At 70.5% G+C, this 55244-nt stretch carries 56 protein-coding genes and 1 tRNA gene (2 of these 57 running past the window's edge); 31 read left to right on the forward strand and 26 right to left on the reverse strand.

The genetic code is table 11. The features are described 5' to 3' along the window. From feoB to GGQ96_RS12045, 3 genes are all read left to right on the forward strand, one after another. Positions 1–697 carry the final stretch of a ferrous iron transporter B gene (gene feoB, locus GGQ96_RS12035; protein ID WP_184114920.1) on the forward strand. The gene continues 1166 nt to the left of window position 1, outside the view, so the window shows 697 of its 1863 coding nt (coding positions 1167–1863); its start codon lies beyond the left edge, outside the window; it ends in the stop codon at positions 695–697. A 16-nt stretch (positions 698–713) separates the two neighbouring features. Continuing rightward, complete coding sequence (ssb, locus tag GGQ96_RS12040) at positions 714–1280, forward strand: single-stranded DNA-binding protein (protein WP_184114922.1); 567 nt, start codon at positions 714–716, stop codon at positions 1278–1280. 75 nt (positions 1281–1355) lie between these two features. After that, positions 1356–2840 carry a sensor histidine kinase gene (locus GGQ96_RS12045; protein WP_343059030.1) on the forward strand — a complete coding sequence of 495 codons (1485 nt, stop codon included), beginning with the start codon at positions 1356–1358 and terminating at the stop codon, positions 2838–2840. On the opposite strand, the gene GGQ96_RS12050 is transcribed toward GGQ96_RS12045, so the two are convergent. From GGQ96_RS12050 to metX, 3 genes are all read right to left on the reverse strand, one after another. Next, entirely contained in the window at positions 2827–3225 is a 399-nt protein-coding gene (locus GGQ96_RS12050) for a response regulator (protein WP_184114924.1), read from the reverse strand. The genes GGQ96_RS12045 and GGQ96_RS12050 overlap by 14 nt on opposite strands. An 86-nt stretch (positions 3226–3311) precedes the next feature. Further along, positions 3312–3899, reverse strand: coding sequence for a methionine biosynthesis protein MetW (gene metW / locus GGQ96_RS12055; RefSeq protein WP_184114926.1), 588 nt, complete (start codon positions 3897–3899; stop codon positions 3312–3314). Continuing rightward, on the reverse strand, positions 3896–5014 hold the full coding sequence (gene metX, locus GGQ96_RS12060; protein ID WP_184114928.1) for a homoserine O-acetyltransferase MetX: 1119 nt from the start codon (positions 5012–5014) through the stop codon (positions 3896–3898). Before metX ends, metW begins: the two co-directional genes overlap by 4 nt. 76 nt (positions 5015–5090) lie before the next feature. Between metX and hisC the strand changes: the two genes are divergently transcribed. Then, complete coding sequence (gene hisC, locus GGQ96_RS12065; RefSeq protein WP_184114930.1) at positions 5091–6212, forward strand: histidinol-phosphate transaminase; 1122 nt, start codon at positions 5091–5093, stop codon at positions 6210–6212. Beyond that, positions 6212–7135 carry a prephenate/arogenate dehydrogenase family protein gene (locus tag GGQ96_RS12070; protein ID WP_184114932.1) on the forward strand — a complete coding sequence of 308 codons (924 nt, stop codon included), beginning with the start codon at positions 6212–6214 and terminating at the stop codon, positions 7133–7135. The genes hisC and GGQ96_RS12070 overlap by 1 nt, the downstream gene beginning before the upstream one ends. A gap of 145 nt (positions 7136–7280) precedes the next feature. Here the strand turns inward: GGQ96_RS12070 and GGQ96_RS12075 are convergent, their stop codons facing one another. Further along, the gene (locus GGQ96_RS12075) at positions 7281–7730 is read right to left on the reverse strand and encodes a helix-turn-helix domain-containing protein (protein WP_184114934.1); all 450 of its coding nucleotides are present in this window, start codon (positions 7728–7730) and stop codon (positions 7281–7283) included. 272 nt (positions 7731–8002) lie between these two features. Here GGQ96_RS12075 and GGQ96_RS12080 point away from each other — a divergent pair, with 272 nt between their 5' ends. The 5 genes from GGQ96_RS12080 (at position 8003) to GGQ96_RS12100 (ending at position 13591) form a co-directional block, all read left to right on the forward strand. After that, a complete protein-coding gene (locus tag GGQ96_RS12080) occupies positions 8003–9109 on the forward strand; it encodes a type III polyketide synthase (RefSeq protein WP_184114936.1) in 1107 nt (368 codons plus the stop codon). Continuing rightward, on the forward strand, positions 9106–9786 hold the full coding sequence (locus GGQ96_RS12085) for a methyltransferase domain-containing protein (RefSeq protein WP_184114938.1): 681 nt from the start codon (positions 9106–9108) through the stop codon (positions 9784–9786). The genes GGQ96_RS12080 and GGQ96_RS12085 overlap by 4 nt, the downstream gene beginning before the upstream one ends. Beyond that, complete coding sequence (locus GGQ96_RS12090) at positions 9783–10868, forward strand: NAD(P)/FAD-dependent oxidoreductase (RefSeq protein WP_343059031.1); 1086 nt, start codon at positions 9783–9785, stop codon at positions 10866–10868. The genes GGQ96_RS12085 and GGQ96_RS12090 overlap by 4 nt, the downstream gene beginning before the upstream one ends. Before the next feature lie 49 nt (positions 10869–10917). After that, positions 10918–11316: a peptide-methionine (R)-S-oxide reductase MsrB gene (gene msrB, locus GGQ96_RS12095; protein ID WP_184114942.1), complete on the forward strand. Its 399-nt coding sequence runs from the start codon at positions 10918–10920 to the stop codon at positions 11314–11316. Between the two features lie 79 nt (positions 11317–11395). Continuing rightward, entirely contained in the window at positions 11396–13591 is a 2196-nt protein-coding gene (locus tag GGQ96_RS12100) for a transglycosylase domain-containing protein (RefSeq protein ID WP_184114944.1), read from the forward strand. On the opposite strand, the gene GGQ96_RS12105 is transcribed toward GGQ96_RS12100, so the two are convergent. The 3 genes from GGQ96_RS12105 to GGQ96_RS12115 are packed head-to-tail and all read right to left on the reverse strand — an operon-like array spanning position 13564 to position 15280. Further along, entirely contained in the window at positions 13564–14244 is a 681-nt protein-coding gene (locus GGQ96_RS12105) for a M48 family metallopeptidase (protein WP_343059032.1), read from the reverse strand. The genes GGQ96_RS12100 and GGQ96_RS12105 overlap by 28 nt on opposite strands. After that, positions 14241–14675, reverse strand: a complete 435-nt coding sequence (locus GGQ96_RS12110) for a YcgN family cysteine cluster protein (RefSeq protein WP_184114945.1) — start codon at positions 14673–14675, stop codon at positions 14241–14243. The genes GGQ96_RS12105 and GGQ96_RS12110 overlap by 4 nt, the downstream gene beginning before the upstream one ends. Continuing rightward, positions 14672–15280 carry an SCO family protein gene (locus GGQ96_RS12115; protein WP_184114947.1) on the reverse strand — a complete coding sequence of 203 codons (609 nt, stop codon included), beginning with the start codon at positions 15278–15280 and terminating at the stop codon, positions 14672–14674. Before GGQ96_RS12115 ends, GGQ96_RS12110 begins: the two co-directional genes overlap by 4 nt. An 86-nt stretch (positions 15281–15366) precedes the next feature. Between GGQ96_RS12115 and GGQ96_RS12120 the strand changes: the two genes are divergently transcribed. From GGQ96_RS12120 to dprA, 3 genes are all read left to right on the forward strand, one after another. Continuing rightward, positions 15367–15981, forward strand: coding sequence for an ankyrin repeat domain-containing protein (locus GGQ96_RS12120; RefSeq protein ID WP_184114949.1), 615 nt, complete (start codon positions 15367–15369; stop codon positions 15979–15981). Between the two features lie 488 nt (positions 15982–16469). Next, positions 16470–17072, forward strand: coding sequence for a glycerol-3-phosphate 1-O-acyltransferase PlsY (gene plsY / locus GGQ96_RS12125; RefSeq protein ID WP_343059033.1), 603 nt, complete (start codon positions 16470–16472; stop codon positions 17070–17072). Between the two features lie 5 nt (positions 17073–17077). Further along, the gene (gene dprA, locus GGQ96_RS12130) at positions 17078–18172 is read left to right on the forward strand and encodes a DNA-processing protein DprA (protein WP_184114960.1); all 1095 of its coding nucleotides are present in this window, start codon (positions 17078–17080) and stop codon (positions 18170–18172) included. 4 nt (positions 18173–18176) lie between these two features. On the opposite strand, the gene GGQ96_RS12135 is transcribed toward dprA, so the two are convergent. Then, on the reverse strand, positions 18177–18668 hold the full coding sequence (locus GGQ96_RS12135) for a hypothetical protein (protein ID WP_184114961.1): 492 nt from the start codon (positions 18666–18668) through the stop codon (positions 18177–18179). 94 nt (positions 18669–18762) lie between these two features. Here GGQ96_RS12135 and topA point away from each other — a divergent pair, with 94 nt between their 5' ends. Further along, positions 18763–21360 (forward strand): type I DNA topoisomerase, encoded by a 2598-nt coding sequence (gene topA, locus GGQ96_RS12140; RefSeq protein WP_184114963.1) that lies wholly within the window; start codon positions 18763–18765, stop codon positions 21358–21360. 223 nt (positions 21361–21583) lie between these two features. Here topA and GGQ96_RS12145 read toward each other — a convergent pair whose 3' ends face one another. Genes GGQ96_RS12145 through GGQ96_RS12160 form a run of 4 tightly spaced genes read right to left on the reverse strand, consistent with a single transcriptional unit; the run spans position 21584 to position 24859 of the window. Beyond that, the gene (locus GGQ96_RS12145) at positions 21584–22348 is read right to left on the reverse strand and encodes an exonuclease domain-containing protein (protein ID WP_184114965.1); all 765 of its coding nucleotides are present in this window, start codon (positions 22346–22348) and stop codon (positions 21584–21586) included. 4 nt (positions 22349–22352) lie between these two features. Next, complete coding sequence (gene pgmG, locus GGQ96_RS12150) at positions 22353–23756, reverse strand: phosphoglucomutase/phosphomannomutase PgmG (RefSeq protein WP_184114967.1); 1404 nt, start codon at positions 23754–23756, stop codon at positions 22353–22355. A gap of 10 nt (positions 23757–23766) precedes the next feature. Further along, positions 23767–24021 (reverse strand): J domain-containing protein, encoded by a 255-nt coding sequence (locus tag GGQ96_RS12155; RefSeq protein WP_184114969.1) that lies wholly within the window; start codon positions 24019–24021, stop codon positions 23767–23769. 10 nt (positions 24022–24031) lie between these two features. Then, positions 24032–24859, reverse strand: a complete 828-nt coding sequence (locus tag GGQ96_RS12160; RefSeq protein ID WP_184114971.1) for a division plane positioning ATPase MipZ — start codon at positions 24857–24859, stop codon at positions 24032–24034. 109 nt (positions 24860–24968) lie between these two features. On the opposite strand from GGQ96_RS12160, the gene panC reads away from it, so the two are divergent. Both panC and GGQ96_RS12170 read left to right on the forward strand, forming a co-directional pair. Next, on the forward strand, positions 24969–25805 hold the full coding sequence (gene panC, locus GGQ96_RS12165; RefSeq protein ID WP_184114973.1) for a pantoate--beta-alanine ligase: 837 nt from the start codon (positions 24969–24971) through the stop codon (positions 25803–25805). A 93-nt stretch (positions 25806–25898) separates the two neighbouring features. After that, positions 25899–26198, forward strand: a complete 300-nt coding sequence (locus tag GGQ96_RS12170; RefSeq protein WP_184114975.1) for an SEL1-like repeat protein — start codon at positions 25899–25901, stop codon at positions 26196–26198. Between the two features lie 24 nt (positions 26199–26222). Here GGQ96_RS12170 and GGQ96_RS12175 read toward each other — a convergent pair whose 3' ends face one another. From GGQ96_RS12175 to GGQ96_RS12205, 7 genes are all read right to left on the reverse strand, one after another. Continuing rightward, positions 26223–26960 (reverse strand): class I SAM-dependent methyltransferase, encoded by a 738-nt coding sequence (locus GGQ96_RS12175; RefSeq protein WP_184114977.1) that lies wholly within the window; start codon positions 26958–26960, stop codon positions 26223–26225. 23 nt (positions 26961–26983) lie between these two features. After that, on the reverse strand, positions 26984–28003 hold the full coding sequence (locus tag GGQ96_RS12180) for an LLM class flavin-dependent oxidoreductase (protein ID WP_184114979.1): 1020 nt from the start codon (positions 28001–28003) through the stop codon (positions 26984–26986). Positions 28004–28145: 142 nt separating this feature from the next. After that, complete coding sequence (locus GGQ96_RS12185) at positions 28146–28640, reverse strand: DUF2141 domain-containing protein (RefSeq protein WP_184114981.1); 495 nt, start codon at positions 28638–28640, stop codon at positions 28146–28148. Next, positions 28637–29554 carry a hypothetical protein gene (locus GGQ96_RS12190; RefSeq protein WP_184114983.1) on the reverse strand — a complete coding sequence of 306 codons (918 nt, stop codon included), beginning with the start codon at positions 29552–29554 and terminating at the stop codon, positions 28637–28639. The genes GGQ96_RS12185 and GGQ96_RS12190 overlap by 4 nt, the downstream gene beginning before the upstream one ends. Then, entirely contained in the window at positions 29551–30705 is a 1155-nt protein-coding gene (locus GGQ96_RS12195) for a glycosyltransferase (RefSeq protein WP_184114985.1), read from the reverse strand. The genes GGQ96_RS12190 and GGQ96_RS12195 overlap by 4 nt, the downstream gene beginning before the upstream one ends. 111 nt (positions 30706–30816) lie before the next feature. Continuing rightward, the gene (gene gyrB, locus GGQ96_RS12200; RefSeq protein WP_184114987.1) at positions 30817–33312 is read right to left on the reverse strand and encodes a DNA topoisomerase (ATP-hydrolyzing) subunit B; all 2496 of its coding nucleotides are present in this window, start codon (positions 33310–33312) and stop codon (positions 30817–30819) included. Between the two features lie 129 nt (positions 33313–33441). Further along, the gene (locus tag GGQ96_RS12205) at positions 33442–33936 is read right to left on the reverse strand and encodes a thiamine phosphate synthase (RefSeq protein ID WP_184114989.1); all 495 of its coding nucleotides are present in this window, start codon (positions 33934–33936) and stop codon (positions 33442–33444) included. 52 nt (positions 33937–33988) lie between these two features. Between GGQ96_RS12205 and GGQ96_RS12210 the strand changes: the two genes are divergently transcribed. The 3 genes from GGQ96_RS12210 to GGQ96_RS12220 are packed head-to-tail and all read left to right on the forward strand — an operon-like array spanning position 33989 to position 35789. Continuing rightward, entirely contained in the window at positions 33989–34645 is a 657-nt protein-coding gene (locus GGQ96_RS12210) for a YggS family pyridoxal phosphate-dependent enzyme (RefSeq protein WP_184114991.1), read from the forward strand. After that, positions 34642–35331 (forward strand): HAD family hydrolase, encoded by a 690-nt coding sequence (locus GGQ96_RS12215; RefSeq protein WP_184114993.1) that lies wholly within the window; start codon positions 34642–34644, stop codon positions 35329–35331. The genes GGQ96_RS12210 and GGQ96_RS12215 overlap by 4 nt, the downstream gene beginning before the upstream one ends. Beyond that, positions 35328–35789, forward strand: a complete 462-nt coding sequence (locus tag GGQ96_RS12220) for a nucleotidyltransferase domain-containing protein (RefSeq protein ID WP_246360461.1) — start codon at positions 35328–35330, stop codon at positions 35787–35789. The genes GGQ96_RS12215 and GGQ96_RS12220 overlap by 4 nt, the downstream gene beginning before the upstream one ends. Before the next feature lie 21 nt (positions 35790–35810). Here GGQ96_RS12220 and GGQ96_RS12225 read toward each other — a convergent pair whose 3' ends face one another. Continuing rightward, a complete protein-coding gene (locus GGQ96_RS12225) occupies positions 35811–37904 on the reverse strand; it encodes a hybrid sensor histidine kinase/response regulator (protein WP_184115002.1) in 2094 nt (697 codons plus the stop codon). A 244-nt stretch (positions 37905–38148) separates the two neighbouring features. Here GGQ96_RS12225 and GGQ96_RS21455 point away from each other — a divergent pair, with 244 nt between their 5' ends. After that, a complete protein-coding gene (locus tag GGQ96_RS21455) occupies positions 38149–38787 on the forward strand; it encodes a PEPxxWA-CTERM sorting domain-containing protein (RefSeq protein WP_246360462.1) in 639 nt (212 codons plus the stop codon). 71 nt (positions 38788–38858) lie between these two features. On the opposite strand, the gene GGQ96_RS12235 is transcribed toward GGQ96_RS21455, so the two are convergent. Then, positions 38859–39140 carry a DUF5818 domain-containing protein gene (locus GGQ96_RS12235; RefSeq protein ID WP_184115004.1) on the reverse strand — a complete coding sequence of 94 codons (282 nt, stop codon included), beginning with the start codon at positions 39138–39140 and terminating at the stop codon, positions 38859–38861. Positions 39141–39289: 149 nt separating this feature from the next. Continuing rightward, positions 39290–39364, reverse strand: a tRNA-Gly gene (locus GGQ96_RS12240). A gap of 211 nt (positions 39365–39575) precedes the next feature. Here GGQ96_RS12240 and GGQ96_RS12245 point away from each other — a divergent pair. The 4 genes from GGQ96_RS12245 to GGQ96_RS12260 are packed head-to-tail and all read left to right on the forward strand — an operon-like array spanning position 39576 to position 42649. Further along, positions 39576–40937 carry a DNA polymerase Y subunit UmuC family protein gene (locus GGQ96_RS12245; RefSeq protein WP_184115006.1) on the forward strand — a complete coding sequence of 454 codons (1362 nt, stop codon included), beginning with the start codon at positions 39576–39578 and terminating at the stop codon, positions 40935–40937. A 16-nt stretch (positions 40938–40953) separates the two neighbouring features. Then, entirely contained in the window at positions 40954–41847 is an 894-nt protein-coding gene (locus GGQ96_RS12250; RefSeq protein ID WP_184115165.1) for a tetratricopeptide repeat protein, read from the forward strand. Continuing rightward, positions 41844–42455 (forward strand): LON peptidase substrate-binding domain-containing protein, encoded by a 612-nt coding sequence (locus GGQ96_RS12255; RefSeq protein WP_184115014.1) that lies wholly within the window; start codon positions 41844–41846, stop codon positions 42453–42455. Before GGQ96_RS12250 ends, GGQ96_RS12255 begins: the two co-directional genes overlap by 4 nt. A gap of 14 nt (positions 42456–42469) precedes the next feature. Then, positions 42470–42649 carry a Trm112 family protein gene (locus GGQ96_RS12260; RefSeq protein ID WP_184115016.1) on the forward strand — a complete coding sequence of 60 codons (180 nt, stop codon included), beginning with the start codon at positions 42470–42472 and terminating at the stop codon, positions 42647–42649. A gap of 312 nt (positions 42650–42961) precedes the next feature. On the opposite strand, the gene zwf is transcribed toward GGQ96_RS12260, so the two are convergent. Then, positions 42962–44461: a glucose-6-phosphate dehydrogenase gene (gene zwf / locus GGQ96_RS12265; RefSeq protein WP_343059035.1), complete on the reverse strand. Its 1500-nt coding sequence runs from the start codon at positions 44459–44461 to the stop codon at positions 42962–42964. Positions 44462–44518: 57 nt separating this feature from the next. Beyond that, positions 44519–46333: an ABCB family ABC transporter ATP-binding protein/permease gene (locus GGQ96_RS12270; protein WP_184115018.1), complete on the reverse strand. Its 1815-nt coding sequence runs from the start codon at positions 46331–46333 to the stop codon at positions 44519–44521. A 121-nt stretch (positions 46334–46454) separates the two neighbouring features. Here GGQ96_RS12270 and GGQ96_RS12275 point away from each other — a divergent pair, with 121 nt between their 5' ends. The 7 genes from GGQ96_RS12275 (at position 46455) to GGQ96_RS12305 (ending at position 52596) form a co-directional block, all read left to right on the forward strand. Beyond that, complete coding sequence (locus GGQ96_RS12275; protein WP_184115020.1) at positions 46455–46685, forward strand: hypothetical protein; 231 nt, start codon at positions 46455–46457, stop codon at positions 46683–46685. A gap of 393 nt (positions 46686–47078) precedes the next feature. Continuing rightward, positions 47079–48248 (forward strand): lycopene beta-cyclase CrtY, encoded by a 1170-nt coding sequence (crtY, locus tag GGQ96_RS12280; protein WP_184115023.1) that lies wholly within the window; start codon positions 47079–47081, stop codon positions 48246–48248. Further along, positions 48245–49717: a phytoene desaturase gene (locus tag GGQ96_RS12285; protein WP_184115025.1), complete on the forward strand. Its 1473-nt coding sequence runs from the start codon at positions 48245–48247 to the stop codon at positions 49715–49717. The genes crtY and GGQ96_RS12285 overlap by 4 nt, the downstream gene beginning before the upstream one ends. A gap of 42 nt (positions 49718–49759) precedes the next feature. Continuing rightward, positions 49760–50341 (forward strand): LOG family protein, encoded by a 582-nt coding sequence (locus GGQ96_RS12290; protein ID WP_184115027.1) that lies wholly within the window; start codon positions 49760–49762, stop codon positions 50339–50341. 5 nt (positions 50342–50346) lie between these two features. Further along, on the forward strand, positions 50347–51300 hold the full coding sequence (locus GGQ96_RS12295; RefSeq protein WP_184115169.1) for a phytoene/squalene synthase family protein: 954 nt from the start codon (positions 50347–50349) through the stop codon (positions 51298–51300). 17 nt (positions 51301–51317) lie between these two features. Beyond that, entirely contained in the window at positions 51318–51866 is a 549-nt protein-coding gene (locus GGQ96_RS12300; RefSeq protein ID WP_184115029.1) for a GNAT family N-acetyltransferase, read from the forward strand. A 61-nt stretch (positions 51867–51927) separates the two neighbouring features. After that, entirely contained in the window at positions 51928–52596 is a 669-nt protein-coding gene (locus GGQ96_RS12305) for a GAF domain-containing protein (protein ID WP_221239929.1), read from the forward strand. Here GGQ96_RS12305 and GGQ96_RS12310 read toward each other — a convergent pair. Together GGQ96_RS12310 and GGQ96_RS12315 are read right to left on the reverse strand one after the other, a co-directional pair. Next, complete coding sequence (locus GGQ96_RS12310; protein WP_184115031.1) at positions 52591–55089, reverse strand: ABC transporter permease; 2499 nt, start codon at positions 55087–55089, stop codon at positions 52591–52593. The genes GGQ96_RS12305 and GGQ96_RS12310 overlap by 6 nt on opposite strands. Then, positions 55086–55244: the 3' portion of an ABC transporter ATP-binding protein gene (locus GGQ96_RS12315; protein ID WP_184115033.1), read on the reverse strand. Its footprint extends 516 nt past the window's final position; 159 of the gene's 675 nt are visible here — the last part of the coding sequence; the start codon falls outside the window, past its right edge — the gene reads right to left on this strand; the stop codon is at positions 55086–55088. Before GGQ96_RS12315 ends, GGQ96_RS12310 begins: the two co-directional genes overlap by 4 nt.

The following is a 55244-nucleotide window of genomic DNA, read 5'->3' on the forward strand; positions in this document are numbered from 1 at the left end:
CCTGCCCTTCGTCCGGCTGCAGGGGCTGGTGATGTTCGGGCTGCTGATCATCGGCATCGCCGGCGCCTATGTCGCCGCGCTGGTGCTGCGGCGGACGGTGACCAAGGGCGCGTCCTCGGGCTTCATGATGGAGATGCCCAAATATCAATGGCCGCGCATCCAGGACATCGCGATCGGCCTGTGGAGCCGCGCGCTGATCTTCCTGAAGCGGGCGGGCACGATCATCGCCGCGACCACGGTGGTGCTGTGGCTTTTGCTCAGCTTCCCCAAGCCGCCCGAGGGCAGCGGGATCTCGCCGGTCGACTATTCGATCGCCGGCCGGATCGGGCGCGGGATCGAGGTGGTGGTGAAGCCGATCGGCTTCAACCGCGACATCGCGCTGGCCCTGCTGCCCGCCATGGCCGCGCGCGAAGTGGCGGTGTCGGCGATCGGCACCGTCTATGCCATCGACAATACCGACGGCGCGGCGGGGCAGGAGGCGTTGAGCGACCGGCTACGCGGCCGCTGGTCGCTACCCACCGCGCTCGCCTTCCTGATGTGGTTCGTGTTCGCGCCGCAATGCATTTCCACCATCGCCGTCACCCGGCGCGAGACGAATGGATGGAAATGGCCGCTGTTCATGGTTGGCTATTTGTTCGCGGCTGCGTACATCATGGCCGGCATCACTTACTGGCTGGCGGTCGCCGTCGGCCTCTAGACTCTCGGGGCAGTTCATGGCGGGTAGCGTCAACAAGGTCATTCTCGTCGGCAATCTGGGGCGCGACCCCGAAAGCCGCAGCTTCCAGAACGGCGGCAAGGTCGTGAACCTGCGCATCGCCACGTCCGAAAGCTGGAAGGACCGCAACAGCGGCGAGCGCAAGGAAAAGACCGAGTGGCATTCGGTCGCCATCTTCAACGAGGGGTTGGCCAACGTCGCTGAGCGGTTCCTGCGCAAGGGGTCGAAGGTCTATATCGAGGGCCAGCTCCAGACCCGGAAATGGCAGGACCAGAACGGCCAGGATAAATATTCGACCGAGATCGTCCTGCAGGGCTTCAACAGCGTGCTGACCATGCTCGACGGACCCCAGGGCGGGGCCGGCGGCGGCGGCAGCCGCGGCGGCGGCGATGAATGGGGCGGCGGCGGCAACGAATTCGGCGGCGGCGGGTCGGGCGGCGGCTTTGGCGGCGGAAACCGCGGCGGGTCCGGCGGATCGTCGGGTGGTTCGGGCGGCGGCAGCCGGGGCGGTGGCTTCGGCGGTGGTGGCTTCGCCGACGATCTCGACGACGATGTGCCGTTCTGATCGCTCGCGCGTTCCCGCCCCGTGATCCCCGATTCCTCCTCCAGCGACACCCCCCTCTTGTGCGTCGAGCCCCATGTGCGGGTGCTGTCGACCTATGACGCGCAGCATCTGCGCGACACCGGCGCGCTCGACGACCTGACGCGTTTCGCCGCGCATCTCTGCGACGCGCCGATCGCTCTGGTGACGCTGCTGGAGGAGGAATATCAGCATTTCATCGCGCGCTCCGGCATGGCGGGCGACGGCACCCCGCGCGACATCTCCTTCTGCACCCATGCGGTGATGGGGCGCGAGCCGATGATCGTGCCCGACACGCACGAGGATCTGCGCTTCGTCGCCAACCCGCTGGTCACCGGCGAGCCCCATGTGCGTTTCTATGCCGGCGCGCCGCTGCTTGCCAGCGACGGTCGGGCGCTCGGCACGCTCTGCATCCTCGACACCCGCCCGCGCGACGGCCTCACCCCGCTCCAGCACGAGGGGCTGGTGGTGCTGGCCGCCGCCGCCATGGCGCGGCTCGACGACCGCCGCGCCGCGCGCGAACAGGGACTGGTCGCCGCCCGCTCGCGCCGCGCGCTGGAGGAAAGCGACCTGCGCTTCCGCACGCTGGCGGACACGATGCCGCAGATGGTCTGGTCGACCCGGCCCGACGGCTATCATGACTACTACAATGCGCGCTGGTACGAGTTCACCGGCACGCCGGTCGGATCCACCGATGGCGAGGGCTGGAACGACATGTTCCACCGCGACGACCAGGACCGCGCCTGGACGGTCTGGCGGCACTGTCTGGCAACGGGCGATCCGTACCAGATCGAATATCGCCTGCGTCATTTCGACGGCACCTATCGCTGGGTGCTGGGCCGCGCGCTGCCGATCCGCGACGACAAGGGCGCCATCACCCGCTGGTTCGGCACCTGCACCGACATCCACGAGCAGAAGCTGGCGCTGGAGGAACGCGAGATCATCAGCCAGGAGCTGAGCCATCGCATCAAAAACATCTTCGCGGTGATCGCCGGGCTGGTCCAGTTCGCCGCCCGCGCCCGGCCCGAATTTCGCCCCGCCGCCGATGATCTGCGCCAGCGGATCATGGCGCTGGGCCGCGCGCACGACTTCGTCCGTCCGCACAGCGTCGCCTCGCGCCCGTCGGGCCAGCAGGACAGCCTGACCGGATTATTGGGCCAGATTTTCGAACCCTATCATCTGCGCGATCGGTCGCGCGTGACGATCAGCGGCGACGACATGCTGATCGACGACCGTTCGGCGACACCGCTCGCCTTGCTGTTCCACGAGCTGGCGACCAACGCGACCAAATATGGCGCCCTGGCGCGCGAGGACGGGCATGTCCGCCTGACCATCGAGGCCGGAGAGCAGCATGTCGCACTCTGCTGGTGCGAGGAAGGGGGCCCGACCGTGGCCGAGCCGGGCGGGGAGCGCATGGGTTTCGGCAGCCAGCTGGTCGAATTGTCGGCGGTGCGACAGCTGGGCGGCACCGTCGCGCGCGACTGGAAGCCGGAGGGGTTGCGGGTGACGGTGACGATCCCGCGCGCGGCGTTCAGCCGGCGTTGAGCTGACCCAGCGGTACGACGTCCTCGTTCGCCGCGTCCCGACCACCCGAGGCCAGACTGGCCGCCGCCAGGATCGCCGCTTCGCTGAACGGCTTGCGGACATAACCCAGCGCGCCTTCGTCGCCGCCAATCTGGGTCGGATTGGCGGTGACGAACACGACCTTCACGCCATAATCGTGGGCGATGCGCCGGGCGATGTCGGGGCCAGTGGCCCCGTCGCGCAGGTTAATGTCGACAAAGGCGAAGCTGCACTGCGGCGCCGCCTCCAGCGCCTCGCTGCGGTCGGCCGCGATCGCCGCGACGCAATAGCCGGCGTCCATCAGGATCCGCTCCAGGTCGAGGGCCACGAAAATCTCATCTTCGACGATCAGGGCCGTCTTCGGCATGGCGGAATTCCATCAGTGTCGGCCGCAGCAACGGCTCACATAGATCATAGTTCCGATCTTTATGACAGTGACATGTCAAGAACCGGTCACCGTTGCAGCAGGAACACGGCATGTTCCGCCATCAGGTTCGCCGCCGCCGCCGATCGCGGCCGGCCGCTGCCCAGGAACCAGGCCCCCTCCACCGCGACGCCGCGCACCGCCAGGAAGGCGCGGAAATCATCGACGGTCAGGTGATGGATGTTGGGTGTGTCGAACCATTGTTCGGGCAGCAGCCGCGTCACCGGCATCCGGCCCCCCCAGAGCAGCGACAGGCGCACGCGCCAATGGGCGAAATTGGGGAAGCTGACGAACGCGCGCCGGCCGATCCTGAGCAGATGGTCGAGCACGACATGCGGCTGGTGCGTGGTCTGGAGCGTCTGGCTGAGGATCGCATAGTCGAAGCTGGCATCGGGATAGCCGGCCAGGTCGGTATCGGCATCGCCCTGCACCACCGCCAGCCCGCGTCCCACGGCGGCGGCGACATTGGCGGCGGACAGTTCCAGCCCGCGCGCATCGACGCCGCGACGGTCGCGCAGCGCCGCCATCAGCGCGCCGTCGCCGCAGCCGATGTCCAGCACCCGCGCGCCGGGCGCGACATGGTCGGCGATGATCGCCAGGTCGGGTCGCAGGATCATGCCCCGCCCTCCAGGAAACCATGGATCACGCGGTTCATTTCCGGCGCCTCTAGCAGGAAGGCGTCATGGCCATAGGGGCTGGACAGCTCGACGAAGCTGACCGGCCGACCGGCGGCGTTCAGCGCCTGCACGATGTGGCGCGACTCGAGCGTCGGATAGAGCCAGTCGGTGTCGAAGCTGACCAGGCAGAAGCGCGCCTGCCCGGCGCGGAACGCGTTGGCGAGCAGCCCGCCATGCTCCTCGGCCAGATCGAAATAGTCGAGCGCGCGGGTGATGTAGAGATAGGAATTGGCGTCGAACCGGTCGACGAAGCTCAACCCCTGGTGGCGCAGATAGCTCTCGACCTGGAAATCGGCGTCGAAGCCGAAGCCCTTGGCATCGCGCGCCTGGAGCTTGCGGCCGAACTTCTCGGTCAGCCCGGCCTCGGACAGATAGGTGATGTGCGCCGCCATCCGCGCCACCGCCAGCCCGGCGGCGGGCGGGTCCTGGTCAGCATAATAGTCGCCGCCGCGCCATTTGGGGTCGGCCATGATCGACTGTCGCCCGACCTCGTGGAACGCGATGTTCTGCGCCGAATGCCTGGCGGTGGAGGCGATGACGACGCAGGCGCGCACCCGGTGCGGGAAGGTCGCCGCCCAGGACAGCGCCTGCATCCCCCCCATGGATCCGCCGACCACCGCCTTCAGCGTGACGACGCCGAGATGGTCGAGCAGCAGCCCCTGCGCGCGCACCATGTCGCGGATGGTGATGACCGGGAAGCCCATGGCATAGGGGCGGCCGGTCGCGGGATTGGTCAAGGCCGGGCCCGACGATCCCATGCAGCTGCCCAGCACGTTGGAGCAGATCACGAAGTCGCGCGCCGGGTCGATCGGCTTGCCGGGCCCGACCAGCCGCGTCCACCAGCCGGGCTTGCCGGTGCGCGGATGCGGGCTGGCGACATGCTGATCGCCGGTCAGCGCGTGGCAGATCAGCACCGCGTTGCCGCCATCCGGGGCCAGCGTGCCATAGGTCTCGTAGGCGATCTCGACCGGCGACAGCAGCGCGCCGCCATCGAGCCGCAAGGGGCCGGGCAGCGCCACCTGCCGCGCCAGGCCGAAACGCCGGTCGTGGTTCATGGCCACGCCCGCTACGGCGGGGACGGCGGCAAAGCAAGTTGTCAACGCCCCGCGCCAAAGCCTATGGCCACCGGCCATGAGCAACGACCCCGCCGCCCAGGCCGTCCCGACCCCCAAGCCCTGGATCATGGGCATCGCCCCCTATGTCCCCGGCCGCGCGACCAGCGAGGACGGACGCCGGGTCGCCAAGCTGTCCTCGAACGAGAATCCGTTCGGCACGCCCGAGGCGGCGCGCGAGGCCTATCGCTCGGCGGCGGATGCGCTGGAGCGCTATCCGGATGCGGCCGCGGTCGAACTGCGCGCGGCGCTGGCGGCGCATTATGGGATCGAGGCGGACCGGATCGTCTATGGCACCGGCTCGGACGAGGTGCTGCATCTCGCCGCCGGCACCTATGCCGGGCCGGGCGACGAGATCATCCATGTCCGCTACGGCTTCGCGGTCTATGAGATCGCGACGCGGCGGGTCGGCGCGGAACCGGTGGTGGTCGCCGACCGCGACTATGCGACCGATGTCGACGCGATCCTGGCGGCGGTGACCGAGCGGACGCGGGTCGTCTTCGTCGCCAATCCCAACAACCCCACCGGCACCTATACCGCTCGTGACGAGATCGCCCGGCTCCATGCCGGCCTGCCGCGCGACGTGCTGCTGGTGATTGACCAGGCCTACACCGAATATCTCGACGAAGAGGATGACGATGGCGCGCTGGCGTTGGCCCGCACCCAGCCCAACGTGCTGGTGACGCGCACCTTCTCCAAGATCTTCGGCCTGGCCTCGGAGCGGATCGGCTGGGGCTATGCCGCGCCCGAGGTGATCCAGGCGATGCACCGCATCCGGGCGCCGTTCGCCTTCGGCATCGGCGCGCAGCGCGCGGCGATCGCGGCGCTGGGCGCGGACGACTTCATCACCCATAGCCGCGAGCATAACCGCACATGGCGCGGCTGGTTCGGCGAGCAGATCGCCGCGCTCGGCAATGCCGGCCTGCGCGCGGTGCCGAGCAAGGCCAATTTCGTGCTGGTGCTGTTCGAGGGCGCGCTCACCGCCGAGACCGCCTACAAGGCGCTGATGGCGGCCGGCTATGCCACCCGCTGGCTGCCGGGGCAGAAGCTGGCGCATGGCCTGCGCATCACCATCGGCACCGAGGACGAAATGCGCGCGGTGGTCGACGTGCTGCGCGCCGAAGTCGCCCGGGCCGGCTGATGCTGCCCTTCGCGCGCGTCACCATCATCGGCCTGGGGCTGATCGGCTCCTCGATCGCGCGCGCGGTGCGGGTGACGATGCCGACGGTGCGGATCACCGGATATGACCGTGATCCGGGCGTGCGCGACACGGCGGTGCGGATCGGCCTGTGCGATGATGTCGCCGACAGCGCCGGCGCGGCGGTGATCGACGCCGATCTGGTGATGCTGTGCGTGCCGGTCGGGGCGATGGCGGCGGCGGCGGCGGACATCGCCGACGACCTGCCCGCCGACGCCATCGTCAGCGATGTCGGCGGGTCGAAGGAGAGCGTCATCGCGGCGCTCCGCGCGGTGCTGCCGCATGCGGTGCTGGTGCCCGGCCATCCGGTGGCGGGCACCGAGAATAGCGGGCCGGAAAGCGGCTTCGCGACGCTGTTCCGCGGCCGCTGGTGCATCCTGACCCCGGAAGAGGGCTGCGCCGAGGCGCCGGTGGCGCGCCTGCGCGCCTTCTGGGAGGCGCTGGGCGCGGATGTCGAACTGATGACCCCGCGCCATCACGACCTGGTGCTGGCGGTGACCAGCCATGTGCCGCATCTGATCGCCTATTCGATCGTCGGCACCGCCTCCGACCTGGAGGAAGTGACCCAGAGCGAAGTGATCAAATTTTCCGCCGGGGGCTTTCGCGACTTCACCCGCATCGCCGCGTCCGATCCGACCATGTGGCGCGACGTGTTCCTCAACAACCGCGAGGCGGTGCTCGAGATCCTGCAACGCCTGACCGAGGACGTGACGATGCTGCAGCGCGCGATCCGCTGGGGCGATGGCGACACGCTGTTCGACCTGTTCACCCGTACCCGCGCCATCCGCCGCTCGATCATCGCGCAGGGGCAGGACGACGCCCGCCCCGATTTCGGCCGTGACCATGGCGAGACGGCGGCGGTTTAGAACCGAGTATATCGCACGCCTTCCCGAAAAAGGGGGGCGTCGCGCCCCCTTCCAGATACCCCGGCAAGGGCCGGGATGACGCGCGTTTGGCGCACGGCGGACATGATCGCAACCATCCCCGCGCAAAAGAGGAAGGAGCCTGCCCCTAGCCGATCGCCGCCAGATAGGCCTCGATCGCGCGCCGGCCGTCGTCGCTGAGCGACACCTCGATCCGGCGACGATCGACGGGATCGACGACGCGCGTGACCAGCCCCAGCTTGGCGAGATGCTCGATCCAGCGCTGCGAGGTGGTGACCGGGGCATCGGCACGGGACACCAGGGTCTTCACGTTCATGACCTGCCGGTCCTGCCACGCGACATAGAGCGCCAGCAGCATGTCCCAGGCGGGTTCGTGGAACAGTTCCTCGGGCAGAAAACGACGCCGCAACCGGCGCTGTTCGATCAGGGCGCGCGCGCGGTGCAGCGGCGTGGTCGTGGTGGTGGGTGGCGCTTCCTGCCCGATCCGCTCGTCGATGCCGCTGGCGGCGGCGGCCAGCCTGGCGCTGAGATCCTTGATGAGCGCGACGACGGATTCGTCATTCGTGGCTCCTGTCATTACTCTCCTCGCGTCCCTGCAACCGCTGTCCGGACATTTACTGGCCCGGTTCGATGGTCTCAACGCGCCCGCCTTCACGGGAAGGCTGGCTCCCGATCATGACAAGCTATAGAAGCCATCACATCGATCAAGGTCTCGAAACGTAAAATACTTTATGTTTCATAGTCTTGCTGCCAGTCACGTCCCGAGGTGGGTCATGCGTCCGTTCCCCTGCGCCGAGCGTTCCTTATGACGGCCCCGACGCCTTGATCCTTGCCAGTGAAAGACGGTGATTGACCAGCGCCCTTCCCCTTCCCCCCTCCGCGTCACGAGGAACGACCGCCCATCTGCACGCGATCGGCACCGCCCATCCACCGCATGACGTCCATGCCGCCTTCCTGGCCTGGGCTGGTGGCCGGGTGAACGCGCGCGCGCGGCCGGTGTTCGAGCGGATGGCGGCGCGCGCCGGCATCGCGCGACGCTGGTCGGTGCTGGCGCCACTGGCGGGCGCGGCGGCGACGGCGGCGCCGGGTGCCTTCTATGCCGGTGACGCACCCCCCGGCACCGCCCGGCGCATGGCCCTTTATGCCGAAGCCGCGCCCGAATTGGCGCTGCGCGCGGTCGCTGACCTCCGCGACAAGGTCGAGCTTCACGGCATCACCCATCTGGTCGTCGCCAGCTGCACCGGATTCGTCGCGCCGGGGCTGGACCAGATCGTCGCGCGTCGGCTCGGCCTGGCGCCCACGGTCGAGCGGCTGCTGATCGGTTTCATGGGCTGTTACGCGGCGGTGGTCGCGCTGCGCAGCGCCCGGCATATCGTCCGCTCGGATCCGCAGGCGCGGGTGCTGGTGATCTGTTGCGAACTGTCATCGCTCCACCTGCAGGACACCGACGACCTCGAATCGCTGCTGGCGATGCTCCAGTTCGGCGACGGCGCGGCGGCGGCATTGGTCAGCGCCGAGCCGGGCGGCTTCGCGCTTGGTCAGCCCTTCGCGGCGACCCTGCCGGACAGCGACTCGCTGATCCGCTGGACGATCACCGACCAGGGGTTCGCCATGCATCTGTCGGGCGAGGTGCCGCGTCGCATCGCCCAGGCGCTGGGCGATGCGGATTTCCGCGCGGTGGTGACCCAGGGCCAGGCGCCGTCGGCGATCGACGGCTGGGCGGTCCATGCCGGCGGCCGATCGATCCTGGATGCGGTGGAGACCAGCCTGTCGCTGCCCCCCGACGCGCTGGCCAGCGCGCGCGGCGTGCTGCACGACCATGGCAACATGTCCTCGGCGACGCTGATGTTCACGCTCGCCCGGATGCTCGAGGGCTCGCCGATCCGGCAGGGCGTCGCGCTCGCCTTCGGTCCCGGTCTCGCGGCGGAGGGGCTGGGTTTCCGGTCCGCGTCATGAGCCTGCGGCATCGCGCCAATGGCCCGGAGCTGATGGACGCCGACGATCTCGACGCCGACATCTATGCCGCGGTCGTTGCCGATCTGGCGCGGGTCAACCGCGTGACGCTGGCGGCGCGGCCGACCCTGGCCTTTCTCGACCGGATCGCGCGGCCGGGAAAGCGGTTGCGGCTGCTCGATATCGGCTTCGGCGATGGCGACATGCTGCGGCGGATCGAGCATTGGGCGGCTCGGCGCGACGTGCCAGTCGAGCTGGTCGGCATCGACCTCAACCCACGCAGCGAGCGGGCGGCGCGCGCGCATACGCCCGCCCAATCGGCGATCCGCTACGTCACCGGCGACTATGCCGATATGGGTGGCGGCTGGGATGCGACGATCAGCAGTCTGGTCGCGCATCACATGGCCGAGGCCGAGCTGGTCGCCTTCCTGCGCTGGATGCAGGATCATGCCGGTGCCTGGCTGGTCAACGACCTGCACCGGCACGGCGTCGCCCATGCCGGCTGGCCGCTGCTGGCGCGACTGGCGCGCTGGCATCCGATCGTGCGCGCCGACGGACATCTGTCGATCGCCCGCAGCTTCCGCCCCGCGGAATGGCCGGTGCTGCTGGCGGCGGCGGGGATCGGCGACGCACGGGTCTACCGCGCCTTCCCGTTCCGCCTGTGCGTCGAGCGGCTGTGAACGCGCCGTTGATCGTCGGTGGCGGGCCGGCGGGCGCGGCGGCGGCGATCGCGCTGGCGGAGGCGGGGATGCGCCCCGTCGTGCTGGAGCGCAGCCGCGACACGGGCGACGCGCTGTGCGGCGGCTTCCTGAGCTGGCGGTCGATCGAGACGCTGGAGCGGCTGGGGGTGACGGCGGACCGGCTGAACCCGGCCCGCGTCCGACGCCTGCGCCTGTTCGCGGGCACGCGGATGCGCGAGGCCCCCTTGCCCCGCCCCGCGCTGGCGGTGTCGCGCCGCCGGCTCGATTCGCTGCTGCTTGCCCGCGCGGCCACCCGTGCCGGGGTGGAGCGCGGCGTCGCGGTGCGGGCCTGGACGGTGGACGGGGTGCGACTGGCGGATGGCGCGATCCTGTCGCCGTCCACCCTGTTCCTGGCGACCGGCAAGCACGAGTTGCGTGGCCTCGCCCGGCCCGAATCGGCACGGGGGCGCGATCCGGCGGTGGGACTGCGGGTCCGCCTCGCCGCCGGGCCGATGCTCGATCGGCTGGTCGGCGACTCGATCGAGCTGCACCTGTTCGACGGCGGCTATGCCGGGCTGGTCCGGCAGGAGGATGGCAGCGCCAATCTGTGCCTGGCGGTGCGGCGATCGCGACTGACCGACGCCGGCGGTCCGCTGGCGCTGCTCCAGCGATGGAGCCGCGACTCGGGGCCGCTCGCGGAGCGGCTGGCGGCGATGGCGGCAACGCCCGCGATCGATGCGGTCGCCAACGTCCCCTATGGCTGGCGCGCGACGCGGACCGGGCCGGGGCTGTTCCGGCTGGGCGATCAGGCGGGGGTGATCCCGTCGCTGGCGGGCGAGGGCATGGGGATCGCCCTGGCCAGCGGCCTGTCGGCGGCAGTGGCGCATTGCCGCGGCCAGTCGTCGCAAGATTGGCAAGCCGGGTTCGCCCGCCGGTCGCGCCGGCCGATCGGGCTGGCTGGCGCGATCTGGCACTTGGCGGAGCGGCCCGCGCTCGCCGCTTTGCTGGTCCGCGCCGGGCCGGTGTCGCTGATCGAGGCAGTGGCGCGCGCGACGCGGATCGCGCCGCCCCGCCAGGCCTGACGTCTGCCCCCGGCTTGACGCCCGCCCCCGGCCACCCGACATAATCGCCATGGATCACCTGACCTTGACCGAAGCCGAGTGGCGCCAGCGGCTGACCCCGGAACAATATCATGTGCTGCGCGAGGCGGGCACCGAGCGCGCCTTTGCCGGAGCGCTCAACGGCAACAAGGCGGACGGCGTCTATCAGTGCGCCGGTTGCGGTAACCCCTTGTTCGACAGCGCCGACAAATATGACAGCGGTTCGGGCTGGCCCAGCTTCACCCAGCCGATCGTGGCGGAAAGCGTGACCGACCATGCCGATCGCAGCCACGGCATGGTCCGCGTCGAGACCCGCTGCGCCCGGTGCGACGGCCATCTTGGCCATGTCTTTCCGGACGGCCCGCCGCCGACCGGCCTGCGCTATTGCATGAATTCGATCGCGCTCGACTTCCACCCGCGCGAGGATTGAGGATCGCGGCGGGGGAGCGGGGAGCGGACCCCTCTCCCCTTGTCGCCATCATCGTTAACGCGTATCCGCAAGCGCGCCCATGGCTACACAGCGTACCGCCCCCCGCTCGCCCCGCCGACAGCCCCCCCGCTCCCCCTGGCGTCGTCGCTTCCTCTTCGCACTCAAGCTGCTGATCGCCCTTACGGTGCTGGCGCTCGGCGCGCTGGCCATCGCGGTCTATGTCGCCCGGTCGCAGCTGCCGAGCTTCGACGAGCTGAAATCCTCGCCCAACGGGCAGATGATCCGGGTCCATGCCTCGGACGGGTCGATCCTGGTGTCGCTGGGGCCGAGCTATGGCGAATGGCTGCCCTATGCGCAGATCCCGCAGGTGATGCGCGATGCGACCATCGCGGTCGAGGACCGTCGTTTCCGCGAGCATCCCGGCGTCGACCCGATCGGCATCGCCCGCTCGATCGAGGTGCGCCTGGAAAAGGGCCGCTGGCGGCAGGGCGGATCGACCATCACCCAGCAGATCACCCGCACCATCTTCCTGAACAACCAGAAGAAGTTCGGGCGTAAATTCCGCGAGGCGATCCTGGCGCTGGCGATGGAGTCGAAATTCTCCAAGGACCAGATCCTCGAGCTCTATCTCAACAAGGTCTATTATGGCGGCGGCGCGTACGGCATCGACGCGGCCAGCCGCAAGTTCTTCGGCCATGGCGCGCAGCATCTGAGCCTGGCCGAGGCGGCGGTGATCGCCGGCCTGGTCAAGGCGCCGTCCAACTATTCCCCCACCGCCGATGCCGCCGCCGCGGTCGGCCGCGCGGGCGTGGTCATCGAGCAGATGGTGCGCAACGGCTATATCAGCCAGGGCCAGGCCGATGCCGCCGATCCGGACGGGTTGAAGCTGGCCCCCGCCCCCGCGCAGAACAGCGCGCGCTATTTCACCGATTGGGCGCTGCCGCAGCTCGACACGCTGATCGACGAGACGCAGGCGCCGCTGGAGGTGTGGACGACGCTCGATCCGGCGATGCAGCGCGAGGCGGATGCGGCGGTCCGCGCCAACGTGCCCAAGGGGGCGCAGGGCGCGCTGGTCAGCCTGGACCGCGACGGCGCGGTGCGCGCGATGGTCGGCGGCACCGACTACGTCACCTCCATCTACAACCGCGCGACCCAGGCGGTGCGCCAGCCCGGCTCGGCCTTCAAACTGTTCGTCTATCTCGCCGCGCTGGAGGCGGGCCACAAGCCCGACGACACGATCGTCGACGGACCGGTGACGATCGACGGCTGGAGCCCGCGCAACGACAGCCGGCACTTCAGCGGCAATGTGACGCTGCGCACCGCCTTCGCCTATTCGCTCAACACCGTGGCCGCGAAGCTGGGCCAGGAGGTCGGCTTCACCACCATCGCCGACATGGCGAAGCGGTTCGGCATCACCACGCCGGTCAACACCCATCCCTCGATGGTGCTGGGCACGTCGGACGTGCGGCTGATCGACATGACCCGCGCCTTCGCCAGCGTCGCGTCCAAGGGGGTGGCGGTCACCCCCTATGGCATCACCAAGGTGACCGCGAACGGCGAGACGATCTACGCGCACGAGGTGGATCGCAGCCATGTGCTGGTCGCCCCCTATGTCGCCGCCGAGATGACCGACCTGCTCCAGACCGCGGTCAACACCGGCACCGGTCGCCAGGCCCAGATCGGCCGCCCGGTCGCGGGCAAGACCGGCACCACCACCTCGCAGAAGGACGGCTGGTTCCTGGGCTTCTCGTCCGGCCTGACCACCGGCGTGTGGATGGGCCGCGACGACGCCAAGCCGGTCGCCGGCCTGCACGGCGGCACCGCGCCGGCGCGCGCCTTCGCCGCCTTCATGCGTCCCGCCGTGGCCAGCCGGCCGATCGAACAGTTCGACACGCAGGTCACCCTGCCCGAATGGCAGCTCGAACCCGATGAGGAGAGCTATTACGGCCAGCCGGACAACGGCGTCTATGTCGACGAGAACGGCAACCCGGTCGACCAGCCGGCCGCCCCGCCCGCCGATGCGCCGGCGCCCGGCCCCGCCGGCACGGTACCGGCCGAGCCGACCGCCCCGGACGGGCCGCCCTCCCGCCCCTCGCCGCAGCAGCAGCTCGACGACCTGATCGACCGGGTCACCGGGGGACGCGAGCCGGGGGCGCCCGCCCAGGCGCAGCCGCGCCAGCCGCAGCCCCGCCCCCAGCCACGCGCGCCGGTCGAGTCGCCGCCATCCGACCGGTACGCGCCCGATCGCTATTCGGGCGAGCGGCCGAACCCGTGAAGCGATGCCCCGTGCGCGCGCAGCCAGTGCCGCGCCGGGGTCGGGTCCTCGCCATAGAGGCGCGCGACCAGCGCGTGGAAGGCGGGGCTGTGATCCATATGGACGCGGTGCGCGACCTCGTGCGCGACGGTGGCGCGGCGGACGAACCGCGGCGCCAGGATCAGCCGCCAGCTATAGCGGATCGCCCCGTCCGACGCGCAACTGCCCCAACGCCCACGCGGATCGCCGATCGCGACCCGGCTGACGGTGACGCCGGCGCGGGCGGCGTAATAGCCGGTCTCCTCGTCCAGCAGGTCGAGCGCGCGCCGCTTCAGCCAGGCCTCGACCCGCCGGGGCAGCGTCTCCAGCGGCCCGGCGACGGACAGGGTCGCGCCGTCGAAGTCGAGCGTCCGCCGGGTCCCCTCGCCGCGCACGATGGTCACCGGCCGGTCGTCGATGGTCAGCACCAGCCCGATCGCGAAGGGCTGGCGCTCCGGCAGGCGCGCGCGCTGTTCGGCCAGCCAGTCCGCCTGTCCCTGCGCCCAGGCCAGCGCCGGCTTCAGCGCCGCGCGGGCCGGCAGCACGAGGCGCGCCCGGCCGCTGACCCGGTCCAGCGTCAGCTTCAACCGGCGGGCGCGCGGGTTGCGCACCACCTCCAGCCCCTCGATCGTCACAGCTCGCGGTCGAGCACGACATGGTCCTCCATGTCGCCGACATCATCCTCGCTGACCGTCCAGCCGCGCACCGACTGGCGCGCGGCATGGACCGACTCGCGGTCGCCCGACACCAGATAATGCCAGTCCGGCAAGGGCTCGCCCGCCGCGCGCAAGCGATAGGCGCAGGTCGAGGGCAGCCAGTCGATCGCGCGGACGTTGCGCATCGTCAGCCGCACGCATTCGGGCACATAGGCGTGGCGGTGCTTGTAGTCGGAGCAGAAGCCGGTGCGCCGGTCGAGCAGGCGGCAGGCGACATTGGTCGGCAGCACCTCGCCCGTCTCCTCATCCTCCAGCTTGTGGATGCAGCATTTGCCACAGCCGTCGCACAGCGCCTCCCATTCGGCGCGATCGAGCGTCTCGATCGGGCGTTCCCAGAAGCGGCCGCTCATTTCACCCACCGCGCCAGCGCGTCCGCCACGGCGGTCGGCCCCTCGTCAGCGGGAATCAGCGCCACCGGCTTGTTGTCCGGGTCCATCAGATAGGTCTGGCGGCTGTGATCCATCATGTAGCCGCCGCCGGGCGTGGTCTCGCCGCGCCTGGCATAGACCGCGAAGGCCTTCTCCGCCCGGGCGACCGCGTCGGTGCTGCCGGACAGACCGACCATGCGCGGATGGAAGGCGGCGACGAAGCGGCCGAGCACCGCCGGCGTGTCGCGCGCCGGGTCGATGGTGACGAAGATCGGCACCACGCGCGCGGCACGGTACGGGTCCCGCTCGGCGAAGCGGCGCAGTCCCGCGCCGATCGCCTGCGCGTCGGTCGGGCAGACATCGGGGCAGAAGCTGTAGCCGAAATACATGATCCGCCACTGTCCGGCGAAGCTGCGGTCGGTGACGGTGCGGCCCTTGGCGTCGGTGAGCGCGAAGGGACCGCCGATCGCCGCGCCGGCCAGCGGCGGTGTATCGGCGGCGGTGGTGGACGTGTTCGTGGAGGCAGGGGACTGGCAGCCGGCCAGCGCCGGGCCGAACGCGAGTATCGCGAGGAAGCGCCTGTTCATGGTGACACCACCCTTGATCTGATAACCCCGGCCGCGCAAGCAGGGAGCGGAGTCGCATCCGCCCCGTTTCGGCCAAGGATCCTGCCATGACGCGCCCATCCCTCCTTTCCGTCGCGCTCGCCGCGCTGGCCTGCGCCGCCATGCCGGTCGCCACCCCCGCGCGTGCCCAACAGCAGTCGGAAAGCTACAAGTTCCTCAATGCCATCCGCGAGGCCAAGGGCAATGACGTGATCGCCATGCTCGACCGGCCGGGCAGCAGCGTCGTCAACGCGCGCGACATCAGCACCGGCGAGGGGGCGCTGCACATCGTCATCAAGCGCGGCGACGAGACCTATCTGCGCTATCTGCTGCAAAAGGGCGCCGACCCGAACCTGCGCGATGCCCAGGGCAATACGCCGCTGATCCTGGCGGTGCAGGCCGGGCAGCGCGACATGATCCCGATCCTGGCCGCGGCGAAGGCCAATCCCAACCTCGGCAACCAGTCGGGCGTGACGCCGCTGATCCTGGCGGTGCAGGGCCGCAGCATCGACATGGTGCGCCTGCTCCTCGCCGCCAAGGCCGATCCCGACCAGGCCGACATGATGGCCGGCCTGTCGGCGCGCGACTATGCCAACCAGGACACGCGCAGCACCGCCATCGCCAAGCTGTTCGCCGAGACGCCCAAAAAGGCGCGGCCGGCGGTGGCGGGGCCGAAATTCTGATCGCCTGACCGACCGGCGGGCGCGGAACCCAGCCGGCCCCATTCCGCCATCCGGCGAAGCCGCCGGGGCCTGTCGCGCCGGCGCTGCCCTCTACGTTGCGCTCGTCGTCGCTGTGCGGGATGGCGGCTGGTCGGGCCGGGCGACGCGGGCGGGTCGCTCGTGCAGGAGCGGGATGTTGCGGCCTGGGGCGGCGAACAGCCCGTAGCTTGTGTCCCGGGGGGCGGGCTGCCTTCGGTCATCGGGGGACTAGACGATGGGGCGTCGGGCAGCGTCGCCCCCACACCCCTTGCCTCCGCAAACCCACCCGTGCCCTCGGCCTCCCGCGCCCTCAGTCCTGTGTCCCGAACCACCCGTCAGGAGAGCGGATCACGCCAGGCGACCTGCGCACCGGTCGCGTTTTCGCCGGGATGGTCAAGGGTGCGACCGATGTCGCCCGACATGGACAGGAACAGAGCGGGCACGCTATAGGGGCGGAACAAGGGGGAAGAGTGGTCACCGAAGTCCTCTGGATCGCACCGGCGCTCGCGCTGCTGATCGGCTATCTGTTCGGCTCCATCCCGTTCGGGGTGCTGCTCACCCGCATGGCCGGGGCGGGCGACCTGCGCAGCATCGGCTCGGGCAATATCGGCGCCACCAACGTGCTGCGCACCGGCCGCAAGGGGCTGGCGGCGGCGACGCTGCTGCTCGACATGCTGAAGGCGGTGGCCGCGATCCTGATCGTCGAGCATCTCTATCCTGGTGAGGGTCAATTGGCGGCGCTGGGGGCGTTTCTGGGCCATTGCTACCCGGTCTGGCTGCGCTTTCGCGGCGGCAAGGGGGTAGCGACGCTGATGGGCATCGTGGTCGCGCTCCACTGGCCCTCGGGGCTGGTGTTCGCCGCCATGTGGCTGGGGATGCTGGCGGCGTTGCGCATCTCCTCGGTCGCGGGGATGCTGGCGGCGGTCAGCGCCCCGGTGTCCGCCGCTCTGTTCGGCCGATTCGACCTGGTCGTGCTGCTCCTGGCGCTGGCGCTGATCGTGCTGTGGAAGCACGGCGCGAATATCGAGCGCCTGCTCGCCGGCACCGAACCACGCATCGGTCGCAAGGGCTGAGCCGCATGACCGCGCGCCAGCCCGCCGCCGCCACCGCGCGGCTGCGGCTGTTGCGCACGCCGGGTGTCGGCCCGGTCACCTATCGCCAGCTCATCGCCCGGTTCGGCGATGCGGAGGCGGCGCTCGCCGCGCTGCCGACGCTCGCACGGCGCGGCGGCGGCGAGGGGCCGCGCATCGCCGAGGTCGCGCTGGTGGAGCGCGAGCAGGCGGCGGTCGCACGGCTCGGCGCGACCTATCTGTTCCTGGGCGATCCCGATTATCCGCCGCTGCTGGCGGAGCTGGCCGATGCGCCGGTGGCCCTGATCCGGCGCGGCGACCTGCGCCTCCCGGCCCGGCCTTGCGTGGCGATGGTGGGGGCGCGCAACGCCTCGGCCGCCGCCTGCCGCTTCGCCCGGCAGATCGCGCACGAGCTGACCGAGGCCGGCGTCACGGTCGTCTCGGGCCTCGCGCGCGGCATCGACACGGCGGCGCATCACGGCGCGCTGGCGGGCGGGACGATCGGCGTGATCGCCTGCGGCATCGACATCGTCTTCCCGCCCGAAAATGCCGGCCTGCAGGAAGCGGTGGCCACGCAGGGACTATTGCTCGCCGAACAGCCGCCCGGCACCGAGCCGCGCGCGCGCCTGTTTCCCTATCGCAACCGCATCATCGCCGGCCTGTCGCAGGCGACCCTGGTGGTGGAGGCTGCGCCGCGGTCCGGCTCGCTGATCACCGCGCGGTTGGCGGGCGAGGCGGGGCGCGACGTGCTGGCGGTGCCGGGCAGCCCGCTCGATCCGCGGGCGCGCGGCTGCAACCAGCTGATCCGCGACGGCGCGATCCTGGTGCAGGAGACCGCCGACATCCTTGAGCAGATCCGCCCGATCGACCCGCGCGCGGCGGTGCGGATGCCCGCCGCGCCCTTCGACGCCGGCCCCGCGACCGAGCCGAGCGACCGCGACCGGCAGGCGATCACCGGCCTGCTCGGCCCGGTGCCGGTCGCGATCGACGAGCTGGTCCGCCAGTCGAGCCGCCCGCCCGCGATCGTGCAGACCGTGCTGCTGGAACTGGAGCTCGCCGGCCGGATCGACCGTCATGCCGGCGGCCGGGTGGCGCTGGCCTGACGGATCAGAGCCGCACGCTGTCCAGATAGGCCAGCGCTGCCCGTGCTTCCGCCGCGCCGGGAACCGAGCGGAAGGCATATTGGACGATGTGCAGGTCGCTGGCACCGGCGAAGGCGCGAGCGAACATCGTCTCGGGCTGTCCGGTTTGGGGGTTCAGCGGGCAATCGACGCGGAAGCTGGCGACCGGCCGGCCTTCCACCTCGCCGTCGCTGATCGGGGAGACGGTGGCGCCGGGACAGGCGCGGGTCCACAGGCCGCCCATGCGCGTCAGAAATGCGTGGCTGCCGATCGTGGCCAGTCGTCCAAGCCGCTGCACCGTTACCATACGGGTCCACCGGTCGATCGATTCGCCGGCCGGCACGCGTTCCTCGATCGCCTGACTACCCACTTCCGCACTGTAGCCGACCTGAAAACCGGGCGGCATCGGCGCGACCAGTCGTTCCACCGGGACCGGCTGGAGCAGCACGCTCGCCCATAGCCACGTCATCGCCGTCACGGGCCATCCCCCATCATGCCCTTACTGGGCGTTGACGCCACCCGGGCGGCTCTCCACCCTCGCGCGTACACGCAAGCTACACTATCAGGCGCCCATGCAGCTCGTCATCGTCGAATCGCCCGCCAAGGCGAAGACCATCGAAAAATATCTCGGGTCGGACTACCGGGTCCTGGCCTCCTACGGCCATGTCCGCGACCTGCCGCCCAAGGACGGCTCGGTGAACCCCGACGAAGGGTTCGCGATGGAATGGGAGAATTATGCCGACAAGGCCAAGCAGCTCAAGGCGATCGCGGACCTTTCCAAGACCGCCGACCGCCTGATCCTGGCCACCGATCCCGATCGCGAGGGCGAGGCGATCAGCTGGCACGTGCAGGAGGTGCTGCGCGCGCGCAAGGCGCTGCCCAAGGACGTGCAGCGCGTGACCTTCAACGCGATCACCAAACAGGCGGTGACCAGCGCGATGCAGGCCCCGCGCGAGCTGGATACCGACCTGATCGATGCGTATCGCGCCCGCCGCGCGCTCGACTATCTGGTCGGCTTCACCCTGTCGCCGGTGCTGTGGCGCAAGCTGCCCGGCGCCAAGTCGGCCGGTCGCGTCCAGTCGGTGGCGCTGCGCCTGATCGTCGAGCGCGAGCGCGAGATCGAGAGCTTCGTCTCGCAGGAATATTGGTCGGTCACGGCATCGCTGGAGCAGGATGGCACCCCCTTCACCGCGCGGCTGGTGCAGTGGGAGGGGCGCAAGCTCGATCGGCTGTCGATCGGCAACGAGGGTGACGCGCTGCGCGCCAAGGCGGATGTGGAGGCGGGCCGATTCGAGGTCCAGTCGGTCGAGACCCGTCCGGCGACGCGCAACCCGCCGCCGCCCTTCACCACCTCGACCCTGCAACAGGAGGCGGCGCGCAAGCTCGGCTTCTCCGCCGACCACACGATGCGGATCGCGCAGGGGCTCTACGAGGACGGCGCGATCACGTACATGCGGACCGACGGCGTGCAGATGGATGGCAGCGCCATCTCCGCCGCGCGCAAGGCGGTGGCGGATCGCTACGACGCGTCCTACGTCCCCGACAAGCCGCGTCAGTACCAGACCAAGGCGAAGAACGCGCAGGAAGCGCACGAGGCGATCCGCCCGACCGATTTCGGCCGCGACACGGTGGGCGGCGGCGACCATGCCCGGCTCTACGACCTGATCTGGAAGCGCGCGCTGGCCAGCCAGATGGCCTCGGCGCGGATGGAGCGGACGACGATCGACCTCGCCGACGGCACCGGCCGCCATGTGCTCCGCGCGACCGGCCAGGTGGTGCTGTTCCCCGGCTATCTCGCGCTCTACGAGGAGGGGCAGGACGACAGCGCGACCGACGAGGAGGCGCGCCGCCTGCCGCGCCTGCGCCAGGGCGACACGCCGGCGAAGACGGGCGTCGCCGCCGAGCAGCATTTCACCCAGCCGCCGCCGCGCTTCTCCGAGGCATCGCTGGTCAAGCGGATGGAGGAACTGGGCATCGGCCGCCCCTCCACCTATGCCTCGATCATCAAGACGCTGAAGGACCGCGCCTATGTGCGGGTCGAGAAGAACCGCTTCTTCGCCGAGGAGAGCGGTCGGCTGGTGACGGCGTTCCTGGAGCGCTTCTTCGAGAAATATGTCGGATTCGACTATACCGCCGGGCTGGAGGAGGAGCTGGACGACGTGTCCGGCGGCCGCGCCCAGTGGCAGGCGGTGCTCGACGCCTTCTGGCGCGACTTCAAGCCCCGCACCGCCGAGGTGATGGAGAAGCAGCCGAGCGCGATCACCGCCGAGCTGGACCAGTTCCTGGCCCCCTATCTGTTTCCCGAAAAGGCGGACGGCAGCGACCCGCGCCTGTGCCCCAATTGCGGCGCGGGCAAGCTGGCGCTGCGCGGCGGCCGGTTCGGCGCGTTCGTCGCCTGCTCCAACTATCCCGAGTGCAAATACACCCGCCGCTTCGCGCAGGGCGGGGCCGCGGCCGAGGATAGCGGGCCGGAGACGCTGGGCAACGATCCCGCGACGGGCCTGCCGGTGGAGCGCAAGTCGGGGCGGTTCGGCCCCTATATCCAGCTCGGCGAGGGCAAGGACGCCAAGCGCGCCTCCATTCCCAAGGATGTCGAACTCGATCTGGAATGGGCGCTGAAGCTGCTCAGCCTGCCGCGCACGATCGGCAACCATCCCGAGACGGGCGAGCCGATCACCGCGTCGATCGGCCGCTATGGGCCCTATCTCGCCCATGCCGGCAAATATGCGCGGCTCCAGGCGACCGCCGACGTGTTCGAGACGGGGATGAACGCCGCCGTGGTCAAGCTGGCCGAGGCGGCGGCGGGCGGCGGGCGGCCGGCGCGCGGCGCGGCGCGCGAGCCGCTCAAGCTCCTGGGCAAGCATCCGCGCACCGAGGCGGAGCTGAAGGTGATGGAGGGCCGCTACGGCGCCTATGTCACCGATGGCGAGACCAATGCGACGCTGCCCAAGTCGGTGACGGTCGACCAGCTCACGCTGGAGGAAGCCGCCTCGCTGATCGACGCGCGCGCGGCGGCGGGACCGAAGACCAAGAAGCCGGCGAAGAAGGCCGCCGCGAAGAAGCCGGCAGCGGAGAAGAAAGCGCCGGCCGAGAAGAAGCCGGCGGCGAAGAAACCGGCGGCGAAGAAGCCCGCCGCGAAGAAGGCGGCGAAGCCGGCCGCCGGAGAATGATGCGATCACACCCGCCCATGCGACAGGAGTGATCGCTAGAAGACGATATAGCCCTTCTCTTCCATACCGGCGAAGGCCGGAATCCCGTTGGGAGACGCTGGTCCGTCCATCGAAATGTTTCGTGACTGGACCCCGGCCGCCGCCGGGGAGGAATGTTCGAGCGGTTGTGGGTTCATCGCGGCAGCGGGATCGATGACGCCGGCGCGGAACGGGCCCGCCGCTGCTACAGCAGCAATTCCTGCGGCGTCAGCCGGCCGACATGGCCGCCGCCACGCCGCCGCGCCATCTCCGTCTCGGCGGTGTGGCGCACGTCCGGGTCGCGGTCGGTGAGGAAGCCGATCAGGCTTTCCTCCTCGATCTCGCGCCATTCCTTGCCGCGGTCGGGGCCGTAGCGGACGCGGGGCAGCAGGCCCGGCTCCTTCGACCATTGGATCAGCTGCGCGACCGACGCCTCGTTCAACTGGTCGCGCAGATGGTGCGCGGTGACATAGGCGTCCGGAAAGGCGCGGTGGATCGGCAGGCCGCGCTCATGCACCAGCCCTTCGGGTCTGCGCCAGTAGCGCAGCACCTGATTGGAGAAGCTGGGGCTGTCCGGCCACAGCCGCAGCGCGCATTTCCAGGTGCAGATCCAGTCTGCCCCGCGGGTCAGCGCCGGGGTGCAATATTGCTCCTCGAAACTGGCGCGGTGCGCGGCCAGCGCGATGCGGCGCGGCCAGGGGTCGAGCACCGGACGCGCGACGTCGTGCCACCAGCGCGCATCCGCGACATCCTCGTCGCGGATATGGTGGATGGCCATGGTGATCGGCGGGATCGGCCGACCCGGATTGACCAGGATGCTGCCGCCGTCGCCCTGCAACGCCCAGCGCCCGTCCTGGCCCAGGGCCACATCCTGCCAGCCGATCTCGATCACGGCATGGGCGGGCGGGGAGTTGCCGGTCGTCTCGAGATCGATGACGCGGATGATCGAGGGGGCGGGGGGAGGAGCCATACCTCTATGTGGGGCTGTCACCGCCGGAAAGCGAGGCCGGGACGCCGCAGGCCGCAAGATGCGCCTCCACCCCCGCCAGCAGCGCCGCAAGCTCGCCCGCCTCGGCCGCCTCCGCGCGCACCGTCACGGCGGCCTGGGTGTTGGAGGCCCGCAGCAACCACCAGCCCGTGCCCATCGCGACGCGCAGGCCGTCGGTGGTGTCGACCGCCTCGCCCGCCGCCGCCAGCCGCGCGGCGACGGAGTCGATCACCGCCCATTTCCGCGATTCGGGCACGGGGATGCGCAGGTCGGGCGTCGAGATCAGGCGCGGCATCGCGTCATGCAGCTCGGTCAGCGACCGGCCGCTGAGATCGATCGCGCGGATCAGCCGGACGGCGGCGTAGAGCGCATCGTCGAAGCCGTAATACTCCTGGCCGAAGAAGATATGGCCCGACATCTCGCCCGCCAGCGGCGCACCGGTCTCCGCCATCAGCGTCTTGAGCGAACTATGCCCGGTCCGCCCCATCACCGGCGTGCCGCCGCGCTCAACGATCCGGTCGAACAGCGCGCGGCTGGACTTCACGTCGCCGACCACGGTCGCGCCCGGCCATTCGAGTAGCAGCCGCTCGGCGAGCAACATCAGGATCTGGTCGCCCCACAGCACGCGGCCGCGGCCGTCGACCGCGCCGATCCGGTCGCCATCGCCGTCGAAGGCCAGGCCGAAGTCGAGGCCGCGCGCGGCCACCAGCCTTTGCAGGTCGACGAGGTTGGCGGCGACGCTGGGGTCGGGATGATGATGCGGGAAATGCCCGTCCGGAACGGTGTGGAGCAAGTGGTGCTCGCCCGGCAGTCGCGCGGTCAGCCGCTCGACCACCGGCCCGGCCGCGCCGCTGCCGCAGTCCCAGCCGATGCGGAAGCCGGGTGCGCGGCCCGGCGCCTGGCCCTGGAGCAGCCGGTCGACATAGGTGTCCTGGAGGTCGAGCGACTCGACCCCGCCCGCGCCCCGGCTCCACGCCCCCGACAGGCCAAGCGCGCCCAGCGCCGCGATCCCGGCGCCGTGCAGGCTGCGATGGCGCAGCACCATCTTGAAGCCATTGTCGTCGCGCGGATTATGGCTGCCGGTCACCTGGATGCCGCCGGCCATGTCCGGCAGCACCGCTTCGGCGAAATAGAGCATGGGCGAGGGGCCGAGGCCGATCCGCACCACGTCCACGCCGCCCTCGGTCAGGCCGCGCACCAGTGCGGCCTCCAGCATCTCCGAGGTGAGGCGGCCGTCGCGGCCCACCACCACCCGGCCGCCGCCGGTCTCCGCCACGCGGGTCGCGAAGCAGCGGCCGATCGCATAGCCGTCCGCCGCGTGCAGCGTCCGGCCGACCGTGCCGCGCACGTCATATTCGCGCAGCACCACCGGGTCGAAGCGGTGGCTCATGGCTGGTGCTTCACGCTGACGGGCCGAGCAGCCGGTCGCGCGCTGCATTCACCCGCTGCGCCAGTTCGGCCGATCCGCCGCGATCGGGATGGACCCCCGCCAGCAGCCGCCGGTGCGCCGCGCGGATCGCCGCCGCATCGGCACGCGGACCGACGCCCAGCACCGCCCGCGCCTCCGCCTCATCGGCGGCCATCCGTCGCTTGCCCGACGGCTTGAGATAGGTCCACGCCGCCCAGATCAGCAGCGCCGCGACCAGCCACTTCATCGCCGGCGCATCACGCCGCCACGTCCGGCACGCCGGGCGACTCGGCCATCTCCGCGCTCTGCGCGCGCGCCGTGATCTCGCCGAGATCGGGCAGTTGCAGCGCCGCCATCATCTCGCGCAGCTCCTGGCGGGCGGCGACATGGCCGATGCCCATCGATCCGATCGCCTTGGCGTCGATCATGGTCAGCCCCTGGGGGAACATTTCGCGATAGATCACGCGCTCGCCAAGGCCCGGGATGATGCGGAAGCCGACCCGCTTGGCGAGCTGCGCCAGCGCGTCCGACACGCGGCGCATGTTGCGCGCCTCGATATGCTGGAGGCGATTGCGCAGCACCACCCAGTCGATCGTGGTGCCGTCGGCGCGGGCACGCTGCTTGCGCGCGTCCCAGATCAGTTCCGAATAGAAGGATGGGCGCGTCACCTGATAGGTGTCGGGGTCGACCTGGCCGATCAGGTCGAAATCGACGAAGCTGTCGTTCATCGGCGTGACCAGCGTGTTCGACAGCGTCGCCGCGGTGCGCGCGAAATAATCGTCGCGCCCGGGGGTGTCGACGACCAGATAGTCGCAGTCGCGCTCCAGCTCGCGCCACGTCGCCTCGAAGAAATCCTCGCTCTCGCCGTCATGCGTGGCATGGCGCGGCATCGGCAGGTCGAGCCCCTTGGACCGGATCGTCTGCGCGCGATTGTCCAGATAGCGGCCCACCGTGCGCTGGCGATGGTCGAGGTCGAGGCAGGAGACGCGCGCCCCCTTGGCGGCCAGCGCGATGGCGACATGCACCGCGGTGGTGGACTTGCCGGTGCCGCCCTTCTCGTTGGCGAAGACGATGACGTGGGGCATGCGCCCTCTTCTTCCTTATTGCTACTGCGGTCTCCCCTCCATAGAAGCGCCCGCCGTTGGGTGCGAGGGATGTTTTTATGTATAGCGACCCATCAAGAGGAGTCCTGCCGTGCTGACCGTTCGCGACCTCAACGACTTGCGGGCGTCGATCGCCGGCTGGCGGGCCGAGGGCGCGCGGATCGCGCTGGTGCCGACCATGGGCGCGCTCCATGCCGGCCACATGGCGCTGATCGAGGCGGCGCGGCGGCCCGGCACGCGCGTCGTCGCGTCGATCTTCGTGAATCCCAAGCAGTTCGGCCCGAACGAGGACCTGTCGCGCTATCCCCGGCGCGAGGCGGCGGACGCGCGGATGCTGAACGAGGCGGGCTGCGACCTGCTCTGGCTGCCCTCGGTCGAGACCATGTACCCGGCGGGGTTCGCGACCACCATCTCGGTCGCCGGGGTCAGCGACCATTTCGACGGGGCCGCCCGGCCCGGTCATTTCGACGGCGTCGCCACCGTGGTCACCAAGCTGTTCCACCAGGTCGCGCCCGACGCCGCCTATTTCGGCGAGAAGGACTATCAGCAGCTCGCCGTCATCCGCCGCTTCGTCGCCGATCTCAACGTGCCCGTCGAGATCGTCGGCGTGCCGACCCAGCGCGAGGACGACGGCCTGGCCCTGTCATCGCGCAACATCTATCTGGACGAGACGGAGCGCGCCCGCGCGGTGGCGCTGCCCCGCGCGCTCGGCGTCGCGACTCGCGCGATCGGGCGTGGCGAGCCGGTCGATTCGGTGCTGGACGATGCGCGCCGGGCGCTGGAGGCCGCCGGCTTCGTCATCGACTATGTCGCGCTCGCCGATGCCGAGACGCTGGAACCCGATCCCGCCCCCGGCCGGCCGCGTCGGCTGCTGGCGGCGGCGCGCATGGGCCAGACCCGGTTGATCGACAATGTTCCGGTAGAGTAATCGATTATGGTCAACGGGTTGCGTTAATGGCGTTAACCATTTCTTGAGCCGAATCGGTGCATGGATGAGTCCCATGAGCAATGAGGACGTTCCATGGGCAACAGTTTTAAAAGCGCGCAGTTCCTGATCGAGAGCCGAATCGCCGATGCCGCCACGGGCGATGTCGACGCGCTGTTCGACCTCGGCATCTGCTATCAGACCGGCACCGCCGGCTTGCCCATCGATCTGATCGAAGCCCATAAATGGTTCAACCTGGCGGCCGTGCGCGGCTCGCAGGCGGCGCATGACGCGCGGGCCGAAGTCGCCGAGGACCTGACCGCGCGCGAGATCGCGACGGCCCAGGCGGCGGCGCGGGCCTGGCTGCGCCTCACCGCGCCGCGCCACGCCGCCTGATACCCGGTTACCCCGGCAGCCCGGTCAGGGCTTGCGGAACTTGAAGACGAACTGATCGGTCCGGCCCCGGATGGCGGGATCGAAGACGTTCTTCGAGTGATCGTCCGACGGGTTGCGCAGCACCTTGCTCTCGCCGACGAAGCGGAAGCCGGCGGCTTCGACCTGACGGCGCACCGCCGCCGGATCGATCCGGTGGGTGGTGGCGGTATGCGACAATTCGGTGCCGGGGGCGTCGGCATGGTCGATCACGATATAGGTGCCGCCCTTCTTCAGCAGCTTGAACACGGCCGCATCGAACGACCGCAGCGCCGGTTCGCCGCCACCGCCATTGGGGATGTCGTGGTAGTTCTGCGCCGTCCAGAACAGGTCGACCGGCACCGGTGCGGCCGGCAAGTCGACCGACTGGACCTCGGCGGTGACATTGGCGAGCCCCCGACCCTGGAGCGCGGGGAGCGACTTGGCGGCATATTTGGCGCCCGCCGCCGGCCAATAGGCATAGACATGCCCCTTCGCGCCGACGACGCCGCTGAAGATGCGCGTCCAATAGCCACTGCCCGGCAGGTAATCGACCACCACGTCGCCAGGCTTCACCCCGGCGAATTGCAGCACCGCCGCCGCCTGGCGCCGAGCATCGTCGCCCTGCTGGTCGGCCCGCGCCGGATCGGCGAGCGCGCGCGCGACCGGCGATTCCGCCTGTTGCGCGGCGAGCGGGGCCGCCACCAGCACCATCATCGCCGCCGCCATCGTCCATCCTGGCTTCATCGTCGCTCTCCTTGTCTTCCGGGTCAGGCCAGCAGGTCGCGGACCATCGGGATCACCTGCCGGCCGTACCGCTCGATACAGCCCATCAGCCGGTCGTGCGACAGCGGCCCCGCGCTGTATTTCAGGTGGAAGCGCGACAGGCCGAGCGTGCGCACGGTGGCCGCGATCTTGCGCGCCACCGTCTCCGGCCCACCGACATAGAGCGAACCGGCGCGGACCTCGGCGTCGAAGGCGGCGCGCTGGAGCGGCGGCCAGCCCCGGGTCGATCCGATCCCGTCATGCATCCGCTTGTAGTCGGGGAAGAACTCGTCGGCGGCGCTGGCATCGTCGCGGCCGACATAGCCGGGTGAATGGACGCCGACCGGCAGCATCGGCTGGTTCCGGTCCTGGAGCGCGCGGGCATAGAGATCGACGAACGGGCGGAAGCGGGCCGGGTCGCCGCCGATGATCGCCAGCAGCATGGGCAGGCCGTAATGCGCCGCGCGCACCACCGATTGCGGCGACCCGCCGACCCCGATCCAGGTCGCGAGCGGGGCCTTTTCCACCGGCGGGTAGATGTCCTGCGCGGACAGGGCGGGGCGGACGTTGCCGCGCCACGTCACCGGGCCGCCGCGCCGGATCGCGGCGAACAGGTCGAGTTTCTCGTTGAACAGCCGCTCATATTGGTCGAGCGGATAGCCGAACAGCGGAAAGCTCTCGGTGAAGGACCCGCGCCCCAATATCGCCTCCGCCCGGCCCGAGGACAGGGCGTCGAGCGTGGCGAACCGCTGATAGACGCGGACCGGATCGTCGGAGGACAGCACCGTAACCGCCGAGGCGAGGCGGATGCGGCCGGTGCGCGCGGCGATCGCGGCCAGCACCGTCTCGGGCGAGGAGATGGCGAAATCGCCGCGGTGATGCTCGCCGACGCCGAACACGTCGACCCCCGCCTGGTCGGCCAGCACCGCTTCCTCGACCGTGTCGCGGATCGCCTGGGCCGGGTGGACCGGGGCGCCCGCCGCCTCCGTCACGTCGCCGAACGTATCGAGCCCGAATTCCGTCATCATCGCTCCATGCTTGTCCTTATCCACAGCCTAGAACGGTTTGTGCCCGAACGATATCGCCGCTTCGCGTTATCCACAGGGCGACACGCATGGCACAGGCTCCAGCGAACGCCGGATCAGGGTCTCAGGATGTCGCCAGCGCCTAGCGATCGATCGGCGCGAAGGAGAACAGGCCGTGGCGATAGTTGAGGGTGATGCTGAGCCGCGTCGGCGCGTCGCCGACCCGCGCGGCGGCGTCGCGGGCATGGGGTTTCCACCAGCCGATGACCGGGTTGCCGGCAAAGCCGACGCCATCATGCCACAGGCTGAACCGGTGGTTGGCGTCGCGGTCGTGGAGCAGGCTGATCGCGTAGCGGCCCGGGGCCGGCGCGCGAATGCACAGGGTCACCGGGCCCGCGATCGGCACGGGCAGGTCGACGCGGCGGAACGGCTTGCCCGCCGCGACCAGCCAGTCGTCGTCGGCCAGGAAGTCCGCGTCATTCGCCGGATACAGCTCCAGCCGCAGCCGGCCCCGGCGGTCCTTCAACCCGTCGACGGTGACGAGGAAGGCGGGGCCGGTCTCGCCGGGGGCGCAGGCGGCGTCGCGCGTGCCCAGCGCGGGGTGGACGGCGGCGAGCAGCGCCAGCGCCGCGATCATCGCCGCCGCGCCGCAGCGAACAGGCCGCCCGCGCCCAGCACCATGCCGACCAGCAGGTGGGCGGCCAGGATCAGCGTCGCCATCAGGGTCATCGCTTCCGCTACGCCCGCATCCTTGCCGACGAGCAGCGCGGCGAGCCCGGCGAAGACCAGGTCCTTGTTGGGCAGGAGCGGCAGCCGCGCGACCAGCAGCCGGAGCGTCGCGAGCACCAGCCACCAGCGCACCGCGACGCCGGGCAGCATCAGGTGCCACATCAGCGCCGCCAGCACGGTGGTGGCGATGGTGCGGAGCAGGTGCACGCCCGAAATCATCCACAGGGTCGGCGCCGGCAGGGTGAATAGCTGGCGGCGGAGCAGCAGCAGGACGAGCGACAGGCCGATCACCAGCCCGATCGACCAGAGCAGGGTCGATCCGCTGATCCCCAGGTCGAGCGACCCGACCAGCGGCGCGGCAACCAGCACCATCGCCAGCGTCGTGCCGTTGCCGACCAGCGCGGATAGGATCGTCACGTCCTTGATCGCACCGAAGGGGGCGGTGCCGGCGGCCATGTGGCGGCGCGCCCAGGCGTAGAAATAGACCTCTCCGATATAGCCGAGCAGCAGTTCGTTGCCGACCAGCTTGCGCAACAGCGGCACGAAGCCGGACAGCGGCAGCCCCCAGAGCCGGCGGAAGATCACCCAGTCGGCGATCGGCCCGGCCATGTAATAGAGCAGGAACACCAGCCAGAAACCCACCCCGCGCGGCAGCAGCGCCCAGAGATGGGCGAGGTCCAGCCCGCGCAACTGCCACACCACCGCGCCCAGGATGGAGAGCGAGACGATCGGCGCCAGGATCTTCGACCAGCGCGAGACGGAACCCTCCGGGTCGGGCGCGGTGGCGTCGGCCATCGCCTGGTCGATCATCGTATCGCTCATGCGGCGGTTTCCCGCGCCATCCGCGCGAAGGTCGCCCAATAGCGGCCGGCGGCGGCCTCGATGGTGAAGCGCCGCGCCTGGGCCAGGCTGGCGGCGGCGGCTTGCGTGCCCGGCCGGGCGGCGGCGATCGCCGCCGCCAACGCCGCGACATCGCCGACCGGCACCAGCGTGCCGAGCGCGCCCTCCTGCAGCAGCGCGCCCATGCTGCGGCTGCACCGCGTTGCGACGATCGCGCGATCGGCGGCCAGCGCCTCCAGCACCACCGCCGGCACGCCCTCGAAATCCGACGACAGCAGCAGCACGTCATGGTCGGGCAGCCGCAGCGCCGGGTCGGGCTGATAGCCGAGGAAGGCGACGCGCGTCGCGATCCCCAGCCGCTGCGCCCGAGCCTCCAGCGCGGCGCGATCGGGGCCGTCGCCGATCAGCGTCAGCCGGTCGTCCGGCCCGCTGCCGCGCTCAAAGGCGTCGAGCATCAGCGCGATGTTCTTCTGCGCCGCCAGCCGCCCGATCGCGACGAAGCGCCGGCCCGGACCGACACGGGCCGGTTCGGGCGACGCCCTCAACCGGTCTATCAACGCCTCGGACAGGGCAGGATCGGGGATGATCGTGATCCGCTCGGCCGACACGCCCGTCGCCTCGGCGATCTCGGCGCGCATCGGCGTCTCCATGCCGGTGAAATGATCGATGAGCCGCCCCTGGACGCGCAGCCAGCGGCGGTAGAACCAACGTTGCCAGCCCCGCGTGTCGCGTCGATCGAGATCGTTGCTGATCTTGGCGACGACCGGCGGGCAGTGGCGGCCCAGGATCAGCTTCATCGCCACCGCGACCACCGCATAGCTGTTGCCCGCGCAGAACAGCAGGTCGGGGCGCAACGACCGGATGACGCGCGGCAGCGTGGCGATCATCCACAGGGTCTCCCAATGCACGATGCCGGGCCAGCGGCAGCGCGGCATCACCGCCGCCAGTCCCGCGCCGACATCCGTCGCCATTGCGCCGTCCGCGCGGCCCAGGAACAGGGGCGCGTCCAGCCCGTCGGCGCGCCAGCGGCGGACCAGCCGCAGCGCGATCCGCTCCACCCCGCCGGGCTCATGGCTGTGCAGGAAGGTCAGGACGCGCAGCGGCGGTGGCGAAGGCGGAGGGGCGGGGGGCATCGGGAAGGCGGTCTCGTGACGTCGGGCGCGGGCGGCTGGCCCATGCAGACAAGACGACGCCGTTCGCCCGACCCGCAGCGGGCCGGGCGAAAAAAGCGTCGCCCTTCGCCGTCAGACGTCGAGATTGGCGACGTTCAGCGCGTTTTCCTGGATGAACTCGCGCCGCGGCTCGACCACCTCGCCCATCAGCTGGGTGAAGATCATGTCGGCCGCCGAGACATCCTCGCTGGTGACGCGCAGCATCGAGCGGTTGGACGGGTCGAGCGTGGTTTCCCACAATTGCTCGGCGTTCATCTCGCCCAGCCCCTTGTAGCGCTGGATGGCCAGGCCCTTGCGTCCCGCCGCCAGCACCGCGTCGAGCAGCTGCGACGGTCGCGCCACGCGCGATTCGCCGCGCGCCAGGGTGGCGGCGGTCGCCTCCTCGTCGCCCGCCCCGTCCTCGGCCGCTTCCGCCTCGACGCTGGCCGCGCCGCGTGCCGGCACCAGCTTGCCGGCCTGGGCGAAGCTGTCCGCCTGCTCGGCCGCCAGCGTGTGGAGCTTGCGCGCCTCGGCCGAGGAGATGAAGCTGGCCTCGACGATGTGATGGTCCGTGACGCCGCGCCACAGCCGTTCGAAATGGATGCCGCCCTCGTCGGTCAGCCGCGCCGACCAGCGCGCCTCGTGGTCGCCCGCTTCCAGCCGGCGCGTCACCTCCGCCACCCGGCCCTGGCGCTGCTCGCGCGTGAAGCTCGGGTCGAGTGCGCCGGCGAGCGCCAGCACCTCGATGATGACCGGGTCGTAGCGGCGCGGCACATAGCGCATCAGCGTGCGCATCCGCCGCGCATGGTCGGTCAGGTCGCGCAGGTCGGCACCGGTGCGCGGACCGTTCGCGGTCTCGAACACCATCGCCGCCACGCCGCCCTCGACCAGGTAGTTGTCGAGCGCCGCATCGTCCTTCAGATACACCTCCGACCGGCCCTTGGTCGCCTTGTAAAGCGGCGGCTGGGCGATGAAGAGGTGGCCACGCTCGATCAGCTCGGGCATCTGGCGGTAGAAGAAGGTCAGCAGCAGCGTGCGGATGTGGGCACCGTCCACGTCCGCGTCGGTCATGATGACGATCTTGTGGTAGCGCAGCTTGTCGGCGTTGAACTCCTCGCGGCCGATGCCGGTGCCCATCGCCTGGATCAGCGTGCCGATCTCCTTGGACGAGATCATCCGGTCGAACCGCGCGCGCTCGGTGTTCAGGATCTTGCCGCGCAGGGGCAGGATCGCCTGGAAATGGCGGTTGCGCCCCTGCTTGGCCGAGCCGCCGGCCGAATCCCCCTCGACGAGGAACAGCTCGGACTTGGCGGGGTCGCGCTCCTGGCAGTCGGCCAGCTTGCCGGGCAGCGAGGCGATGTCCATCGCCCCCTTGCGCCGGGTCAGTTCGCGCGCCTTCTTCGCCGCCTCGCGCGCGGCGGCGGCGTCGATCACCTTGCCGACGATCGAGCGGGCGTGCTGCGGATTCTCCTCCAGCCATTCGGCCAGCTTGTCGGCCATCAGGCTTTCCAGCGGCGCGCGCACCTCGGACGAGACCAGCTTGTCCTTGGTCTGGCTGCTGAACTTGGGGTCGGGCAGCTTGACCGAGACGATCGCGGTCAGACCCTCGCGCATGTCGTCGCCGGTCAGCGTGACCTTCTCCTTCTTCAACAGCCCCGACTTGTCGGCATAGCTGTTGAGCGTCCGGGTCAAGGCGGCGCGGAAGGCGGCGATGTGGGTGCCGCCGTCGCGCTGGGGGATGTTGTTGGTGAAGGCCAGGACGTTCTCGTAATAAGAATCATTCCATTCCAGCGCGACGTCCATGCCGATCGCGTCGCGCTGCCCGTGGATCGCGATCGGATCGGGGAAGAGCGGCGTCTTGGCGCGGTCCAGCCACTTCACGAAGGCGGCGATCCCGCCCTCGTAGAACAGCTCCACCGTCTTCGGCTCGTCGTGCCGCGCATCGGTCAGGAACAGGCGCACGCCCGAATTGAGGAACGCCAGCTCGCGGTAGCGATGCTCCAGCTTGTCGAAGTCGAACTCCGTGATCTTGAAGGTGGCGGGCGAGGGCAGGAAGGTGACGCGCGTCCCCTTCTGCCCCTCCGCCGCCGGGCCCACGACCTTGAGCGGCGCGACCGCGTCGCCATGGGCGAAGCGCATGAAATGCTCCTCGCCGTCGCGCCAGATCGTCAGGTCCAGGAATTCGGACAGCGCGTTCACCACCGACACGCCGACGCCGTGCAGGCCGCCCGACACCTTATAGGCATTGTCGTCCGAGGTATTCTCGAACTTGCCGCCGGCGTGGAGCTGGGTCATGATGACCTCCGCCGCCGACACGCCCTCCTCGGGGTGGATGCCGGTCGGGATGCCGCGGCCATTGTCGGTGACCGACACCGAGCCGTCGGGATTGAGCGTGATGTCGATCCGGTCGCAATGCCCCGCCAGGGCTTCGTCGATGGCGTTGTCCGACACCTCGAACACCATATGGTGGAGGCCCGAGCCGTCGTCGGTATCGCCGATATACATGCCCGGACGCTTGCGCACCGCGTCGAGGCCCTTCAGCACCTTGATCGACGAGGCGCCATATTCGTTACTGGGGTTCGTTGCCATGGTGGAGATATAGCGAGGGACGCGCCAACTCCCAAGGCATTTGGCGGTTCCCCGGTACAGGCGATGTCCCGCACGATCCTCGAGATTCCTCGCCGGCATGGCGAGGCCTGAAGCGGACGGCGATCCGCGCTATGCCCGGGGTCCTTGCCCTGCGGGCCGGTCCCAGCCGTCGATGCCCGCCCAGCCGGCGAAGCCCAGCGCGCGGACGCGTCGCCAGCGTCGCTCGGTCATCCCGCCCAGCGCGATCATTCCCGCCCCGCAGTCGATCCGCGCGGCGCGCATCGGCCCCAACGCCTCCGCCCCCGGATGCGAGCGGGTGGGGAAGACCGGCGACGCCAGCAGCAGCGCCGCCCCCGCGCGCCGGCCCGCCACCGCCTCGCGACGGTCATGCGCGGGCCAACTCGTCGCGCCGCGCACCCGGCCATGCAGCCCCGCCGCGCCCGGCAGCGGCGGCCGCGCCGCCAGCAGCATCAGCCGCCGCGCCCGCGCGATGCGGCGGACGCGGGCGAAGAGCGCGCGGCGCTCGGCCGGCGGCGTCGCATGATGGCGGAAGATCACGCCGCTGCCCGGCGGCAGGCGACGGAGCATCGGCCACAGCCGGTCGCCAACCCGTTCGTCGGTCATCAGCCAGCGCATGGGGTATCGGGACGCCACGTCCGCGCCTATAGGCCGCGCCATGATCGAAGACGAGAGACTGGCCGCGATCCGCGCCCGCATCGACGGCGCGGCGCGGCTCGCCGGCCGCGCAGCCGACACGGTGACGTTGGTGGCGGTCAGCAAGACCCGTACGCCAGAAGAGATCGCCCCGCTCCTCGCCGCCGGGCAGCGGGTGTTCGGCGAGAACCGCGTGCAGGAGGCGGAGGGCAAATGGCCCGCGCTGCGGGCAGGCCATCCCGATATCGCGCTGCACCTGGTCGGGCAGTTGCAGTCGAACAAGGCGGCGGATGCGGTCGCGCTGTTCGACGCGATCCATTCGGTCGACCGGTCGTCGCTGGTCACCGCGCTCGCCCGCGCGATGGAGGGCGGGCGACGGCCCGACTGTTTCGTGCAGGTCAATATCGGCGAGGAAGCGCAGAAGGGCGGCTGCCCGATCGGCGCGCTGCCGGCGCTGCTGGCGGAGGCGCGGGCGGCCGCGCTGCCGGTCAGGGGCCTGATGGCGGTGCCGCCACTGGGGGTGGACGCCGCGCCCTATTTCGCGCTGCTCGCCAAGCTGGCGCGCGACCATGGGCTGGCGGGGCTCAGCATGGGCATGTCCGACGATCTGGAGACGGCGGTGATGCTGGGCGCGACGCATGTCCGGGTCGGCACCGCGCTGTTCGGGGCGCGGGCATGACGCCGACCCTGACCATCGACCGGGTGCGGTTCGACGCGCTGCTGTTCGATTTCGACGGCGTGCTGCTGGAAAGCGAGTCGGCGGGCAATCGTCATATCGCCACGTTCCTGACCGAGGCGGGCTATCCGACCACGCCGGCCGATTCGATGGCGCATTTCATGGGTCTGGCCGGACCCGACTTCCTGGCGGCGATCGAGCGCCATATCGGCGCGCCGATCCCGGAGGGTTTCGCCGCGGCGCGGCGGGCGGAGGATATCCGCGCCCTGGACGAGGGGCTCGGCGCGGTGGCGGGGGCGGTCGCTTTTGTCCGCTCGCTGCCGGCCGACCTACCCAAGGCGATCTGCTCGTCCAGTCCGGTGCACTGGATCGACACGCATCTGCGCCACCTGGGGTTGCGCGACGCGTTCGGCGAGCACCTTTATTCGGGGCGCGAGCACGTGGCGCGCGGCAAGCCCGCGCCGGACCTCTACCTCCATGCCGCTGACCGGCTGGGCGTCGACATCCGCCGCTGCGCGATCCTGGAGGACTCGCCGGTCGGCGCGACCGCGGCGGTGGCGAGCGGCGCCTATGTCATCGGCCTGTGCGCGGGCGAGCATTGCGCGGTCGGCCACGACCAGCGCCTTCGCGCGATCGGCGTCGATGCCACCGCGCAGGATTTCGGCGACGTGGCGCGATTGCTCGGATGATCAGGGCGGGCACGCCGGCGGCGCGGGCGCTGGCGGACGTGGCTGCCGCGATGCGGGACGCAAGGCATGACTGGTGGATCATCGGCAGCGCGGCCGTCGCCCTGCTCGGCGGCGACACCCCGTTGGCGGACATCGATCTGCTGATCGACCCACGCGACGGCCATGCCTTGCTCGCACGCCTGAAGGTCGCGCCCCTGGCTCCCGACCGCGACGCGCGGTTCCGTTCCGCGACGTTTGCGCGTTGGACCGGGTCATGGATGCCGGTCGAGATCATGGCGGACCTGTACGTCGGCCACGATGGCGGCTGGCAGCGCGTCGCCCCGACGACCCGCCAGCCCGTCCCGGTCGGCGGCGAGACCGTGTACGTGCCGGAGCGTTGGGAGATGATCGCGCTGTTGCACCGGTTCGGCCGCCCGAAAGACCTGCAGCGAGCGCGACTTCTGGTTATGCGACCTTAAAACAGCCGGGCTCGCGGCCGCTCACCTCCGATCCAGCACCCGGCGCAGCGCGCGCGACAACTGGTCGAGCGAATAGGGTTTGTGCAGCAGGTCGAAGCCATGCTGCGCGTTCTCCGCCAGCACATGGCTGTAGCCGCTGCACAGCACCACCGGCAGCGTCGGATGCCGCCGGCGCAGCGTCGTCGCCAGCTCGACGCCGTTCATGCCCGGCATCACCACGTCGGAGAAGACCACGTCGAAGCGCGACGGATCGTCCTCGACCATCGCCAGCGCGGCGGTGGCGTTGGTCGCCAGCACGCTTTCATAGCCGATCTCGCTCAGGGCGGCGGTGGCGAAGCGGCTGACCTCCTGATTGTCCTCGACCAGCAGCACGCATTCGCCGCGCCCGTCGATGCCGTCGGCGGCCGGGTCGGGCCGGTCCGGCGCGGCGGCGCCGACGACGCGCGGCAGATAGATGGAGAAGGTCGCGCCCTCGCCCACCCGGCTGTCGACGCCGACATCGCCGCCCGACTGTTTGGCGAAGCCGATCACCTGGCTGAGCCCCAGGCCCGTGCCCCGGCCGACGCCCTTGGTGGTGAAGAAGGGCTCGAAGATCCGCGCCTGGTTCTCGAACGCGATGCCGTCGCCGTCGTCGGTGACGGAGACGATCACGAAGGCGCCGGCGATGGCGTGATGGCCGCGCAGCGACGGGATGCCGGGGGCGGGCGCCACCGCGATACGCAGATGTCCGCTGCCGGCGCCGCTGCCGCCGACGATCGCGTCGCGGGCGTTGACGACCAGATTGACCAGCGCCGTCTCGAACTGGCTGCGGTCCACCTCCGCCAGGCAGGGGGTGTCGGCCGCGTCGAAGGCCAGCGCGATCCGCCCGCCGACCAGGGTGCGGACCATGTCGAGGATGCCCGCCACCGCCGCGCCGACGTCGATCAGCTCGGGCGTCAGGGCCTGGCGGCGGGCGAAGGCGAGCAATTGCCCGGTCAGCTTGGCGGCGCGGTCGGCGGTGTCGCTGATCGCATCGACATAATGGTCGCGCTTCGCCGGGGACAGGCTGGGCCGGCGCAGCAGCTCGACCGATCCGCGGATGATCGTCAGCAGATTGTTGAAGTCGTGCGCGACGCCGCCGGTGAGCTGGCCGATCGCCTCCATCTTCTGCGCCTGGCTGAGCTGTTCGCTGGCGAGGCGGAGCTGCTCGGCGGCGACCTTTGCGTCGGTGACGTCGCGGCCGACCGCGAAGATCTCGGTATCGCCCGGCGCCGCCACCCACTGGACCCAGCGATAGCTGCCGTCCTTGTGGCGAGTGCGCATTTCGAACTGCGGCAGCACGCCGTCCTTGGCGGTGACGATCGCCGCCTGGGTCGCGGCCATGTCGTCGGGATGGGCGAGCGCGTCGCCGGCCAGGCCGACCAGCTCCGCCTGGTCATAGCCCAGCACCTGGGTCCAGGCCGGGTTGACGCTGAGATAGCGGCCGTCAGACCCGACCACCGCCATCAGGTCGGGCGACAAGTTCCACATCCGGTCGCGCTCGGCGGTGCGTTGCGCGACCAGCCGTTCCAGGTCGCGGTTGAGCGATTGGAGCTGGCGCTGTCCCTCCGTCACCGCGCGGTCGGCCAGCACGCGCGCCGTCGTCTCGTTGGTGAAGATGAACAGGCCGACGATCGCGCCATCCGCGCCCAGCACCCGCGAATAGGAGAAGCTCCACCAGGTGTCGGCCGCGCCGCGATCGGTGTCGAGTTTCCAGGGCAGGTCGACGAAGCGCTGGCTGCGTCCGGCATAGGCCGCCTCGACGATCGGCCGGGCCTGGTCCCAGGCGTCGGGCCAGACCTGCGCCAGGGTCGATCCCATCGCGCCGTCCAGCCGGGGACCGAGCAGCGGGAAATAGGTTTCATTGAAGAAGAAGAACAGCTCGTCCCGCCCCCAGCACAGGATCATCGATTCGGGCGAGTTGAGCAGCAGGCTGAGCGCGGTCTTGAACTCGACCGACCATGTCTCCGGCGGCCCCAGCGGATGGCGGGTCCAGTCGCGCGCCAGGATCAGCCGCGTCGCCGCGCCCCCGCCGGCGAGGAACCGGAGGCCGATCGGCAGGTCGCGGTCGGAACCATGGGAGTCGTAAGGCGGCATAAGCTCCGACGAGCGTTGGACAAGCCGGGCATGACCAGCCTTCCGGCGGTCGTCAAGGCCGCAACCCTGGGCCGCCGGCCGGGACGCCAACCGGCTGGGGGTGGCGAGGTTTACGATCCATAATGGGACACGTCAAAAAAGCCTAAATTCGTCAATGAACTATTTACCTAAGCGGACATTTCACCGGTCGCCGTGGGCGGGGTGCCGCCTCGGGTCTTCTGGGCTCTTCGAAGGACATCTCTCTATGCAACTGATCAAAGCTGCTTTTGCCGCATCCGCCCTCTTCCTGGCGCCGGCGGCGGCCAACGCGACGGTGGTGGGCAGCCTGGGCGGCGGCACGGGCACCTTCGCGACGCTGAGCAGCGCCGGCCTCGACGGCGGCACGGTCGCGACGCTGAGCGGTGGCACCGTCTATACCTCGGACCGTCCGTTCGCCGACATGCCGGCGGGCACGATCTTCGGCAACACCTTCCTGGCGGCGGGTCCGCTGGCCGGCCAGCCGGCGACGCTCAACTTCGGTTCGGCGCTCAGCTATCTCAGCTTCCTCTGGGGGTCGCCGGACACCTGGAACCGCCTGACGGTCAACACCAACCTGGGCAGCTACGACTTCACCGTCAATTCGCTGAACTTCGCGGTGCGCGACGGCAACCAGGCCTTTTCGCAATATGTGCAGTTCGCCGCGAGCGCGGGTGAGTCGATCACCGGCGTGACCTTCACCAACGATCCAGCGCGCGACGCGTTCGAGGTCGCCAACTTCAATTACACGCTCGCCGCCGCCGCCGTGCCGGAGCCCGCCACCTGGGCGATGATGCTGCTCGGCTTCGGCATGATCGGCGCGGCCGCCCGCTATCGCCGTCGCGGCGTCGCCGTCACCTACGCCTGATATCGCCTGATATCGCCTGCAACGGGTCGCCGGATCATCCGGCGGCCCGTTTCGTGCATCTGCGGACCCAATCAGCGCCCTCGCATCCTCGCGCCGAGCCAGGCGTGGACGGGCGATTCCGGGGACGGGTCATTCTTCTGCCGGAGGAACATCCGCTCGACCGTCAACGGGTCGAAGCCGGTTCGGCGGCCCTCCACCGCTACGCGCCGGCCGGGATGACGCCGCCGGCGACCCAGCGGATCGACGCGCCAGCGTTCGCCGCCCTCCATCTCCTCCACCGGCCCGACCGGCATCGTCCGCAGCGTACCGACGACGCCATGGCGCGTACCCTGGGCATGGTTCGTCTCCCGCAAAGTCCGACGCGGTATGCTTGCGCGACTTGGCGTGCGGCTGATCCCCTGGCGATCGGGGAGGCGGTGAACCGAGGATACCCAAGGCTTGATGGCTATAGAAGAGGAGGTCGCCCCATGGGGCTTGACCGAAAGGCCTTCGTGAAGAAGACTGGAGCGGGCGAAGGGATTCGAACCCTCGACCCCAACCTTGGCAAGGTTGTGCTCTACCCCTGAGCTACGCCCGCTCTGGCGTCCGTCCGACCGGGTGGTCGGTGGGTGTGCGGCGCTCCTAGCCGTGGGTGTGGAACCGCGCAAGCGTTAATTTCAAAAAAGTTGCAGCTTGGCGGAGGCTGTTCAGAACAATAGAAGAACGCTTATGCGCGACTCATCCGTCCTGCCGGGCTTCCCCGCCGGGCCATCGTCCGGTGACCGCCGGCCTGCATCGGCGTGCGGCCGGTGAGCGGCGCGGTGGCGCGGCGCTTCCTGGCGCTGGTCTTTCCGATGCTGCCGTTCGAGCGGTTGCGCGCGACGCGGCCGACCCTGTTCGGGGACGATGCGCCGGTTGCGCTGACCCAGCGGATCGGCGGCACGGAGCGGCTGGCGATGGTCGATCCGGCGGCGGCGCGGGCGGGACTGGCGACGGGCGGAACGGTCGCGGCGGCGCGGGCGGTGGTGCCCGCGCTCATCGCGCTGCCCGCCGATCCCCATGGCGATTGCGACTGGCTGGAGCGGCTGGCGGAGGGGTTCGCGCGCTACACGCCGCAGGTCCGGCTCGACCCTGCCGACGGGCTGACGCTCGACCTGTCCGGCCGGCCGGGCGACGACGCCACGCTGGTCGCCGATCTCGAGACGCGCCTGGCGCGGCGGGGGGTGATCGTGCGCCATGCCTTTGGCGGCACCCCGGCGGTGGCGCGCGCGCTGGCGCGTTTCGCGGGCGGCCCGGCCCCGGACGAGGCGGGCGCGGTGCGGCGGCTGCCGGTCGCCGCGCTGGAGCTGGAGGCGGAGGAGACGGAGGCGCTGGTCGCCGCCGGGCTGCGCACGGTGGGCGACGCGGCGGCGCGGCCCCAGGCGGCGCTGGCGGCGCAGTTTGGTCGCGCGGTGGTGGAGGCGGTGCGGGTCCTGACCGACCCGCGGGCGCCGCTGCCGCCGCTGCCGACGCCATCCGCACGGCAGGTCGACCGGGCCTTGGACGCGCCAGCCATGGCGGCGAAGACGGTGCTGGCCGAAATCGCGGCGGCGCTGGCGCCGCTGGTCGCCGAGATGACGGCGGCGGGCGAGGGCGGGTGCGACTGGGAGGCGGCGCTGTTCACCGGCGACGGCCAGCGCCTGACCTTGCGGGTCGAGACGCCCGAGCCGGGGCAGGCGGCCGCGCCGGTGCTGCGCGGGTTCGCCAGGGGTTGGTCGACGCTGGCGGAGCGACTGGCCGCCGGCGGTGGCTGCGACCTGGTCCGGGTCCGCGTGCTGCGCGCCGCGGCGATTGGCACCGGGCGGCTGGCGCTGGAGGGCGGGGTGGCGGTCCGGCCCGACCGCGCCGCCCGCCTGCGCCGCTCCGCCCCGGCGGCGGCGGTGGCGCCGTCGCAGCTCGGCCTGGCCTTCGCCGATCCGGTGGTGGATGCCGACCGCCTCCCGGCGGAGACCGCCCCCGCCGAGCGCGTGCCCGAGAGCCTGGGGCCGGTCCGCGCCTTCGATCCGCCGTCGGCGGACCGGTCGCGGCGGCGGGGCGGGGCGTTGGCGCGGGCGCGGGCTGTTCGTCCGACGGGCCTTCCATTACGCCGCGTGCCGCCCCAGATAGCGGGCCAGCACAAGTGGGAGCAGTGATTTGGCCAGCCTGGGAATGACGCCTGCCGACAAGGAAGCGGTGACCGCATTCCGTACCGACGTTGTCGAGCCGTCGATGACGAAGCTCGTCATCATCGATTTCTGGGCGGAATGGTGCGGCCCGTGCAAGGCGCTGGCCCCGGTGCTGGAGAAGGTGGCGGCGGATTATGCCGACAAGGGCGTGGTGCTGGCCAAGGTCGACACCGACAAGAACCAGTTCATCGCCGCGCAATTCCAGATCCGTTCGATCCCGACCGTTTATGCGATGTTCCAGGGCCAGCTGGTCGCCGATCTGACCAGCGCGCGGACCGAAAGCGCGCTGCGCACCACGCTTGACCAGCTGCTCCGCCAGTTGCCGATCCAGTCCGAGGCGGGCGATGCCGCCGCCGAGCTGGAGCCGCTGATCGCGATGGGTGAGGAGGTGCTGGCCGAGGGCGATGCGGAACGCGCGCTCGCGATTTTCCAGCAACTGCTCGACCTGGCGCCGGACCATCCGGCGGTTCTGTCCGGCCATATCCGCGCGCTGGTCGCCGCCGGGCTGACCGACGAGGCGCAGGCGGCGATCGATGCGCTGCCCGCCGACCTGAAGGACCCGGGCATCGAACGGGCCCGCGCCGCGCTGGCGCTGGCGCAGACCGCGCAGCCGGTCGAGGATTTCGCGGGGCTCGCCACCGAGGTGCAGAACAATCCCGACGATCACGAGCAGCGTTTCGCGCTGGCGAACGCGCAGATGGCGGCGGGCGACCGCGATGGCGCGGCGGACAACCTCCTCTACATCGTCGCGGCCGATCGCGAATGGAACGACGGCGCGGCGCGCCAGCAACTGCTGAAGCTGTTCGAGGTGGTCGGGCTGATGGACCCCTGGGTGTCGCAGCAGCGTCGCCGCCTGTCCGCGATCCTGTTCGGATGACGGGCGTCCGCCTGTCGATCTTCCCGCTGGCCGGGGCGCTGCTCTTTCCGGAGATGCACCTGCCGCTCCATATCTTCGAGCCGCGCTACCGGGCGCTCGTGTCCGACGCCATGGCGCGGGACCGGCGGATCGGCATGATCCAGCCGAGCGGCGAGGGCGAGACGCCGACGCTGTACGCGGTCGGCTGCGTCGGCAAGATCGCCGAGGTCGAGGCGCTGGACGACGGGCGGTACAATCTGGTGCTGGAGGGCCTGTCGCTGTTCCGCATCCGCCGCGAACTGACGGTCTCGACCGCCTTCCGCCAGGTCGAGGCGGAGCTGATCGCGGCGCCCGAGCCCGATGATCTGTCGATCGGCCGCCGCGCCAGCCTGGAGGTCGAATCGAAGCGGTTCGCCGAGGCGGCGGGCTATCAGGTCGACTGGGACGCGGTGGCGCGGCTCGACGATGCCAGCCTGGTCAACGGCATCGCCCAGATCGCCCCCTTCGACGTCGCCGCCAAGCAGGCGCTGCTGGAGGCGGAAGGGATCGAGCAGCGCGCCGAGCTGATCATCCAGCTGATGCAGTTCTTCGGCCGCTATGGCGGCGAGGACCGGGCGACGCTGCAATGACGGGGCAAGAGGACATGACGATCGATCCCTGGCTGCTCGAGCGGCTGGTCTGCCCGGCGACGCGCCAGCCACTGGTCTACGACGCCGACGCGCAGGAGCTTGTGTCGGCGGCGGCCGGTCTGGCCTATCCGATCCGCGACGGCGTGCCGGTGATGCTGGTCGAGGAAGCGCGGCGGCTCGATCCTACCGGTTGAGGTTCGCGCGAAGACACGGAGACGGGCGGTTCACGCAGCGGCGCGGCAGGGCCTGCTCTGCGCAGCCGCCTGCCACGATCTCGGAACGCCGATCGACCATGAACGGGGATCGTGGACAACGTCATCGCGCCATCCCGGCGACGGCGGGGGTATGGTGGGGGCGCTGGTGGGTTGCGACGATCGCGTCCTAACCGGACACGGCCCATACCGGGGCTAAGCGGGGCGCAGGTAAGGTCGGAGGCGTCGCCCCCGATCCCCGAATGGCAGGCTCCGGAGCCGCTCCATCTTCCCTGCGCCTCTGCGTGAACCCGATCACCGCCCCGGCGCCAGCTCGTGCCATTCCCGCCCGTCACGGCGCATCAGTGCGTCGGCGGACTCCGGTCCGGTGCCGCCCGCCGCATAGGGTTCCGGCTCGCCCTGCGCCCACAGGTCGAGGAAGGGCTGCACCGCCGCCCAGCCCGCCTCGATCGCGTCGGCGCGCTGGAACAGCGTCTGGTCGCCGGTGAACAGGTCGTAGAGCAGGGTCTCGTAGCCGGTCAGCGCGGCGATGCGGAACCGGTCGGCATAATGGAAGTCCAGGCTGACCGGCGCGGTCGCCACCTCCAGACCGGGACGCTTGATAACCATCTCCATGCTCATCCCCTCGTCCGGCTGGATCTGGATGACGAGCTGGTTGGAGGGCAGGCTGGCCCCGCGCGCGGCGGCGAATTGCAGCAGCGGCACCGGCTTGAACACGACCACCACCTCGGTGTCGCGCACCGCCATCGCCTTGCCGGTGCGCAGGTAGAAGGGCACACCGGCCCAGCGCCAAGTATCGACCATCAGCTTCAGGGCGACGAAGGTCTCGGTGCGGCTGTCCGGCGCGACGCCATCGGCGCTGCGATAGGCGGTGACGGGATGGCCGGCGACCGCGCCCCCCGCATATTGCCCGCGCACGCCGTTGGTCCGCGCCTCCTCGGCGTCATAGACGCGCACCGCGCGCAGCGCCTTGCCCTTCTCGTCGCGGATGGCCTCCGCATCGAAGCTGTTGGGCGGCTCCATCGCCACCATGGCGAGCAGCTGGAACAGATGGTTGGGCACCATGTCGCGCAGCGCACCGGTCGGGTCGTAGAAGCCGCCGCGGGTGCCGACATCCACCGTCTCGGCGGCGGTGATCTGGACATGGTCGATCGCGTCGCTGTTCCACAACCGCTCGATCATCGTATTGGCGAAGCGCAGCGTCAGGATGTTCTGCACCGTCTCCTTGCCCAGGAAATGGTCGATCCGGTAGACCTGCCGCTCGGCCACCTGTTTCAGGATGCGGGCATTGAGCGCGCGGGCACTCTCCAGGTCGTGGCCGAACGGCTTCTCGATCGCGACGCGGCGGAAGCGCCGGTCGCTCTCCGCCATCAGGCCATGTTCGGCCAGCTTATCCACGATGTCGCCGAAGAAGCGCGGCGGCACTGCCAGGTAGAAGGCGGCGTTGCGGTCCGGCCCCAGCCGCTCGACAAGGCTTTCATAGACCGCATCGGCGGTGAAATCGCCCTGGAGATAGTCGATGCGCGGCCGCAGCGCCGCCCAGGCCTCGCCCCGTTCGGTCGCGCCCTCTCCGCCCGCCGGGGCGGCGAAGGATTCGAGCGCATGGCGCAGCCCCTCCGCATCCATCGCGTCCAGCCCAACGCCCAGGATGCGGAGCCCATCGTCCGCCAGCCCCAGCCGGGTCATGTTGATGAGGGCCGGCATCAGCAGCCGCCGGGTCAGGTCGCCGGTCGCGCCGAAGATCACCAGCGTCACCGGCGGCGCTGGGGGTACGTGCATGTCGCGTTCGGCCACGGTCACCTCGTTGCTGCGTCTCGGCGGGTGTAACGAGCCGCAGCCGTAACGGTGCCCTCAGGCCGCGGCCAGCGCCGCGTCGCGCTCGGCCGCCTGGCGGGACCACATTTCCGCATAGAGGCCGCCCGCCCGCAGCAGTTCGGCATGGCTGCCCTGTTCCGCGACCCTGCCCTGGTCGAGCACGACGATCCGGTCCGCCGCGACGATCGTCGACAGGCGGTGGGCGATGACGATGGTGGTGCGGCCGCGCTCCACCGCCTCCAGCGTGGCGAGGATGTCGGCCTCCGTGCGGCTGTCGAGTGCGCTGGTCGCCTCGTCCAGGATCAGGATCGGCGGGTTCTTGAGCAGCGTGCGCGCGATCGCCACGCGCTGCTTCTCGCCGCCGGACAGTTTCAGGCCGCGCTCGCCGACACGCGTGGCATAGCCGTCGGGCTGGCGCTCGATGAAGCCCGCGATCGCCGCGCCGCGCGCCGCCTGCGCCACCTCGTCGTCGTCGGCGCCCTCGCGGCCATAGGCGATGTTGTAGCCGATCGTGTCGTTGAACAGCACCGTATCCTGCGGCACGATGCCGATCGCCGCGCGCAGCGACCCTTGCGTGACCTGGGCGATGTCCTGCCCGTCGATCGTGATCCGCCCGGCCCCGACATCGTAGAAGCGATAGAGCAGCCGCGCGAGCGTCGACTTGCCCGCGCCGGACGGCCCGACCACCGCCACCGTCGCGCCGGCCGGCACGTCCAGGTCCAGCCCGTCCAGGATGGTGCGGTCGGGATCATAGCCGAACCGCACCCCCTCGAACCGCACATGGCCGCGCGCCACCGTCAGCGCCGGCGCGCCGGGCGCGTCGGTGACGTCGGCGGGCGTGTCGATCAGGTCGAACATCGCGCCCATGTCGATCACCCCCTGGCGGATGGTGCGATAGACCATGCCGAGCAGGTCGAGCGGGCGGAAGAGTTGCGCGAGCAGCGTCGACACGAACACCACGTCGCCGGCCGAGAAGGTCCCCCGGCTCCACCCCCAGGCGACATAGGCCATGCCTCCGCCCAGCATCAGGTTGGTGATCGCCGCCTGGCCGACGTTCAGCCAGGCCAGTGAATTTTCCGACTGGGTGGCGGCGCGGGCATAGGCGTCGACCGCCTGTTCGTAGCGCCGCGCCTCGCGCTCCTCGGCATTGAAATATTTGACCGTCTCGAAGTTCAGCAGCGAGTCGACCGCATGGGCGACCGCGCCGGTGTCGAGATCGTTCATCCGCGTGCGCAGCGCATTGCGCCAGTCGGTGACGATCCGGGTGAACCAGATATAGGCGGCGACCATCGCGATCGTGGCGACGACCAGCGGCGCACCGAAGCTGCGACCGAAGATGCCGAGCACCAGCGCCAGCTCCAGCACGGTCGGCGCGATGTTGAACAGCAGGAAATAGAGCATCGTGTCGATGCTCTTGGTGCCACGCTCGACCACCTTGGTGACCGCGCCGGTGCGCCGCTCCAGGTGGAAGCGCAGCGACAGGCCGTGCAGGTGGCGGAACACATCGGCCGCCAGCCGGCGCGTCGCGTCCTGCCCGACCCGCTCGAACACGGCGTTGCGCAGATTGTCGAACAAGGTCGTGGCGAAACGCGAGGCGGCATAGGCGACGACCAGCAACACGACCAAGGTGGCCACGCTGCGGTCGCCCGAGGCCATGCGGTCGACCGCGAACTTCAGCGTATAGGCCGCGCCGAACACCTGCACGAGCTTCGAGACGAGCACGAGCAGCATCGCCGCGACGATGCGCAGCCGCAGTCCCGGCTCGCCCGCGGGCCAGAGATAGGGGAGGAAGCGGCGGAGCGTGGGGATCAGCGGCCGTTCGAAGCCGGGGGCGGGGGCGGATGGGGGCATGAGCCGCTGATGTCGGCGCGATGGGGCCGGAGTTCAACCGGTCGTTCAGGGCCCGCATTCGTCGCGGCGGCGGAACATCCCGCCGCCGTGCCACGTTTCACCGCATGTCTGGAGACGCCGTATGACACCGATCTATTTCGTGGTCGCGATTCTGGGATGCGCGGACGGCAATGTCGATTGCCGCGAGGCGCGCATCGCCCCCGCCCGCTACGAGACCATGGCCCAGTGCAAGGCTGATCTGGCGCCGCAACTCGCCCGCAACACCGATGTGCCCTTTCCGGTGATCGGCGCGGATTGCCGCGCCGAGGGCGTCCGGTTCGCGGACGGCACGGCGAAGGCGCGGCGCGGCTAAGCGCTTCGTCAGAAAAACGACACCCCTTGCAGGGGAACGTTGCGCGATTCGTCGCGCAATTGTCTAACCAGCCTGGTCGCCGGCCATGCTCCTGTCTTCGCAGAAGCACGGGCAGGTATTTCGCCACGATCTCCTCGTCGGCGCGGTGGCGGGCCACAGACCGGACGGAGGGTGTCGCCGGCAGCGCGTGTCCAGTCGCTCCACCACCGACGATATATCCCGCCATGCCGCGCACGCTTCCCCTGCCCTGCAAGCGTGAATGAAATCTGGCGTACGGGAATCTCGGGCGAATGACCTCGTTCCGCCACGCGACTTTGCCTCGACCATCCAGCTTCGCGACCCCATGCGATTTTGGGTTTCCCACGCGCCACCCGCTTGCGCTAGGCGGAGACCATGGCCGCCACCATTCGCTGCGATGTCGCGATCGCCGGGGCCGGGCTTGCCGGGTCGCTGCTCGCGCTCGCGCTGGCTGCCCGGCATCCCGCGCTCGACGTCCGACTGATCGATTCCGACCACCGCATCGGCGGCGACCATGTCTGGTCCTTTTTCGGCAGCGACATCGCCGATGCGGATCGCTGGCTGCTGACGCCGCTGATCGGCCATGGCTGGCGCGATTATGACGTCGCCTTCCCGGCGCATCGCCGCACCATCGCCGCCACCTATTATTCGATCGAGAGCGCCCGCCTGGACCAGGTCGTGCGCGCGGCCCTGCCCGCCCATGCGCTGCTGTTCGGCCGCAAGATACTGGCGACTTCGACCACGGCGGTGGTGTTCGCCGACGGCGACCGGATCGAGGCGAAGGGCGTGATCGACGCGCGCGGCGCGGGCGACCTGTCGGCGCTCGATCTCGGCTGGCAGAAGTTCGTCGGCCGGCTGCTGCGCGTGCCCGGCGGCCATGACGTGGCGCGCCCGATGGTGATGGACGCCACCGTGTCGCAGATCGACGGCTATCGCTTCCTCTACTGCCTGCCCTTCGACGCCGAGCGGGTGTTCGTCGAGGACACCTATTACAGCGAGTCGCCGACGCTCAACGTCCGCTCGGTCGCGCGGCGGATCGATGCCTATGCCACGCAGCGCGGCTGGCAGGGCGTCGGGGATGCCGGGCATGAGGAGCGCGGCGTGCTGCCGGTGGCGATGGGCGGCGACTTCGAGACCTATTGGAAGGCAGGCGGCGCGCGCGTCGCCAAGATCGGGATGCGCGCCGGGCTGTTCCATCCGACCACCGGCTATTCGCTGCCCGATGCCGTCCGCACCGCCACCGCGATCGCCGCGCAGACCGACTTTTCCGGCCTCGGCCTCCAGGTCCTGACCCACGACCTGGCGCGGTCGAGCTGGGACGCGCGGCAGTTTTACCGTTTGCTGGATCGTATGTTGTTCCGCGCCGCGGAACCCGAGGAACGCTACCGCGTGCTGGAACGCTTCTACCGGCTCGACCCGCGGCTGATCGGCCGCTTCTATGCAGGAAAATCCACGATGAGCGACAAGGCCCGGGTGCTGGTCGGCAAACCGCCGGTGCCGATCGGCCGCGCGATCCGCGCGCTGGCCGGCGGAGGACACGCATGAAGAACGTCGCCGTGATCGGCGCCGGCTTTGGCGGGCTGGCGCTGGCGATCCGCCTGCAAAGCGCCGGCATCCAGACCACCATCATCGAGTCGCGCGACAAGCCCGGCGGCCGCGCCTATTATTGGGAGCGCGACGGCTTCACCTTCGATGGCGGGCCGACGGTCATCACCGACCCCGCCTGCCTGGAGGAATTGTGGCAGCTGACCGGCCACCACATGGCCGAGGACGTGCAGCTGGAGCCGGTCAGCCCCTTCTACCGGCTGAACTGGGCCGACGGCACCAATTTCGACTATACCAACGACGACGCGCTGCTGCGCGCGCAGATCGAACGGCTGCATCCCGGCGATTGGGCGGGTTACCAGAAGTTCCTGGAATATTCGGCCGGCGTGTTCCGCGAAGGGTACGAGAAACTGGGCCATGTCGCCTTTCTCGACTTCGCGTCGATGATCAAGGCGGCGCCGGCGCTGGCCAAATACCAGGCCTGGCGCTCGGTCTATTCGATCGTGTCGGGCTTCGTGAAGTCGGAGAAGCTGCGCGAGGCGCTGAGCTTCCACACGCTGCTGGTCGGCGGCAATCCGATGACGACAAGCGCCATCTATGCGCTGATCCACAAGCTGGAGCGCGACGGCGGCGTCTGGTTCGCGCGCGGCGGCACCAATCGCCTCGTCGCCGGCATGGTCGCACATTTCGAGCGTCTGGGCGGCACGCTGAGGCTCGGCGACCCGGTCACCGCGATCGAGACGCTGGGCGACCGCGCGACCGGCGTGGCCACCCGGTCGGGCTGGCGGATGGACGTGGATGCGGTCGCCGCCAACAGCGACATCATGCACACCTATCGCGACCTGCTGTCCGACTCGCGTTCGGCGCAGCGGACGCGCGCACGGCTGGAGCGGAAAAGCTATTCGCCGTCGCTGTTCGTGGTGCATTTCGGCATCAAGGGCAGCTGGCCGGGCATCCCGCACCACATGATCCTGTTCGGCCCGCGCTATAAGGGCCTGCTGTCGGACATCTACGACCACGGCGTGCTGAGCGAGGATTTCTCGCTGTATCTGCACCATCCGACCGTCACCGATCCGGCGCTGGCGCCGGAGGGGCATTCGACCTTCTATGCGCTCGCCCCCGTGCCGCACCGGGGCAAGTTCCCGGTCGACTGGGCGGAGATCGGTCCCATCCTGGAGAAGCGCATCCTGGACGAGGTCGGCCGGCGGCTGATCCCCGACATCCACGATCGCATCGTCACCAAATTCTCCTATGCGCCATCGGATTTCGAGACCGACCTGAACGCGCATCTCGGCAGCGCCTTCAGCCTGGAGCCGGTGCTGACGCAAAGCGCCTATTTCCGCGTCCACAACCGCGACGACGCCATTCCCAACCTGTTCTTCGTCGGCGCGGGCACGCATCCGGGCGCGGGGATTCCGGGCGTGGTCGGCAGCGCCAAAGCGACGGCGCGGCTGATGCTGGAGGGATGAGCCGGCTTGTCGGCCGGCCACGCATATCCTAGCGCGAACCGCATGAAACGCCTCGCCATCTATTGCGGCTCCGCCACCCCCGCCGACCCCCTGTATCTGGAGGCGGCGCGCGACGTCGGCCGCACGCTCGCCGAACGCGGCATCGGCGTCGTCTATGGCGGCGGCCGGCTCGGCCTGATGGGGGCGGTGGCGGACGCGGCGCTGGCGGCGGGCGGCGAGGTGATCGGCATCATCCCGCAGGCGCTGGTCGATGCCGAGGTCGCGCATCGTGACCTCACCGAGCTGCACGTCGTACCCGGGATGCACGAGCGGAAGAAGGCGTTCACCGACCTTGCCGACGGCTTCGTCACCATCCCCGGCGGCACCGGCACGATGGACGAACTCTGGGAAGCGTTGTCCTGGGCGCAGCTCGGCTATCACGCCGATCCGGTCGGGCTGCTCAACACCGCCGGCTATTACGATCCGCTGATCACCTTCTGGGAGCGGATGGGCGAGGTCGGCTTCCTGCGCCCGCAGCACCGCGACCTGCTGATCGTCGCCGATACGCTGGACGTGCTGCTGGAGCGGATGGCCGGGCATCGCCCGACTCAGCCGATCGTGCGGATGAACGCCGCCGACCTGTGACGGCCCTGCCGCCCCAGGATCGCGCTCCGGATCGCGCGGCGCTGGTCGAGGCGGCGCGGACCTCGATCGCGCGCGGATCGAAGAGCTTCGCCGCCGCCTCGCGCCTGTTCGACCCCGCCACGCGCGAGCGGGCATGGCTGCTCTATGCCTGGTGCCGCGCCTGCGACGACATCGCCGACGGGCAGGACCATGGCCATGGCATGACCCGCGTTGCCGACGCCCCCGCGCGCCTCGCCGAACTGAGCGCGAAGACCGAGGCGGCGCTGGCGGGACGGCGCGTGGGCGAGCCGGCGTTCGACGCGTTGCGCGTCGTCGCGGCGGAGACGGCGATGCCGCCCGCCTGGCCGCGCGCGCTGGTCGCGGGCTTCGCGCTTGATGCCGAGGAATGGCGGCCGCGAAGCGAGGACGATCTCTATCGCTACTGCTATCACGTCGCCGGGGTCGTCGGCTGCATGATGGCGGTGGTGATGGGGGTCGATCCGGCCGACGACGCGACGCTCGACCGCGCCTGCGACCTGGGGTTGGCGTTCCAGCTCGCCAATATCGCCCGCGACCTGGCGGAGGACGACCGCGCCGGCCGCTGCTACTTGCCGCAGGAATGGCTGGACGCGGCCGGCATCGCGCCCGGCACGCTCGGCGATCCGGCGAACCGCGCCGCCGTCGCGGCGCTCGCCACCCGCCTGGCCACCCGCGCCGCGCAGTTTGAGGTGAGCGCACGCGGCGGCACTCCGGCGCTGTCGGCCCGCTCGGCTTGGGCGGTGCTGTCGGCGGCGGACATCTATGGCGCGATCGCGCGCAAGGTCGCTGGCGCAGGCGAGGCGGCCTGGGACCAGCGGGTCGGCACGTCGCAATGGGAGAAGATCGGCTATATCGGCCGGTCCTGGTGGCGGGCCCGGCGGCGCGCGCGTCTCTATGCCGCCGTGCCGCGCGACCCCATGCTCTGGACGCGGCCGCGCTGAGCCGGGATAGTCGGGCGATGCCGCACCCGTCCGTCGCCACCGACCACGCCCCTTTGCTTCAGACCGACCGGCTGGTGCTGACCGGCCACCGACCGGCCGATCTGGACGCGCTGGCGGCGATGTGGAGCGACGTCCGCGTCTATGCCGCGATCGGCGGCCAGCCGCGCGCGCGGGAGGAAGTGTGGATCCGCCTGCTCCGGTCGATCGGCACCTGGACGGCCTTCGGCTATGGCAGCTGGGTGGTTCGCGAGACGGCGGACGGACCGGCATTGGGGGAAGTCGGGCTGATCGAGGCGAAGCGTGCGATCGATCCGCCACTGGCAGCGCCCGAAACGGGGTGGACACTCTCACCCGCCCTTCATGGCCAGGGCTATGCGCGCGAGGCGATGGCGGCGGTGCTCGGCTGGGCCGATAAGCAGGGGCTGGCGCGGACCCAGTGCATCATCGATCCGGCGAACGCCGCCTCGATCCGGCTGGCGACCAGGCTGGGCTATGCGCGGCTGCGCGAGGCCCGGTATCACGACCGCCCGATCCTGTGCTTCGAGCGGGTCGCCGCCGCCCGCTGATCGGCGACATGGCGTTTCGCTGCATTCGGGTCTAAGACTGTCCGACTGGGGGCGAGCCGATATGGAAGCGGACTGGAAGATCGAAGCCGAGCGGTTGGCGACGCTGGAGGATTACCGCCTCCTCGACACGCCGCGCGAACCCGTGTTCGACGCCATCGTCCGCCAGGCGGCGGCCGGGGCGGATGCGCCGATCGCGATGATCTCGCTGATCGACGACCGTCGGCAATGGTTCAAGGCGGCCTTGGGCGTCGATCATCGCGAGGACCCGATCGACGAGTCGATCTGCGCCCATGCGATCCGTGGCGACGCGCTGTTCGAGGTGCCGGATGCCAGCGCCGATGCGCGCTTCGCCCATTTTCCCGCCGTGGCGCGGCAGGGGGGCATCCGCTTCTACGCGGGCGTCCCGCTGACCATGAAGAATGGCGCGCGGCTTGGCACGCTGTGCGTCATCGACACCGAGCGGCGCGACGGGCTGGACGCGGAGGAGCGCGAACTGCTGGAGCGGCTGGCGCGCCGCACCGTTGCGGCCTTCGAACTGGCGCGCGACATGCACCGTGACGAGACGCTGCCGGCCGACCCGGCGATGGCGGACGAACGCGTCTGGCTCGACCAGGCGTTGAGCCTGATGGCGCGGGCTTCGTCGGCGCTCGATCGGGTGGAGGCGTCGGCGGCGCTGGCGCATCTCGAACAGGCGATCGTCACCGTCGAGGCGCGCCGCGCCACCCTATAGGCTGCGCAGCGCCGCCGCTGGCCGGGCGCGCAGCACCGGCAGGCTGCCGGCCAGGCCGATCGCCACGGTCGCGCCGGCGCCCACCGCCAGCGTCGCCGCCACCGTGGCCCAGTCGGGCAGCCAGGCGAAGTCGAACAGCTGGGTCACCACATACCAGCCGCCGGCGGTGCCCAGCGCCAGCGCGACCAGGCTCATGATCGCCGCCAGCATCGCATATTCGGCCGCCTGCACCGCCAGCACCTGGCCCCGCGTCGCGCCCAGCACCTTCAGGATCGTCGCGTCATAGGTGCGGCTGGCGCGCGCCGCCGCGATCGCGCCGACGAGCACGGCGATGCCCGCCAGCACCGCCACCCCCGCCGCAGCGGCGATCGCGGTCGCCATCTGCCGCACCACGGTCTGCACCTGCGCCAGCACGCCGCCGACCTCGATCACCGAGGTGGAGGGGAAACGCGGCAGCAGCGCGGCGGTGACGGCGGGGACACGGGCGCGCGGCATGTCGATCGTCGCGGCCAGATTGTGCGGCACATCGGCCAGCGCGCCGGGCGAGAAGACCAGCACGAAGTTGAAGCCCAGCGTGTCCCAGGCGATCCGCCGGAACGAGGCGATCGTCGCCGTCCGCTCCAGCCCCAGGACCGAGACGGTCAGGGGATCGCCGACCTTCAGGTCCAGCGCCTTGGCCAGCCGTTCGTCGACCGACACCAGCGGCCGCCGGCCCTCGGCCGCGCTCCACCAGCGGCCGGCGGTCAGCGCGCTGCCGGGCGGCAGGGTGGCGGCGAAGGTCAGCCCGCGTTCGCCGCGCAGCGCCCAGGCGGCCTCGGGGATCGTCTTCAGCTCGGCGACGCGCGTCTTGCCATAGGCGGTGATGGTGCCGCGCATCAGCGGCACGGTGGCGATCGTCGCGCCGGGCGCGGCACGGGTCACGGTGGCGCGGAACAGCGCCGCCTGCTCGGGCGGCACGTCGAGCGCGAACAGGGCGGGCGCGCGGTCGGGGATGGTGCGGCGGATATTGCCGTCAAGGCTGGTGCGGATCGTCGCCAGCAGCACGAACAGCGTCAGCCCCAGGCCAAGCGCGACGACCAGCGCGACCGTGCGCGAACCCGGCCGGTGCAGCCCGCCCAAGGCGAGCCGCACCAGCGGTCGGCGCGGGCGTGGCAGCCGCGCGGCCAGCGCGCGGATCGTCCAGCCGATGCCAGTCAGCAGCAGCAGCGTGGCCATGGCCGCGCCCAGGAAGCCGGCGGCGAAGCCCGGCCGCTCGCTCGACAGCAGCGCCAGCGCCACGATCGCCGTTCCCGCCAGCGCCATCCAGGCCAAGGCGCGGGGCGGAATCGCGCGGGCCGGCGCCGCCACGCCGCGCAGCAGCGTCGCGGCCGGCACCCGCCCCGCCGCGACCAGCGCGGGCGCGCAGAAGGCGAGCGCGATCAGCAGGCCATAGGCGGCGGCGAGCGCCAGCGGCAGCGGCTGCACCGCCCAGCCCGGCGCGACCGGCAGCACCGCGCCGGCGAGATGCCCGATCAGCGGCACCGCCAGCCAGCCGATCACCAGTCCGGCGGCGATGCCGACGACCGACACCGCCAGGATCTGGAGCAGGTAGATGCGGGTCACCAGGGCGCTGGTCGCGCCCAGCACCTTGAGCATGGCGATGCTCTGGCGCCGCTGGTCGAGATAGGAGGAGACGCCGTTGCCGACGCCGATCCCCGCGATCACCAGCGCCGCCAGCCCGACCAGGGTCAAGAATTCGCCCATGCGCAGCACGAAGCGGCTGGCCCCCGGCGAGGCGCGGTCGCGGGTGCGCGTCTCCCACCCGGCGGCGGGGAAGCGGTGCTCGAACGCCTGCAGCGCGGCGGCGGGATCGCCAGCGGAGAGCGCGATCCGGTAGCGCGTGTCGTAGAGGCTGCCCGGCTGGACCAGCCCGGTGCGGTCCAGCCCGGCCCGCGACACCATGACCACGGGCCCGAGCGTGAATCCCTCGCTCAACCGGTCCGGCTCCCCGGCCAGCACGCCGCCGACGCGGAAGGTCGCGCCGCCCAGCCGCAACGTCGCGCCGGGCTGGATCCGCAGCCGGTCGGCGAGCGCGGGCGCGATCCAGGCCATGCCGGAGCCGGGCGCGCGCACGCTCCGCCCATCCGCCAGCGTCAGCCGGCCATAGAGCGGATAGGCGGCTTCCACCGCCTTCAACTGGACGGGCGCGGTGCGATCGTCGGCGGCGACCGCCATGGACTGCATCCGGATCGTCTCCGACACCTGGCCCATCGCCCGCATCGCCGCGCGTTCCGCCGGCTCGGCGATACGCTGCGAGACCGACAGCTCGACGTCGCCGCCCAGCAGCTCGCGGCCCCGCGCGGCCAGTTCGTCGGCGATCGCGGCGGACAGGCTGCCGATCGCCGCCAGCGCGCCGACGCCCAGCACCAGGCAGACGAGCAACAGCCTGAGCCCCCGGAAGCGCGCGGACAATTCGCGCCGGGCCAGCCGCCAAGCCAGCGGCCACCCGCTCATGCGAGCAACCGTCCGTCGGCCATCTCCAGCGTCCGGTCGCAGCGATGGCCCAGCGCCGGGTCATGGGTGATGATGACCAGGCTGGCGCCGGTCGCGCGTTGGCGTTCGAACAGCAGGTCGATGATCCGGCGGCCGGTCGCGCCGTCGAGATTGCC

Source organism: Sphingomonas abaci, from assembly GCF_014199625.1.
GTDB lineage: Bacteria > Pseudomonadota > Alphaproteobacteria > Sphingomonadales > Sphingomonadaceae > Sphingomonas > Sphingomonas abaci.

Coding starts and splice junctions, on each gene's coding strand:
- ssb (WP_184114922.1), top strand. CDS start 714: ATGGCGGGTAGCGTCAACAAGGTCATTCTCGTCGGCAATCTGGGGCGC.
- GGQ96_RS12050 (WP_184114924.1), bottom strand. CDS start 3,225: ATGCCGAAGACGGCCCTGATCGTCGAAGATGAGATTTTCGTGGCCCTC.
- metW (WP_184114926.1), bottom strand. CDS start 3,899: ATGATCCTGCGACCCGACCTGGCGATCATCGCCGACCATGTCGCGCCC.
- metX (WP_184114928.1), bottom strand. CDS start 5,014: ATGAACCACGACCGGCGTTTCGGCCTGGCGCGGCAGGTGGCGCTGCCC.
- hisC (WP_184114930.1), top strand. CDS start 5,091: ATGAGCAACGACCCCGCCGCCCAGGCCGTCCCGACCCCCAAGCCCTGG.
- GGQ96_RS12070 (WP_184114932.1), top strand. CDS start 6,212: ATGCTGCCCTTCGCGCGCGTCACCATCATCGGCCTGGGGCTGATCGGC.
- GGQ96_RS12075 (WP_184114934.1), bottom strand. CDS start 7,730: ATGACAGGAGCCACGAATGACGAATCCGTCGTCGCGCTCATCAAGGAT.
- GGQ96_RS12085 (WP_184114938.1), top strand. CDS start 9,106: ATGAGCCTGCGGCATCGCGCCAATGGCCCGGAGCTGATGGACGCCGAC.
- msrB (WP_184114942.1), top strand. CDS start 10,918: ATGGATCACCTGACCTTGACCGAAGCCGAGTGGCGCCAGCGGCTGACC.
- GGQ96_RS12100 (WP_184114944.1), top strand. CDS start 11,396: ATGGCTACACAGCGTACCGCCCCCCGCTCGCCCCGCCGACAGCCCCCC.
- GGQ96_RS12110 (WP_184114945.1), bottom strand. CDS start 14,675: ATGAGCGGCCGCTTCTGGGAACGCCCGATCGAGACGCTCGATCGCGCC.
- GGQ96_RS12115 (WP_184114947.1), bottom strand. CDS start 15,280: ATGAACAGGCGCTTCCTCGCGATACTCGCGTTCGGCCCGGCGCTGGCC.
- GGQ96_RS12120 (WP_184114949.1), top strand. CDS start 15,367: ATGACGCGCCCATCCCTCCTTTCCGTCGCGCTCGCCGCGCTGGCCTGC.
- dprA (WP_184114960.1), top strand. CDS start 17,078: ATGACCGCGCGCCAGCCCGCCGCCGCCACCGCGCGGCTGCGGCTGTTG.
- topA (WP_184114963.1), top strand. CDS start 18,763: ATGCAGCTCGTCATCGTCGAATCGCCCGCCAAGGCGAAGACCATCGAA.
- GGQ96_RS12145 (WP_184114965.1), bottom strand. CDS start 22,348: ATGGCTCCTCCCCCCGCCCCCTCGATCATCCGCGTCATCGATCTCGAG.
- pgmG (WP_184114967.1), bottom strand. CDS start 23,756: ATGAGCCACCGCTTCGACCCGGTGGTGCTGCGCGAATATGACGTGCGC.
- GGQ96_RS12155 (WP_184114969.1), bottom strand. CDS start 24,021: ATGAAGTGGCTGGTCGCGGCGCTGCTGATCTGGGCGGCGTGGACCTAT.
- GGQ96_RS12160 (WP_184114971.1), bottom strand. CDS start 24,859: ATGCCCCACGTCATCGTCTTCGCCAACGAGAAGGGCGGCACCGGCAAG.
- GGQ96_RS12170 (WP_184114975.1), top strand. CDS start 25,899: ATGGGCAACAGTTTTAAAAGCGCGCAGTTCCTGATCGAGAGCCGAATC.
- GGQ96_RS12175 (WP_184114977.1), bottom strand. CDS start 26,960: ATGAAGCCAGGATGGACGATGGCGGCGGCGATGATGGTGCTGGTGGCG.
- GGQ96_RS12180 (WP_184114979.1), bottom strand. CDS start 28,003: ATGACGGAATTCGGGCTCGATACGTTCGGCGACGTGACGGAGGCGGCG.
- GGQ96_RS12185 (WP_184114981.1), bottom strand. CDS start 28,640: ATGATCGCGGCGCTGGCGCTGCTCGCCGCCGTCCACCCCGCGCTGGGC.
- GGQ96_RS12190 (WP_184114983.1), bottom strand. CDS start 29,554: ATGAGCGATACGATGATCGACCAGGCGATGGCCGACGCCACCGCGCCC.
- GGQ96_RS12195 (WP_184114985.1), bottom strand. CDS start 30,705: ATGCCCCCCGCCCCTCCGCCTTCGCCACCGCCGCTGCGCGTCCTGACC.
- gyrB (WP_184114987.1), bottom strand. CDS start 33,312: ATGGCAACGAACCCCAGTAACGAATATGGCGCCTCGTCGATCAAGGTG.
- GGQ96_RS12205 (WP_184114989.1), bottom strand. CDS start 33,936: ATGACCGACGAACGGGTTGGCGACCGGCTGTGGCCGATGCTCCGTCGC.
- GGQ96_RS12210 (WP_184114991.1), top strand. CDS start 33,989: ATGATCGAAGACGAGAGACTGGCCGCGATCCGCGCCCGCATCGACGGC.
- GGQ96_RS12215 (WP_184114993.1), top strand. CDS start 34,642: ATGACGCCGACCCTGACCATCGACCGGGTGCGGTTCGACGCGCTGCTG.
- GGQ96_RS12220 (WP_246360461.1), top strand. CDS start 35,328: ATGATCAGGGCGGGCACGCCGGCGGCGCGGGCGCTGGCGGACGTGGCT.
- GGQ96_RS12225 (WP_184115002.1), bottom strand. CDS start 37,904: ATGCCGCCTTACGACTCCCATGGTTCCGACCGCGACCTGCCGATCGGC.
- GGQ96_RS21455 (WP_246360462.1), top strand. CDS start 38,149: ATGCAACTGATCAAAGCTGCTTTTGCCGCATCCGCCCTCTTCCTGGCG.
- GGQ96_RS12250 (WP_184115165.1), top strand. CDS start 40,954: ATGACGCCTGCCGACAAGGAAGCGGTGACCGCATTCCGTACCGACGTT.
- GGQ96_RS12255 (WP_184115014.1), top strand. CDS start 41,844: ATGACGGGCGTCCGCCTGTCGATCTTCCCGCTGGCCGGGGCGCTGCTC.
- GGQ96_RS12260 (WP_184115016.1), top strand. CDS start 42,470: ATGACGATCGATCCCTGGCTGCTCGAGCGGCTGGTCTGCCCGGCGACG.
- GGQ96_RS12270 (WP_184115018.1), bottom strand. CDS start 46,333: ATGCCCCCATCCGCCCCCGCCCCCGGCTTCGAACGGCCGCTGATCCCC.
- GGQ96_RS12275 (WP_184115020.1), top strand. CDS start 46,455: ATGACACCGATCTATTTCGTGGTCGCGATTCTGGGATGCGCGGACGGC.
- crtY (WP_184115023.1), top strand. CDS start 47,079: ATGGCCGCCACCATTCGCTGCGATGTCGCGATCGCCGGGGCCGGGCTT.
- GGQ96_RS12285 (WP_184115025.1), top strand. CDS start 48,245: ATGAAGAACGTCGCCGTGATCGGCGCCGGCTTTGGCGGGCTGGCGCTG.
- GGQ96_RS12290 (WP_184115027.1), top strand. CDS start 49,760: ATGAAACGCCTCGCCATCTATTGCGGCTCCGCCACCCCCGCCGACCCC.
- GGQ96_RS12300 (WP_184115029.1), top strand. CDS start 51,318: ATGCCGCACCCGTCCGTCGCCACCGACCACGCCCCTTTGCTTCAGACC.
- GGQ96_RS12305 (WP_221239929.1), top strand. CDS start 51,928: ATGGAAGCGGACTGGAAGATCGAAGCCGAGCGGTTGGCGACGCTGGAG.
- GGQ96_RS12310 (WP_184115031.1), bottom strand. CDS start 55,089: ATGAGCGGGTGGCCGCTGGCTTGGCGGCTGGCCCGGCGCGAATTGTCC.